The sequence below is a fragment of the Entomoplasma ellychniae genome (assembly GCF_002930155.1).
Taxonomy (GTDB): Bacteria; Bacillota_I; Bacilli_A; order Mycoplasmatales; family Mycoplasmataceae; genus Entomoplasma; species Entomoplasma ellychniae.
This window is the reverse complement of sequence record NZ_PHND01000001.1, coordinates 1-57,671: the sequence shown is the minus strand read 5'-3', so window position 1 is coordinate 57,671 and position 57,671 is coordinate 1. Positions and strand designations below refer to the sequence as shown.

The window sequence follows — 57,671 nt, the reverse complement described above, 5'->3', positions numbered from 1 at the left end:
AGATAAAACTATAAAAATTAAAATGTTAGAACACAAAGCTATGTTTAAATATAATCTTTTCCCAAAATTTTTCATTTTATTTTTCTCCTTTGTTGTTTTTAACTAAATTAATTTTCCCCATATATATTAGTTTTAATATAATTAGTATCAAAGAACAAATTAATTGAGCCGCATTTGAAATTATAACTGGTAAAGCTAATAATCACCCGCTTGAAATCCCTGATAAAATTCCATAAGTAAGTCATATTAAAGTACCAAACAAAATAATTAATGTCATGACCATTGAAACATCTTTTATGCTTTTTGTTTTAATAACTTTATATACTTGTGGTATTAAAAAAACAGACGCCAATACTGAACCTATATACCCAAATATTGCTGCAGTCGCTTTTATGTTATCTATGTTTTCAGTTAAAAAAATCATTGTTATATACCTTCGATAAAGTTATCAACCAATTTAATAACTTCATCAGTGTCTTCACACTCTAAAGCTTTAATTGATAGTTCTTTAGCTTCTTTCATTGTAATTTTGCTCATTAAACATCTTGCTTGTAAAATTGAACTTGCACTCATTGAAAATGCATCTAATCCTAAACCCACTAAAATTGGCAATGCTTGAATATCCCCAGCCATTTCTCCACACATACCTACTCACTTATTATTTTTATGAGCACCTTCAATAGTTAATGATATTAGTTTTAAGATCGCCGGGTTCAAAGGTTGATATAAGTATGAAACATTTTCGCTCATACGGTCAGCTGCCATTGAGTATTGAATTAAATCATTAGTTCCTATAGAAAAGAAATCAGCATGTTTACTAAATTTATCTGCATTAACTGCAGCTGCTGGTATTTCTACCATCATTCCTACTAGAACATTTTCATCATATTTAATACCCTCAGATTTTAATTCAAGCTTACACTCTTCAACAACCGCTTTTGCTCTTAAAAATTCATCAACAGTTGCTATCATTGGGAACATAATCCCTAATTCACCATGTGCACTAGCTCTTAATAACGCTCTTAATTGATCTTTAAAAATGTCTTTTCTGTCTAAAGTAAATCTAATAGCTCTATACCCTAAAAATGGGTTCATTTCATGAGGGAATTCAAAGTATGATAATTTTTTATCACCACCAATATCCAATGTTCGAATAACTACAATTTTTCCTTCCATAGCATCAACAACTTTTTTATATGATTCATATTGTTCATCTTCTGTTGGGAAATGATCATTATCCATGTATAAAAATTCAGATCTAAATAATCCTATTCCTTCTCCACCATTCTCAATAACTGAATTAACATCACTAGGAGAACCGATATTTGCTTCAATTAGTTTTTTAATTCCATCTTTAGTTTTTGAAGCTTCATTTTTAAACTTTAATAACTCAGCTTTTTCTTTAATAAAGTTATCAGAAGCTGTTTGATAATTTTTGATATCTTCATCAGTTAACTCTATTTCAACAATCCCTGATTTACCATCTAATGATATTAGTTCATTAGTTTTAACATCATTTGTAATAGTTCTTAATCCTAAAACTGCAGGTATTTCTAAACTTCTAGCCATAATTGCAGCATGAGAAGTTCTTCCTCCAATATTGGTTGCAAAACCTTTAACAAACTTTTTATTCAATTGTGCAGTTTGAGAAGGTGTTAAATCTTCTGCAACAATAATTACTTCTTCACTGATTGTTGATAAATCAACTATTTTAATATTTAAAATATGTTTAATAATTCTATTGGCAACATCTTTGATGTCGGCACTTCTTTCTTTGAAGTACTCATCATCCATTGAAGCAAACATTTCATAATAATTGTTAGTAATTTTATCAGCAGCAAAGTCCGCAGATACTTTATCATTTGTAATTAAACTTACCATTTCATCTTTCATAGCAGGATCAGCAGCTATTTGTTTATGAGCATCAAAAATAGCTGCTTTTTCTTCTCCTAATTTATCAAGTGTTGAAACCCTCAATTTTTCTAAATCATCAACTGATGCTAAAATAGCTTTTTCTAATTTATTTATTTCACTTGTAATATCATTAATTTTAGTTTTTGATATTTTAATTTCTTCTTCATTTAAAACAAGTGCTTTAGCAACAGCTAGGCCTTCGCTTGCCCCAATTCCTTTTAATTTTTTACCCATAATTTCTCCATCATTTAATTTTTTTTCATTCTTTTAATATTATAATACTTTTGTAGAAATTTTTTTAAATTCTAAGCTAATAAAGTAGAAAAAATTATTATAATTATATTAATGAAGTGAGGTATTTATGATTAAACTTTTAATTGATGTTGGAAATACCACAACACATTGTAAATGATATGATAGCCAAAATAATTGTTTTATTAAAGAAACAATATTTATGACCAAAAATGTTTTACAAGATGAAACTAAAGTTGTTTTTGAATCTCACTATGATCAATTAATTTATTCTTCAGTTGTAAAAAAAATAGAAGAAAAAATTAAACAAAAAGAAAACAAAGCTTATTCTATTTTTGATTTTAAAAAAATCAGTCAAAATGATTTTGTTTATCCAATAGATCAATTAGGACAAGATTTTATTGCTAATTTTTACGGATGAAAAACCTCTAATGGGATTATTGTAAGTTTGGGAACGGCTACCACTTTTATGATAATTAAAGACTCTAAAATGATTGGAGCTATCATTTCCCCAGGCATTGAATCTAGTTTTAAAGGTTTAATTGATAGTGCTGATGCTTTAGAATTCAACTTTTATCAAGAAGTAAAATGAGAAAATAATACTAAAGGTTTGTGAACTAAACAAGCTATAAACAAAGGAGTTGTTAATGGTCATTGATATATGATTAAAGGTTTAATTAAAGAAATTAAAAAGGAACACAATATTAAAGATGTTATTTTAACTGGTGGATATGCTGATTTATTAATTCAAAATAAATACAATGTAAATAAAAATTTAATTTTTGAAGGAATTATAAACATATCAAGTTAAAAATTAATTTATATAGTTCACATAACTATTGAATGATCTTTATTACGTATTTGAATATGACAGATTATATAAAATGGTTGCATTTTTATAAAACACAAATAAGATCTTTAGGTAAGCAATGAAATAAAAGTTCAAATTTAATTAGAGTATAAACAAGTTAATGGTGGTGAATATAAAATGAATAAATAATATCTAGGTAAAGTCATTTGAATTTATCCCACAAACCATTTCACTATTTATAAAAAGTTCAGATATCTTAGCTAACATGTCTTACAAAATGTGAAATAAAAAGCAAATAAATTATCTGTATTTAGCGCAAAAAATATATTTTTTGAAAACAAATAAAAATAAAAAAACATATTTGGATAAAAATCACAAAATTTTTATGTAATAATATTGAGATTGTTATATGCGATCACTCTAAGGCTTAGGATTCAAGTGAAAAACTTGTATTTCAAGAATGCACGTGGTTAAAGTGAGTTCACTCAGCAATAAAAAAAGCCTTTTTATAACTGGCTTTTTTTATTTAATATTTGTGTTTAATTTATTTGTATAAAGGCAAGACCTATAAAATAAATTATAAAAGTAACGTCAAGAACTCAAACAGTTATAGAAACTTCTTTAGTTCTACCTGTTGATATTAATCCAACAGTATAGAATATAAAAGCAAAAGCAATTCCATTTGCAATATTAAATGTTGTTATCATAAATAATATTCCAAATACACCTGCAAGCGCAAACTCGGGTTTTTCTCATTCAATTTCTCTAATTGAATTAATCATCAATACACCTATAAATGCTGCTGCAGCACCAGTTACACATGATGGCACCATTTTAAAAATTGGATAAAGAGGAATGGCTATTAAAAATAGTAATGCTGTAATTATATTAGCAAAACCTGATTTAGCTCCTTGTGAAACACCAACAGCACTTTCAATAAAAGATCCTACATGTGAAGTTCCAATTCCTCCACCAACAACTCCTGAAGCTGCATCTAAAATAAGAGCTGAATTAGGGATTTTATATTCTTTATTATTAATTACTTCTACTTGTTTTGCAATTGTTGTAATAGTGGCTGTTGCATCAAAAAAGTTTAACATAGCTAATATAACTATAGATAAGTAAAATGTTGGATTACTTCAAATTTCATTATTTCCCATTTGGTTATATGCATTTTTGATATTTGACCCAAAACCATTGAATAAAACAATGAAATCTCATTTTAAATTTTTAATATTAGCAGAACCAAACGATTTTTCAAAAGCTTCACTTTTTAAAGTTGAGCCTAATATAACAGATACCACCAACCCACACAAAATCATAATGGCAATTGGGGCTATATTACCTTTTTTATATAAAATAATTGATCCAATTAAAACAATTAATCCTATTATCATAGCTGGATAATAAGTTAATATATGACCCATCTCAGCTACTGGTAATCCGCCTTCAACTTTAAAGAACCCCATACTGTTAAAACCAACATAAGCAATAAAGAATCCAACACCAACACCAATTATTAATTTAAGTGATTCTGGCATAGACCCCACTATTATTTTTCTAACAGGTGTGATTGCAATTAAAGTAAAAAATGCAGATGATAACATAACACATAGCATAGCTCCTTCAAATCCTAAACCAGCTCCTGCAACATTGTATGTAAACATTGCATTTAGTCCCATGCTTGGTGCTAAAGCTATTGGGGCTCTTGATCATAATGCTTGAGTCATAGTGGCTAAAAAAACTACTAAAGCCGTTGCTAAAAATATACCATCAAAATTCATATTAGATTCACCTTCTACTATTGAAGGTGAACTTTTTAAAATATTTGGCTCAACTGATAAAATATAAACCATTGCTAAAAATGTACTAACACCACCAATAATTTCTTTTTTAAAAGTGGTTTGAAGATCATTAAACTTAAAAAATCTAGCAATGGGATTATTAGAAATTTTTGTTTCTTCTTTTTGAGCTTTGGATTTTACTTCAAATTCTAATTCTTGGTCTAATGAATTATTCATTATTCTCTCCTTTTTGTTTTTATAAAGTTATAACAGTACTTATAGAGGTTAAATAGGTTTAACCGTAGAAACACCAACCCTTTATGTCGGCTTATACAAATAATGTTAACTATATATCATTTATTATAAATAAATAAAATAAAAAAACAACCTAAGTTTTACAAACTCAAATTGCTAACTTTACCTTTTAAATTCCAAAGGAGCAACAGCACCTTTTCTTTTATGATCACTTATTTTGTGTAAATGATCAATTTTTGTTTTCACTTCTGGTTTAACTTCTAATCCAATTAAATAATCATCTAATATATCATATGAAAAACCAAGTTCGCTTTCGTCAGTTTGACCTTCTCACAAACTTGCTGTTGGGGGTCTTTTAATAATTGAATCAGGAACATTCAATATTTTAGCTGCTTGTCTAACTTCTCTTTTTAGTAAGTGTACTAATGGAACCATATCAACCCCACCATCACCAAACTTAGTAAAATATCCAATATGTCATTCATCTTTATTATCAGTTCCTAAAACTAAATAGTTATTAGTTTGTGCTACTGTATACAATGTTGTCATTCTTAATCTTGCTTTTGCATTTGCTTTAGCTAATTTATGATTTGGGGTATTTGAAGCATCAATTGCACCACAAAAGGTGAAATAAGTTGGTTTTAAATCAACTTCAATTGATTTAAAACCACATTGTTCTATTAACTCTTGTTTACATTTAAAATCTTCATCGCTTGACTCTATTGGCATTCAAACTGTTTGATAGTTATTTGGAAATGCTTTTTTAGCCAAACATGCAACAACTGCAGAATCAATTCCACCACTAATTCCAACAACAACACCGTCCAGATTTGCTTTTTTAACTTCTTGTTGAATTCATTCAACTAAGTAATCTAAATATTTGTTTAAACTCATACACACTTTTTCCTTTGTAAGTTTATAATACTACTTTTAATCCATTCATTCAAGTTCATAGTCAATTACTTTAACAATATCTTTTCCTTGAACTCCACGCTCACGTAACATATTGTAAACACCTGTTTTTTTTAACTTTTCATTAAATAGCAACAAGTTGTCATCAGTTGATATTGGGAATTTTTGAAATATCTTATATATAGTATCCCCTTTAACTTCTCATCTTCCATTGCCTTTATTAACGATTTGGATATCTTCTGGAACTTCTTCAAGTTTATAAACCTTAACACCGTCATATATATCTTTTTCCACTTCTCATAATGGAATGTATTTTGCTGTTTTTAATTCTTCTGTAATCATTATTAATAACTCTTGGGTATTTTCTTTTTTAATACCTGCTGTGAAAACTACTTTTTTATCTTTAAAAAATTCTTTTATTGAGTCATCCATAGCATTAATCTTTGCTTCATCAGTGTCCATTTTATTAAGAACAATAATTTCAGGTCTTTTATCTAATTTATAATTATATCGTTTTAATTCATTTCTAATTAATTCATAATTTTTGATTATGTCTTCTTGGCCATAATTTCCGCTCATATCAATTATGTGACAAATAACCCTACATCTTTCAATATGTTTTAAGAATTGATGACCAAGTCCTTTCCCAAGACTAGCACCATCAATTAAACCTGGAAGATCAGCTACTATAAATGTTTCACCATTTACAGCTTTAGCTACACCTAATTGCGGATTTAATGTTGTAAAAGCATAATCTGCTACTTCTGGTTTAGAATTTGATATTGCTCTTAGCATTGTTGATTTACCAGCATTTGGCAATCCAACAAAACCAACATCAGCTAAAACTTTAAGTTCTGCTTTTACATAAAAATGTTCTCCTGGTTCTCCAGCTTCAAATATTGTTGGGGCTTTGTTTCTAGAATTTGCAAATCTTGCATTTCCTTTTCCACCTTTACCCCCCTTGGCAACAAGAACTTGTTTTTTTTCTTCGTCTAAATCAGCTAATATTTCACCTGTTTTTTCATTAATTAAAAGTGTCCCAATTGGAACTCTAATAATAGTGTCTTTACCTTGCGCACCATGCATATTTTTGATATCGCCTTTTTCACCATCTTTTGCAACAATCATTTTTTGCAATTTTAGATCAAGTAATGAGTGTTTACCACCATCAGCTAAAAATAAAACAGAACCACCGTTTCCACCATCTCCACCATTAGGGCCACCATTTGCAACATAAAGTTCATGACGAAAACTGACAGCGCCATTACCACCATCACCTGCCCTTATTTTAAATTTGGCTGTATCAATAAATTTCATAACAACCCTTTCTAGATCATTTCATTTCAACAGGTTTCACAAATAAATGTTGGTTTTTGAAACTCAAAGTTTTTGTCTTCAAATGTTTGTCACTCTTTAATTTGTTGATTAAATAATTTTTCTGTTTCTTGTTCATTTAACTCTTTGTTTTTTTCTTTTAAAAGTTTTCCAAAAGGAATTGGGTGATTTTTAAGTACTTGAAAAATTTCACCATCATAACATAATGAACACCCAATTCCAAAAACCTGAATCATTACATCATTATAATCATCAAACACTTCATAATTATTTTTATCAAAAATAAGTTTAGACATTTTGTTTTAGCTCCATTAAAATTTGTTTGCATATTTCTTCATTATAATTAAACCATTTTTTTACATAACTAACTTGTTTTTCACCTTCAAGCATCTCAATAGACAATAAAATTAACGCTGCAGCTTTTTCATTAGCATTTTCACGTTTAAAAATTGGAAAATTATTTAAGTAATAATTTATGTTTAAAAATTTAGCATCATGTGCTATACCAGGATTTTCATTTTCAACTGAGTTATAAATTAATTTATCTATTTCATTAATAAATTCAAAGTCTTCTTCAAATTCAACTTTACTTGGGTTTATAATAATTTTTTCTTGATTAAATATAAACTCTAAACTTTGATTTATTTCTTGAAGTTTTAAATTGTAAATAATTAAAGTTTTTATTGAATTTTCTAATTGAATAAAATTTAATATTTCTTTAATTTCTTTTAAGTATTCTCTTAAATTTATTTTAGATAAGAAATTTGTTGCAATAATTTGTTGCTCTTTATCTGAAGAACTCAACAATTCAAACAAGTATTTAGGATCAATACTTTGACTTTTTTCTGTTTTTAAATTAATTGCAGAATGGACTTCTTTTTTTAAATTAATTAATTGAATTTCTATATCATTTGGGATATATGGCATAGAAAGTTCTACATTGATTTTTAATAGTGCTTCAGATTCTTTTTTTTCTTGAATAAGTTTTTCTATCTCAGCAATAGTTTCGTTATAATAGCTCATTTGGCACCTCTTTAATAAAAAATCATGCAGTGCATGATTTGAGTAATTTCTAGTGGTACCCACGAGAAGGCTCGAACTTCCGACCTCACGCTTAGAAGGCGCGTGCTCTATCCTACTGAGCTACATGGGCATAAAAAATAGTCACTATATTAATATAACATTTTTTTGTTAAAAATGTCAATCATGTGACTATATTATTTCTATTGTTTATCTATGACTGATTCTTTTTCTTTAACTTCATTTTCGTCATTTAAAACTTCTGCTAGTAAAAGCAATATTCCAGAGATAACATTTGCAAATATTAAAGTACAAATTGAAAATACTATAAATGATTTTTCTTCGCCTTTTTCTAATTGCTTAATAATTCTATTGTTAACTACAGTCATTGGTATCATTCAAAACAATGGAATTATAAGTCATCCTATTAATATTGTAGTTATTATCATAAATACAAAAGATATTTTTGCCAATTTTATTCTATCTTGATTTTTCATTTTTTCATTTCCTATCTTTTAGTTATATTGTACATGAATCACATTCATAATTTTCAGTATAATCTAAAACATCTTGTCTAATACGAATATAGTAAATTGAAGCACATTTTTTCTTAAACGCATAAATATAAGCCTTATTTAAGTCACGCGTTGTAACTTGATCAGTCATAAATAAAGTTAATGATATAGCTTGATCAACATGTTGTTGAGCAGCAGCTACAATATCAATAATTGGGTAAGGGCCCATTTCATATGCACCAATTGCATAATATGACATATTTTCTTGATTAATTTTGTAAGCAGGCACATAAACTCTTCCTAGTTTTCCTTCTTTTCTAACTTCAACAGCAGAAACAATCGGTTGTAAACTTGGAGTACATGATGATAAGTAACTAATTGATCCAGTGGGAGCAACAGCCATTAAATGTGAATTAGCCATTCCATCCTTTTTAATTAATTCAACCAATTGTTTTCAATCTTGTTGAGTAGGGATTTTTACATTATATTGTGCAAACAGTTCTTTAACTTTTTCAGTCTCTGGTTTTCACTTATCATTTGCACATTTTGTATATTTATCAAAATATGCACCAGTTGCAAATGTAGTTTTTTCAAAATCAACAAATGCCCCAAATTCTAATGCTAACTCATGAGAAGTTTTAAAAGCATGATAAGCCATTACATAAAAGAAAATATTTGTAAAATCAACAGCTTCTGGTGAATTGTATCAAACAAAATTTGTTGCTAAAAATCCATGAAGATTCATTGCTCCTAAACCAACAGCATGATTTTTTTTGTTACCTTGTTCAACTGATGGTGCACTTGATAAATCACTCGTTCTTGAAACAAGATCTAATGCTTTAACAGAGCTATTAATAACTTCACCAAAATCTTCTCCCGCTTCCATAACTTTTGCTATATTTAAACTACCTAAATTACAACAAATGTCGTCTCCTTTTGAAACATATGATAGATCATCATTATATGTTGATGGTGTGCTTACTTGTGCTATTTCACTACATAAGTTACTCATAACAATTCTTCCGATTGCAGCATGTGCGTTATTATTATTTACAGTGTCATCAAATAGTATATAAGGATAACCACTTTCAAAATGCAATTCAGCAATAGTTAAAAATAATTTTCTTGCGCTAATAAAAGTTTTTTTAATATTGTCATTTTTTAGCATATTGTTATATTCTTTAGTAACTGAAATATCTGAAAATGCTTTACCATAAACTTTTTCAACATCATAAGGACTAAATAATGCCATTTCTTCATTTTTTTGAGCAAGCTCAAAAGTTATGTCGGGAATTACTAAACCTAAAGATAGTGATTTAATTCTAATTTTTTCATCAGCATTTTCTCTTTTAGTATCTAAAAAAGTTAATACATCAGGGTGATGAGCATTAATGTAAACAGCTCCTGCACCTTGTCTTTGACCTAATTGATTAGCATATGAAAATGAATCTTCTAAAATTTTCATAATTGGCACAACGCCTGTTGCTTGGTTTTCGATTTTTTTAATTGGTGCTCCTAATTCTCTAACATTTGTTAGACACAAAGCAACACCCCCGCCTCTTTTTGATAACTGTAAAGAAGTTGTTACAGCTCTACAAATTGATTCCATATTATCTTCTACTCTTAATAAATAACATGAAACATATTCTCCTCTTTGTTTTTTACCAGCATTTAAATATGTTGGTGTAGCTGGTTGAAAACGCCCTAAAACTAATTGTTTTAAAGTTTTTTTAGCTAATGCAAAATTACCATTTGCTAAAAATAAAGCATTCATTAAAGATCTATCTTCAATATTTTCTAAATATTGATTTCCATCAAAAGTTTTTAGAGCATAAGAATTATAAAACTTCAAAGCACCCATAAAACTTGTATATTCTCTTTTATATCCATATGCTTGATCTGTTAACTCTTCAATTTGTTCAATTGTGTACTTATTAATTATTTCAGCATCATAGTAATCGTTTTTAATCAAGTATTCAATTCTTTCTTTTACTGAACTAAATTTCATTAGTCTTGGCTCAACATGATGTTTTAAATAAGATTTTGCAGCGTCTATATCAAAAGCATAATTATCAACTGTTGTATCCATTAATCTAGTTCTAGCATTTAAAGAAATGTATTCATCTGATTCGCTTGTACCTGTTAACGTGTTTATTTTTTTTTCTTCCATTTTTATTTTCCTCAAAATCTTTCTAGTATTTCTTGTATTTGTTTAATTTCCTCAAAAGTACCTAATAATTCAAACTGAAATAATAAAGGAACTTGTAATTTTTTAGATAATATTGGTCCAGCGATTGCAAAAGAATCACCAAAATTTGTATTTCCTGATGCAATAACTCCTCTACAATATTTTCTGTTATCAGGGTCATTTAAAAATTGAATGACTTGTTTTGGTACTGCACCACTTGCAGCATCATCGCCCCCACTATAAGTTGGGGTGATTAAAACATAATCACTATTCACACTTATTTTTTCTTCTAATTCGTAAGGAATTCTTGAATTTAAAAAGTTAAGCTTTTGAATAAATCTATGAGTATTATTTGACTTTGACGAAAAGTAAACAACATGTATTTCCCCTGCGGGTTTAACTACATCTTTGTCTGTAACTTTAATAACATCTAAGTGCATAATTAAAATTCTCAGTCTTCATCTTCTGTTTCTTCAGAAACTCCCATAACATATGAAGAACCATTTCCGGAAAAGAAATCATGATTTTCATCTGCTCTTGCAGATAATTGATTAAATATTTCAGGTTCAATTTTAGTTTCTTCTAATGTAAAAGGAGATTCATAACCTAAGTTTTGTAAAAACTTACCAGCATTATAAACACTAAATCTAATTGCGTCTTCTGCTATTCCAAAACCATCATATAATTCATATAAATACGCTTTTTCTAAATCTATTAGTTCGTAAAGTAAATCAAATACAAATGTTTTCATTTCTTCTTGTTTTTCTTTAGAAAGTTTAGCCACTTTTTGTTGATACTTATATCCACTATAGTAATTATGAATAACTTTATCTCGCAGTATAAGTCTAATAATATCTGATGTATTTGGCATCTTAGCTCTTGCAGATAAATAGAAGGGTAAATAAAAACCGCCATATAAAAGAAAACCTGGCATTAAAGCTGCAGCGACTTTTGACTTTAATGGGTCATCATTTAAGTAATAAGGTATTAATACTTTTGCTCTATTTTGTAAAGATTCACAATTAATAACTCATTCATGGGCTTCTTCTATTTGTTCTGATGAACATAATGTTGAAAATATTGAACCATATGATCTAGCGTGAACTGCAACCATAAAAGCAAAGTTAGCATAAACTACTTGTTCATGATCTGTTAATGAATTAGGAATTTGTGCTGTGTCTCCAATTGTTGCTTGAATAGTGTCTAACAAGGTTAAACCTGTATAAGTTCTTGTTACTAACTCTTGTCATTTTGCATCCATTGTTCTTCATGAAGTTAAGTCATTTGAAACTGGAACTTTTTCAGGTAATCAAAAGTTCTGAGTTGCTCTGTTTCATATTTCCAAGTCTTTTTCATCATTGATAACATTTCAATTAACAGAACGCAATTTTCCGTTAAATTTATTATAAGCAAACTCTAATGGAGACAATGAATCCTGATAATATTGATTTTTTATTTTTGCCATATATTTATTTTTCCCTTCTTACAAATTTATTTTAATACTATGTAGAAACTCATTGTAAGAAAAAAACTTTTTAAATACCAATTTTTGGCATAAAAAAAGAAACTTTCAATAAAAATTTTTAGATACCTTATAGTCCCGGAATTGGTTCTGGGGCGGGGTCAATAACCCATTATGTTATCCTGTATAAGTTTCTTCATATATTAAGTTGTATCTTTATCATAATGAAGTTTTTTTAAAAAAACCACACATTATTTAAAAAAAATATTTTTTTAAAAATTAACTAAAATTTTGCAGTTTATTAATTACACCCAAAGTGTCTAAAACTAAGTTTTTGTTTTTTAATTTTTTGTATTGTATTAATAATTTTGCAACTTTTGACTCTATTTGTTCAATATCTTTTGATTGAAAAAGATTCATATTTTTTTTATATGGACCAAATGACAACAAATAGTAAATTATTATTTCTGAAATAGAGTAATTAAAAGCTTTAGGAGCTTTGTAATCAATGCATATAAGTAAAGTAATAGTTCTAAGCATGATTGTAATTTGAAGCGCTCTATCAGCTAATTCTTCAAATCTTTGAGATTTTTGAATAGCTCTTTCAAAATATTTATGATCGAGATTTATTTCTGAAAAGGTTAAAGGTTTTATCAAAACTTTATATTTATTTTTGTTAAATTCAAACATTTTTAAGGTTTCAACTAGACCAATATACTTGAAATTTATCATTTCAGTTGATATAACTTCATTTTTTGACTTATTTTTCATAATAAAATCTATGTAATCAAAAATATATCTAACTCTTCATATAAACTCTGCTAACTTATCTTCTTTATATTTAAGTTTTTTGTAATCTTTGAATTTTGAAATATGAGACAAAGTTCATTTAAAATTGTAATCTTTATAATTAATAGGAAATAAAGCTTGTCAATTTTCATTTTCGTCTTTTTTGAAAATTACAGATCTTTCTTCTTTTGATATTGGTAAAAATAATTTTAAATAATTTTCTAGTTTTTCATAAACTTCATCACCATCAGCTATAAAAGAAATATTGTAAATTTCCTCTTTTAAAAAAATTGTAGTTAGTCTTGACAAGTCATGAATTAATTTAAATCTTTTATTAACATCATGCAATTCTCATTTTTCCTTTGAAAAATTTATTAAAAATAAATTTCAGTCCTCATCTTTTTTAATGTTAATCAACTGGGGTAATATTCATTTTTTTTCTTCTTGAGATAAACTTCTTCCACTTTTAAATGCAAATGCTAAATTTTCTTTACTAAATATTTTTTTAATTTTATTAATCATGTTTTTTGTGTCAAAAATATCAATCATTACACAAGTTGTTAAAAAAGGGTAAACAACAGAGTGATATTTTATGTTATTTTCTTTTTTGAAATTTAAGTCGTATTGAAACCTTAAAGACAAAGAGGTTAGAGAAGAAAATAGTCAATAGTAGTTATTAATGTAATTTTCATTCTTTTCAATCCAAGACGTTTTGTTTATGTGTACAAGTATCAACTTTGTAGTTATTTCTTTAATAAGTTGTATATCTTTTTCGTCTTTTGTATTAAACTTAGATAATTTTATATTGCTATTATTTTTTTGTTGAAATAAATTTTCATAGTTAACTGTTAAATAATCAGCAAATTGGTTGTAGTATTCTGGATTTATAGTTGAAATAGGTTTATTTTTTCATAACTTATACTGAAAAATAGCAAAATATGCTATTTCATAAACTTCATTTATTTTTTGTTTATTATCAATAGTTAGTTTTCTTAATGAAAATGATGAGTCTTTTTTTAAATACTCATCAAAGTATGCTCAAAACACTGTATCTAAACGACTTTGCATAGTTCTCCTTTGATTTATATTTTGTACTCTTTTATAAACTCTTTAATTTCATTTATGGCTTTTTCAGATCTCATAAGAGATTTAGTTTTTTGAATTTCTTGTTTAGTAATTTTATTAACTGGTTTTGAATACGTTACATCTTCTACAATCCCTCAATTTGCCTTCATTGGTTGAAAGTTTGTTTGCGAAGCATTATGAATATAATTTAATAGTGCACCTGTTACTGAGGAAGATTGTGGGTTAATTAAAGTCTTATTATTTATCATTTTAAAAACATGCAACGATGTTATTAAACCAGTTACACACGATTCAACATAACCTTCTACACCAATTATTTGGCCTGCAAAAAATATCTTATTATTAGATTTTAATTGTAAAAAATTATTTAATAATTTAGGTGTATTAATAAAATTATTTTTATGCATAACACCATATCTTATAAAATTAGCTTTTTCTAATCCTGGTATTAATGTAAAAATTCTTTTTTGTTCACCTCATTTTAAGTTAGTTTGAAATCCAACAATATTATAAAGTTCATCATTTGCATCATCTTGTCTTAATTGAACTACAGCGTGATTTCTAGTTCCATTGGGTTTATTTAAACCTTTTGGTTTCATTGGTCCAAATAGTAATGTTTGAGTCCCTCTTTTAGCAATAGCTTCAACAGGCATACACCCTTCAAAATACTTTAATTCTGCTTCTCCTGGTAAATGACCAATAGCAACTTCTCCATTAACAAGTTCTTTATAAAATAAATTATATTCATCTTCGTTCATTGGGCAATTAATATAATCCTTTGTTTCACCTTTATCATACCTATTTTTTGCATATGCAATGTCCATATTAATAGATTTTTTTGTAATTATGGGTGCCACAGCATCATAAAAATAAAAGTCGTCGCTTTCCATAAGTTTAATCAATTCTTCTTGCAATGATTCAGTAGTTAAAGGTCCTGAACAAATTATGGTAATTTCATCTTTTGGTATATTGATAAATTCTTGATTTATGATTTCAATAAATTCATTGTTTTCAAGCTCTTTGGTTACAAGTTGCGAAAAAATTTCTCTATCAACAGCCAAACTCCCCCCAGCTGGTACACTTGCTTTTTCCGCTAGTCTTAATATAAAAGAATCTAATAATCTCATTTCTTCTTTTAGAGTTCCAACTGCATTAGTTAACTCATTACTTCTAAGTGAATTTGAACAAACTAGCTCGGCAAAACCATCAAGTTTTTGAACAGGATTTTTCTTGACTCTTTTAACTTCGTAAAGTTTAACCTTAATTTTTCTTTTGGATAATTGGTAGGCAGCTTCGCAACCAGCCATACCAGCTCCAATTATGTTGACATGTTTTATATTACTCATTTTAACCCATCAAACCAGCTTCATAAAGTTTTTTAAATCTTCCAGGTTTTTCAATTAATTCTTCAAAAGTACCTATTTGCAATATTCCTTTACCATTTGCCCCTAATACTATAATCTGATCAACATTTTTAATAGTTGAAAGCCTATGTGCTATGGTTACGCTGGTTCTTCCTTGCATTAATTGATCAAGCTCTTTTTGAATTTCTTTTTCAACAATGTTATCTAATGCTGAAGTTGCTTCATCAAGTATTAATAAATCTGGATTTTTTAAAAAAACTCTTGCAATAACTAGCCTTTGTTTTTGTCCTCCAGATAATAAAAAACCTCTTTGACCAAGAATTGTGTCATAACCATCTTTTAGCGAAATAATAAAATCATGTAAATTTGCTTTTTTAGTTGCTCTGATAACTTCTTCATCAGTAGCATCGAATTTTGCATATCTTATATTTTCTCAAAAATCTCCAAAAACAATTTGTGGTTCTTGCTCTACATAACCAACTCTACTTAAATAAGATGGTAAATTCATATCATGTAAATCATGTGATTCAGTTTTTGTTTTACCTTCACCAATATCAAACTTACCTGTTATCATAATTTTACCTTCAGTTGGTTCATAGAATTTTAATAACAATTTTGCTATTGTAGATTTACCAGAACCAGTTTCACCAACAAATGCATATGATTTTCCTTTTTCAAAAGTGATAGAAGTTTTAGGTAAAATTATTTTATCTGGTTTTTTTGGATAAGCAAATTTAATACCTTCTAAAGTTATTGATTCTATTTTTTTTATTTCAGCTTCTTCATAGTTTGAAAATATTGTAGGCACTGGTTCTGTTAGCTCTGAAATTCTTTGAGCTGCATTTTGAGCTCTTGTTGCAGATCTTAAAGTAGGCACAAGCATTCCTACAGCTCCAAGTAAAAAAGATAACAAAATATTAACCAAAATAATATCTGTTGAAACTTTAGCAACTTGTGCTTGATTAGCATTTTGCAAAACTATAATAATAGCAACAGCTATAATGTAAATTGATGACATTAATGAAATTGATGTTGATATAAATGAATTTAAAATTGAAGATCATGTTATTGATGGATCTCCGGCTCTGTTATAAATTTCGTTCATATCTTCTATTCTTTTTATTTCATATTTTTCTAAGCCTGAAGATTTAATTAAAGATATATTGGAAACTCTATCAGTCATATCTTCATCAACATCCCTTTTTTTATCAAATGCTAATATTAATTTTCTTCTTGACTTAATGAATAACATAAATGCTATTCCAATAACTAAAAATAAATATATTCCACTAAATAGAGCCACAGTTACCATGTTAGATAAAAGCATTATTGATATTGCTGTAATACAACCTGTTAAAAAATAAATTATATTGGTAACAAATTGTTGTACACCAAAAGCTAAAGATTGAGTATCACCAACTAATCTTGTTAATATATTTCCTGATACTGTTTCAAAAAAGAAGTCTACATCTTGATTAACTAATTTAATTAATATGTTTTGTCTTTCTTGAATTTCTAATTTAAGTGAAAATAAACCAATGGTTCAGTTAACTAGGTATTCAGTTATTAACATTAGCACTAATAGCACCAAAGTCAAATAAAATCATGAAGTTCATTTAATTAAGGGCGTATAACAAGGTTGTAGGGTCAACAAAAGCGATTATAATCGCTTTTTTTATTTCTTTGTTACAAATTTTGGATAGCAGCATCTGAGGAACGGTTAAGTTGTGTGAGGAAGTGTACAACACATACCAGAAGTTGAGCCCATGTTCTTTGAAAATTAAATATTCATTGGTTTGGGTTCAGTTATCTATATATCTTATATCTATATATCTTATATCTATATATCTTATATATATCAAATTTAGAAAAATAGAAACCATAAAGAACAAAATGAACAAATCAAAAAAAACTCGAAAGGAAGAGAGATTAATGAAAAAAGAAATAAAAGTTAATTTAACTTTAAAAAATATTATTATTGAACAAATAATTTATTCAGATTCAATTCAAAATGCAAATTCTTCTTGGATAAAAGTGAAAATCAGGATACAAGATAATGATTTAAAAATAAATTATTTTTGAGCACATTCGTACAACAGAGATACAATAAATAAGATTTTTGAATTTCACAAAGAAGCTACTAGAGATAAGAGATTAATTATATTAGATATCTTTTTAAACATTTGACCGACAAAAAACAACAGAAATACTCCAGAATATGACAACACATATAAGTGATATTTATCAGACGTTATTAAAAGTGAAAATCAGGAGGAAAAATAAATGGAATGAAAATATTACGAATACCTTAAGACTTTAGATTTCAAATATGGAGAAGACATAATAAAGAAATCTATTTTACAAATAGTTGATGATAATAATCAAAAACTAATTAATAGAAGTTTTAAGTGATCAAATCAAACAAAACTTAAACACGACGATTATTGAATTCTAAATCAGGTTATCAAAAATGAAAAATATAACGTTAAAGAAGTGTTAGATACTTATCAAAGAATTATTAAAAATAAAGTTAAAAGATTAAAAAAAATGAATAATAAAGTTGATTAAACATGAAAAATATAATATTGCCAATTAATCCAACTTATTCAAAAAAAATTATCAATAAAACTAAACTATTTGAATATAGAACAAGAATGCCTTCGACAAAAATAAAATATATTTACATTTATGCAACAAAACCGATTTGTAAAATAATAGCTAAAGTAGAAGTTATAGAATTAATTTCTTTTACTCCAAATGAACTATGAAAAATAACTAAAAATGAATCAGGGATAACAAAAGAATATTTTGATAATTATTTCAAAGGTAAAAATATTGCTCATGCTTATAGATTAGGTAATATACATAAATTTTTGAAACCTAAAAATCTTAAAGAGTTTGGAATCAACTTTATACCACAATCATTTGTCTACACTGATTATTAAAAATAAAGTTAAAAGATTAAAAAAGGAGAATAAAAGTAATGAAACCAATTCAAGTGAATGAAATAGATTATTGTAAAAATTGTAAACAAGAAGTAGAAGATGATGCTAAGTTCTTGTTAGAAAATGAACAATGATTAGAATTCTATTGTATAGAATGTTACGAAGATCGTTTAGAAGAATGAATAAAATCAAAAAATTAAAAACTCGAAAGGAAAACTTATTATGTCAGAAAAATGAAACTCTTTTGAAATATTTGACTACTTAACAAATAAAATTGAAATTTTTGCAAAAGAAAGAGCAATTTTGGAAATTGAATGTTATAAAAATAACAAAATTGGTTATGCAGGCCCACCACAACAAATTTATCAAACTTGAGATATTGACACCATAAACACAGTCAAAGAAGAACTAAATAAAGAAGATAACTCACATTCTTTAAACGAATATTTAGAAATACTTATCAACAACACAGAAAAAGAACAAATCACTTCTTGATTTGTTGAAAAATTCTGTGATTTAACAAATAAAAAATTAGATGATTTTGCTAGAACTGGTTTAACTAATGAATATGAAATTTATGATTATGATACAAAAAATAAAATTGAATTAACTAAAAATGGAAATAGACCAAGTGATGGATGAGATTTATTATCTGATCAAGAATATATAAAGCAACTTGAGCATGGAATTAAATTGAATCAAGAATCCTTAAATCATCCTAAAAATAAACAAAATGAACAAAATGAACAAATCAAAAAAACATTGAAAAGATAGGAAATAACAAAATGAACTCAGTGAACATTATCGGAAGAATAACCAAAGATTTAGAATTAAAATCAACTAGTAATGGTCAAGGTAGATTTGTTTCTTTTACAGTTGCTGTGAGTGAATATTCACAACAAAAAGAAATAACAAACTTTATTCCTTGTTTTGCATTTGAAAGAACTGCAGAAAACATGGTTAAATTTCTTTCAAAAGGAAGCTTAGTTTCTGTATCTGGAAGAATAAGTGTTCGTACAAGTCAAAAAGATGGAAAATATGAAACCATTACAACAATAACTGCTGACCGTGTAAACTTTTTAGGATCTTCAAAAAATAATGAAAATACAGAAGATCAACCTTCTGTAAATGAATCAGATATTATTTTAGAATCACCTGTATTAGCAACTTCTAGCGCAGGCGCTATTCAAGATGAAGTTATTTTAAGTGATGATGAGTCAACATTATGAGATTAAAAAATTAAAAACTCGAAAGGAATAGTATGTCAGATACTGAAAAAATAATAATTTGTGATCAATGTGGCAAAGAAAAAAGAGTAAATAAACCTTCAGTTTGAACAATAAACAACAATGTGTATTACTTCTGCACTAAAACTTGCAACACTAATTGAATTGTAGAAATATTTGAAAATGATGATTAATAAAAGCGTTAACCAAAATGAAAGAAATACCAAGCAAAACATTAAACCTTTAAACCTTTTAACAAAAGAAAAGTTTATTAAGCATATAGATTATATAATTTAAAACTTAATAAATTCCCGAAAGAAAGAGGGACATTCACAAATTGTGAGTGTTCTCTCTTTTTTATTTTAGAAAGTAGGTGTTACATGCCAAAACAACCAAAACCAAAAAAAATGTACACAACAATAAACCCAACAATTGAACAAAAAGAATTAATAGATTCAATTCAAAGAAATTGTGCAGCTAAATTTAATAAAGACTTTAGCAAAACAGAAATAATTATGATAGCTGTAAAACGTTTAGTAAAAGAACCAATAAGTGAGGATGAGTTTGATGGAAAACAATAACAAAAAAAATTCAAAAGAATTAGTGGGTGTAATACCAAAACCTCCACAAAAAGCAGTTTTAAAATGAGGTATTTTATGAACCGATTTGATAGCAACATTATTTGGTTTTGTAGTTGGTGTTTTAATAATTTTATCAATTCCAAATGTTTCAAGTCTGGTCTGAAATATTGTAATAAAAACAGTAATCATGATATGTGTTTTATTTATTTTAATGATACCTTTAATGCCTGTCCCATCTGCTGGTAATGGGGTAAGGATTTATCATATACTATGATGAAGTGTTTCTTTTAAATACATTGATAAAAAAATATATAAATTAGAAGATAAAAATCATTCCACCAAAAAATTTAATTCTTATAAAAAAATAAATTTTGATTCAAGCATCGAAGCAGCAAAAGATTTTTTAATTCTAACAAACGAAAATGAAACAGATAAATTGTTTATGTGTGGAATAAAGTTTGAGGGTAAAAATATTTTTCAACAAGATTTAATAGATCTAGAAATGATGGCAAATAGTTGATGAGAGTTACTAGTCAATTCAAAATATGATTTACAAATTGTTAAATTGTCTGTTATGAGTAATAGAGATTTTAATAATCAACACATTTCAAATCTTTTATCTATAAATAATAAACTTTTTGAAACAGAAAAAATAAATATAATTCAGTATGAAGCTAGAAGAAGAGTTTTAGAAGAATACACTAAAAAATATATTTATAAAAACGATATAAGTAGAGAAGATTTTATTGAAGAAAAATATCATATTATTGTTTATGCTGAAGATGAAAAAGAAATGATAACAGAGATTAATAGAATAACAGCTATACTAAATCAAAAAGGCTTATCTGGACAAAAAATGAGTTCATATGAAAACGTAAATTTAATTTATCAAAGTTACACACCATTAGCTGAACCCTTGTCTCCAACTTTAATTGAGAGTAATTCAGAAGATTTAACAAAATTCTTAGCGTTTAAAGAAATAGAATTTAAAAGAAATTGTTTTAAGGTGAATGGTCAAGAGCAATATTTCAAAGTTGCAGCTATCACAAAATTTCCAATGAAGGTCGAACTTGGTTGAATGATTGGCTTATTTAGAAATTCCACTAGCGCTATTGTTACTATAAAAGAGAGCTTAATTAATGAAAACAAATTCTTAAGTAATAACTTAATGAATTTACAAACAAATTCTCAAACAATAAATCAAACTAAAGTTGTCGATATAAAAGCAATGCAATATGAACAAGAGGTTTATTCTCAAATTGTTGCTGATTTAGCAACAGGAACTGAAAAGCTAAAAGAAGTTAGTGCAACAGTAATTTTTTCAGGTAACAATGAAGATGAATTAAGAGAACAATCAAATTCATTAAAATCTGAACTTCAAAAAATAGGAATTTACTTAAATGATCTAATAAATAGACAAATAGAAGCTTTAGAACATTTTTCATTAAAACCAAGAACCCCTTTAAAAAAACAAATTTCAAGACAAATACCAACATGAACAATGGCTTTATCCTATCCTTTCATATCTCAAAAATTAAATGACAGAAGAGGGCTTTATTTAGGTGTTAGTGTTGTTGGTGACCAAATAATTTATGATCAATTCTTTTTACCTAGTGGTTTAACTACTTCACATAATTTATTACTTATTGGCATGGCTGGTTCAGGTAAATCACACACAATTAAAAAATTAGCTATTTGAAATACTGTTAATCAAGTTCATACACATATTTTTGATATTGAAAATGAATATGCTCCACTTGCAAGAAATTTAGGTGAAAAAGTAGTACACGTTGGTACAAAAAATGGAGTAATTAATCCACTTCAAATAATGGCTACTCCAAATGATGAATTAACAAATAATTTATATGATGATATGCAGTTTTATCTTACAAATTTAGAAGGTTGATTTAAATTGCTTTATCCTGATTTTAATGACTATCAAATAGGTTACTTGATTAAAGAAGTCGGAACTCTTTATTTAAATACAACATCAATCAATAAAGCTTTAAAAAATAAATTATCTTTAGATGATTTAAAAACTAATGATTTCCCAATTATGTCAGACTTAATAAGACTAATGGAATTAGAACTTAAAACAATAAGTTCTGATCAACAAATGCTTCATCAACAATGAATTTATAGTCTAAAACAAGATTTTGAGAACAATGGTAAATATGAATATTTGCTAAATAATCATTCAACTCTTGAAGTTGGTAATCATAGTTTAATAGTTTACAACATCAAATCAATCTTTGATACAAATAATCAAAAATTACAAAATGCTTTATTATATTTACTTTTTGCATATGTAACAAATAAATTTAACACTTTAAGAATTGAAAATGATATTAAATATGCTGAACTTGTTGCTAAATTTGAAGAAGAAAAAAATCCTTACCCAAATAAAGCTGCTTATGAACTTTTAGTTAAACAAACTTTACTAATTGATGAAGGGCATGAATTTATGAAAAATTCAGATGTTACTTTGGACTTTTTAAATTCATCAGTAAAACGTTTTAGAAAATATTATGCTGGATTAACTTTTTGTACTCAAGATGTAAAGGACTTTGTTAAAGATGGAGAAAGTTCTAAAAAAACTCAATCTATATTGACAAATACACCAGCAAGACTAATAATGCTTTGTAGCTCAAAGGGATTAGAAGATGTTGAGACTCTTTTTGCGCAAGATGGTGGTTTAACAACCGAAGAAAAAAAACACATATTAAATGCTGGTCAAGGAAGAGGAGTTTTTATGAAAAATAACAACAATAGGCATCAAATTCAAATTGAACTAAATGATGTTGAAAAAGAAATAATAAGGAATAGAAATTATGATTAAAAGTGAATACATAAAAGACTTTTCATTTAGAACTAATTTAACACAAAAACAATCTAAGAAAATCTTAGAAAGTGTTTATGTACATTTAATTGAAGTATTAATTGATCAACAAGAAGTTTTTACTCATATTGGTAAATTTTATATAGATCAGCAACACGTGCACAACCAATTTTATAAAGGGCAGCAAAAAATATTAAAAATTAAACTCAATAAAATAGAAAGGGGTTTGATTAATGAGCGAAGTAAAAAATAATAAAATTGAAAATCCTATTCAAAATAAATCCTTACCTAAAAGAAACCACTTAAACATCAGATTCAATACTGATGAAGCGCAAGAAATAGTTTATGAATATGATAGATTTCTTGAACAAAAAATATTGGAACATAAAAACTCAAAAAAACGTACACCAAAACCAAAAACAAATGATTTTTATATAAGAGCTTTAATCAGGGGAATGAAATATGACTTATTTGATAATAAAACAGATGAAATTGCAAATATTGCAGCAAAAGCAGTCACTAAAGTAATTCAACAAAATAATCAAGAAATAACTGTTCGACAAAATTTGCAAACAGCTTTTATAGCTGGTAATATGGATTATCTTAAAGAATTATTAAATTACATTGTGCCAATATTACAAGGGTTAAATTATGAGTATTTTGATGCAACTATCGATAAAGAAACTGGGTTTATTAAAAATGATTTTTTTAAGACACCTGTTGGTTTTGAAAATCAAGAAATATCAACTCAAAACAAATGAAAAAACAAAATTAGAAAGGATTCAAGTAGCACAAATTTAAAGGATGTGTTATTTGGAAAGGGAAATGAAGATGATTAAATTTTTAATGTTATTAGCAGAAGCACCAGACTTTAAAGCGCCTGCAGATTACATCGGGGGAATTGTTTTGGCTGTAATAGGTGCTTTTGGAGGACTTGGGTTTATTGTTGCTGCTGGTGCTATGATTTGAATTTTAGTTCAAAAACAAATTGCTGCAGCAGCGGGTAATCAGAAAAAAAAGGATGAATGTACAAAAAATTTAATAACTATTGTAATCGCGATGATTGTGTTAGGGATAGCTGTTCCATTATGTGGTGTTTTTGCAGCATCTTTAATCGGAACTGACATGGGTTTAACTAAGAGTGCATTAATTGTATTAAGCGTGGTGAGATAATGACAATAAATTCAAAGTTAAAAGAAAATGATTTTTACAATTATAGAAAAGAAATTAATTGGGCTTTAGTTATTTTGATAATTTCTGTTTCAATTTTATTTTTTACTTTTTATAAAACCACTTTATCTTTTGATGTTAATAATATAACAATTAAAAGGTTAGAGGATTTAAAAACGTTAGGTGATTTGCCTAATGTTCCACCTTTTGTGGTTGCATCACCTTATGTGGATTTTTCCGATGGTTTTTTTTGAGAGCCTTTGCCAAATGGTGGTTTTAGATTAATGGCAATAAATGAACTCGTTAAATTACCTGGAACTCTTAAAGCAGGTATGCCTGGCGGATGAGATCAACAAGCTTTTTTAAATAAATTAATTGAAATGTTAAAAGCTATGAATGAAGCCAAAAGTCAAAAATTAATCTTAACTTTGATAAGAATGATTGCATTGCCTATAATGTTTATTAGCTACATAATTAATTACATTATTATTGGTTTTTCATCTGGTGGGATTAATCAACTAATCTTTGGTGGAGATCAGTTTGTTGTCGAAAATATTCCTGTTGCTTTTTGAATAATTTGTATATCAGTTCCTTTAGTATTAATTATAATATTTTTATTTCAAACAATTTCTATGGCAAACACAGACGATAAACGTTCACCACAACAAAGACTTAAAGATGCAAGCATAGGTAGTTTTAAAACTGTAATCTATATATTTTGTATCCCTGTTGGGTTTTGAATAATCGGAACTGGATTAGACTTAACCATTAGTTACATTTCTTTTGTAGTAGAAGGAAACCCTCAAGACAAATCTTTTGCATTTACAGACAATGTTTATAAATTATTATTCTTTGGATTAAATCCAACAAGTAGTGGTGATTTTTTTGCAAGATATCCAGTCTTATTAGCTGTGCTTGGGGGGTCAGTGCCTGGTGGTCTTTGAAAATCTGAGACAATTGTTAAAGCCTTTACAGTTTGGGGTTTTATAGGATTAGCGATTGGTGGTTCTACCTTGATATTTTTGCTATCAATATTTGCTGCTTTAATTGAAAAAACATTTTGGTTATTTTTTAATTTTCTTATTTGTATTTATTATGCTTGTGCCTCTGCTTTTGATGGTGGAGCAAGAATGAAAATGACTAGAGAGAAGATAATTGCTAAAACTCTTTCAATAGCGATTATAACTTTGGGAATTAATTTAACATATACAGTTTCTGCCGGCATGCAGTCATTAATTAGCTTTCCACCAATAACAGGTCAAGCCGGTTACATAATTTTTGCTTTGATTATGGCAATAATCTCAATAGCTGTTCTAATGGGGGTTAAAAAAATTGCTGCTGAAGTGGAATCACAAATTGGTGAATATTCAAATTATTCAAGAATTGATCAAACAACAAAAAGTAATTTCCAAACTGGTTCTAAATTAGCTTCTAATGCGACTAAGACTGTTGGTGCTGTTAGCAAAGGACCTTTAGGAGCTGTTGGTTTAACCACAGGAGTGATTGGATCGGAATAAAATGTCTATGAAAAAAACACTAAATATTTTAATCATATTATTATTTGCATTATTATCGATATTTAATATACATACTACATACTATGTATTTAATAAATCTGATTTATTAAATAACTATAACTATTCTTTAACAAATGAAAAATCTAATTACAATAATAATATAACTAATCCTATGTATCCAAATTTTAAATATATTTTAAATAACTCATATACAAAACACAGAGTTAATAGGATGAGAACAGGTTGAGGTTATCAAAAATACTTATCAGATATAAATTCAACATTTGATGAGGAAAGTTATGATAATGGAACAGCATCAAAAGAATATACAATTTTAAATTTAAACACTTTGAATTATGCTAAAACTGTTGATGACTTTAAAAATAATTATAAAACTTTAGAATTGGAGATAATGCTGTCATATCTAATTTATAATAGTACAAACGTAACATCATCAGCTAGTCCTGCTGTTATTGCTAAATTTGATTCAGAAGACTCATATAAATCAACAACTTTTTCATTAAATACAATTCAAAGCGATTATATATCAATTTTTTCAAAAAGAAATAATAGTTCTAACAACCATCAGGTTGAAATGTTTTATAAAACATCTTTTTCAGGAAATTATCTACAAATGAAAATTAAAACGTCTTCATATTTAGAATACAATAAAGGTTCAGCTTATGGGCATGGAGCTATGATTGGATTTAAACCTAAAAGTGTTTCCTTTAAGTCGAGTTATGACTTAAATTCATTTAAAAAAACAATTATAAATAATGGCAAAAAAACAATTGAATATACATCATATACTGGTGCTGCTATAGATTCGGAAGAAAAGTTAAAATCTAGTGATTTTCAAGGAGAATGAAATGAAAGCACTGGAACTTGACAATCTGGTAAAGAACCAAAACCAACAGGAAAAGCAAATAAGAGTGAAATTGAAAAACTTTTAAGAGAAAGAGCACCAACAACATTTGGTGATCAATGAAATTCATATAAACAATATGGAGTAACATTTGATTTATATAATTGAAATAATGTTGATAACACAGTTGATACTGTTTTCATGCTTAATAATACAGAATTTGTTCGTTATACAACAAAAATTAACTTAAAAGTTGATCAAAGCTATTGAGATATGAGTTATTTGAAAAGATTAGAAATTTTGCCTGGAAAAGTTGTAGATTTAAATGACGTTAGCAAAACAATGAATGATGTTCCAGAGCTTATTCAAAAAGATGGTAAACAAACATTCATTTATCACAACACAGTAATTGTACAATTTGCTTCAAATTCTATTAACAAAAATGAACGATTGCTTGTAAATGGCGAAGATGCTGAAGTTTGAAGGAATGTCTTTGTAGCTACATTAACAGATGGTAGAAATGATGAAAGCTCAACAATGGAAGAAGACAACACTTATGAAATTGCAGTTGAAGTTGATGGTAAATTAAAATTTAGTAGAACAATACAAATAAATTCACTAAATCCCAACGTTGACTTTAAATGAATGGGTTGAGATCCACAAAATACACCAGGTGATAAAAATAAATACGATCAATGAGTTTTAACACAACCTTTTATAAATGGTGAAAAAAATGAGTTATATGATCCTTATATAAATCCAGAAACTGGTGTGAGAATTCAATCAATATTTGTTAATGAAAAACCTTTATCCAAACCCTTTTTAATTGATCCAAAAGATCGTTATGGACAATTGATTGGTGGAGATGTTCAAGATGATCCTTTAAGGTGAGGATACTTTGCTGAAGCTTATGTTGTTAATAAGGGAATTAAATACTTGTATGATGATGAACAGTTAAAACAATTTTCTAAAATAGAAAGAGTTGAAATTGATCCAGTTACATTTCAAGAAGTTGGTTCAAAAACACAAGTGAAAATTAATAATGAAGTTCAATTTTCTAATCCAGGAACTTGGCATTATATTTTTTATTTAAAAGATTTTGTAGATCAAAGTTCATGAGGTAGTAATTCTATCCATAATCCACCAATAAATAAAGATATTAGAGCAATACAAGGAACTGTTATTCATAAAATCATAACTTTAGATAGTGATGCTAAAAACTATAGACGTTTTTTAGATTTAGAATCTTCAAAAAAGAATTCTAAAATACATGAATGGTTTACAGTTACATCTGGTGGTCACTTAAGAAGTTTTATGATCGCAAACGCAATTATAACTTCAGCAGATGCTTTACAACTTATTAAATATGAGCAAATTGTAAAATATTGACGTCAATACGTTTCAGCTGCAATAAATGGCCATATGACTTATAACCCAGAAACTGATGATAGGTTAAATTTAAGCGATTGACAACCAATTTACTTTCCTATGAAGCAAACAGAGGAAATTGCTGCTAAAGCATATATAACAAGGAAAATAAAAGAGCAAATGTTTAGTTTTAAAGGCTCTGCCATAGAAAAAGATTATATTATTGAATCAACACAAGGGCATATTCCACTTAATGATATGGAATTAAGTAAATTTGTAAGTATAAGTGAAGATAACCCTATTGAACAACTAGATGTAACTGTAATAGCTACTCCTGAATCATTACTACTTGTTGGGAATCTAGAATTTCAAATAAACAATGACATAAAATATGATCCTGACCTTGAAATTAGTTTAAGCGATGTAAAATTTAAGACTCAAGAAGGTAATTTTAGTAACTGACCTGAAGAAAACAAAAAAGCATTTTTAGAAAATTATCTTTTAGGTTATGTTGGGCAAACTCTTGATCAATATAGAATAGCTAAGAATGAAACGTTAAAGCAAATTCCTGAAAAAGATAAAGATGGAAAACCAACAGGTAATTTTATTGACAAACAAATCCCAGAATATAAATATGCAAAAGATTATGCAATTTTTATTGATGGTATGAAACTAGACATAACACAAGAACCCAATATTAATGAATATATTGATCAATTCTTGAATGTTGCTAAAAAACGTGTAATGTGAGTAAGAATAAATGCTGTTAGGGGCACAACTTTGTTAAGTGGTGCTACTAGTTATCAAGTAATTAATGACCCTAAATCTAATGTTAAACCACCAATTAAACCACTTCCAGAAAAACCAGATCCTGAAATTCCTGGACCAGGAGGTGAAAAACCAAATAAAAAGCTATTTGGTGGAATCTGATGATTGGTTACAATACCAGCAATTGCTATAATAGCTATTACTTTATTTGCTGTAGTTAAGCGAAAAAGAAAATTAAAAGGCTATAAATTAAAATAAAAGAAAGGCAGGTGAATAAAATGTATTTTCCTAATAAAAATGATGAGTGGTACACATTGCCCTATGCGATTGAACCTATTTTAGAATTTCTTAAACCAAACTCAAAAATATTATGCCCATTTGACACTATTGATTGCGAATATGTAAATGTTTTAAAAAAGGCAGGTCACAAGGTCAGTTATAGGCACATTAAAGACGGATTTGATTTTTTTGATTTGGAAAGTGGTGATGTTTTATCTTTTGATTACATCATTTCAAATCCACCTTACAGTTTAAGAAAACAAGTGTTTATCAAATTGGAAGAATTAAACAAACCATTCGCTATGTTAGTGCCTTTGGTATCAATAGCTTTAAAACCTATAAGAGAAAAAATACAAGACAAACAATTGTTAATTTTTGACAAAAGAATTAAGTTTAAATCAAATGAGGGGTTAGTTTGCAAAAACCCACCATCTGAAACAGCATATATTTGCAAAAACATTTTACCTAAACAAATTATCTTTAAAGAACTACTTTTTTAATTTGAATGATATAATTGATTTACTTGTACTTATAAAATATTAGGAGGTTTTATGAAAAATAGTGAATTAGAATTTTACTTACATAATTATTTGTTTAATGTTGTTAGTGATATGAAAAAAAGAAATTTGTACAAATATGATTGAAATGTTAATAAGTCTGATTTTGAAGAAATAAACTCAAAATTATCAACAGCATCAAAAAATCTTTCTAATTCTATCAATCCTTCTTTAGGAAAACCAGATTTAATATATTTTAATCCCGAGACTAAGCTTTTAATTTTAGGAGAAATTAAAAACGATAAGAAAAAACACACATCTAATAAAATCGGAAAAATAACTGACCCAAAAATTTTTGCAACAGATGGAGTACTGCATTATATGAGTTTTTTTAAAGATTATGACGTATTTGGAATAGCTGCTTCAGGTTCTAAGGGTGATTACATAATTGATCAATTTTATTCAAAAAAAGATAGCCTCATTTTTGAACCCTTACCATCTCAAAGAATATTAAATGAGTTTGATTACGAGAATATTATAGCTGATGATTTGATTGATGAAAAAGTTGATAACCTAAGTGATGCAATTTCTTCTTTAAATAAGCTAATGGATGATAGTAAAATTTCTACAGAAAAAAGACCGATAATTACTGGTTCTATAATTTTTTCTTTAACGCATTTTAAGCAAATACAAACAGACATTGAAAAGCACAAGACTAATACAAGCAACATTAGTGGTTTACTAATTAGTTCTATAAAAACTAAAATGTTAAATGTTTTGCCTGAAAATAAAAGAGACAAAAATATTGGAATTATTGATAGATTTTGTAATCTAATTGAATCATATTCAATAAATAATGAAATTTGAAAAAAAATTATTGATAACATAGATCAAAAATTAATGCCAATTATAAACAAAATGAAAAAAGAGTCTTATCATGATTTTTCTGGTGACATGTATAGAGTTTTACTGAGATACACATCGGGAGATGGAAAAATTTTAGGTCAAGTTTTAACTCCAAAACACATAGCAAATTTAATGATAGACCTAGCAGAATTAAAAAAAGATGACTCTGTAATAGATCCTGCTTGTGGAACGGGAATTTTTTTAGTTAATTCTATGAATAAATTAATATCAATGGCTAAAAATGATGAAGAAATTGAGACAATTAAAAGTAAAAAAATATACGGAATAGAGATATCTAAAGAAATGTTTTTTTTAACATTAGTGAATATGCTTATTAATGATGATGGTAAGACTAATATTTTTGTTGATGACGACAACCCCGAACCTAAAAAATCTGGAATTTTTAAATACGATAAAAAAGACTTTGTAGAAAATCCTAAAAAAGTTATAATGAATCCGCCTTATTTATCTCAGGATGAAATGTGAAAATTTATAAATAAATCTTTAACATTGGCAACAGAAAAAGTTGTAATAATTGTTTCAACTTCTATTTTTAAAGGAAATACTGATTTTAAAAGAGAGTTCTTGAAAAATAATTCGCTGATGGCTGTTATTAATATGCCAAACAATATTTTTCAAAACAAAAGTTCTTCTGGCGCACAAGTTAAAACATCTATTCTTGTCGCTGATATAGGAAGGCCAAATTCTGAAAATTATCTTGGAACATATTTTTATGACCTTAAAGATGATGGTTTCATATCTAGCAAAAAACATGGTAGATACGATGGCATTAAAAAATGGTCACAAATTAAAAGTGATTTTTTAGAGAATTATAAAAATAGAAAAGAAATTTTAAATACATCAATTAACATAAAGAACGTATCTGAAAATGATACATGAAATTTTAATTTCTATAATAAAATATCTTCTGAAGATTTTTTAAATTTGAATGATTATTTATTTAATTTGTTTGAAGAAATAGTAAATAAGAATAACAATAAAGATAAATATAAAATTTATGATCATTTCTTAAACATAGACTCTGAATTAAAAGCTTATGATATAAAAAAATATATTAAAAATTTTAAATTAAAGGAAACTTCAGCTAATGAGCATTTGGAAATTAAAAAAAATATTAATAATGCACTAAGAATTGAAAAATATATAGATATCAAAGATGGAGATATCTCATATGTCGCTGCATCAAATTCTAGAAACGGTTGTAGAATAAGCAATATAAGAAATATATATAATGAATCTGTTTTGGATAATTTATTTACATGAAACACTCAAGGAGATGGGGGAGCAGGCCTAGCTTTCTTCCATCCTTATAAATTTATTGTAGCAAGCACATGCAAAGTTTTTGATTTGATAGACAAGACATTGAGTCTAGAGCACAAAATTTTTATTGCTTTTGCTATGAGCCTAGAACACAAAAATAGATATTTTGGATATTCAATAAGTGAAGGTGAGTTCAAAAATGGAACTTTAAAATTAACTTTACCTGTAAACAACAAAGAAGAACCAGATTGGAATTTAATTTATGAAATTATGGTTAATAATCCTATATTTATTAAAATTAAAAAATATTTAAACTTATTTTAAAATAAACCTTTTGAAAAATAAAAAGGTTTTTTTATTGCTATTTTTTCATTGTTAAGGTTTTTTCAATTAAATCAATTATAATTTTATTGTACAACTAGTAACTAAATATAATCCCGAAAGAAAGAGGGAGTATTCACATAAGTGAGTACTCCTTTTTCTAATTTAGAAAGCAGGTTCTAATGAATAGAAAACAAAATAACATTTTCAAAGTAATAAGATTTTATGATCCCAACAACTCAAAACAAAGATTGACAAACTATTATCGCGGCAAAAAAGGTTCTAAAAATATTACTTATATCGATTACATAACAAGAAAACAAGCATGTATTTTAAAAGCACTTCCTGAAAAAGCTTTGCAAGAAAATAGAGAGTTAAATGAATTCATGTTAGAAAGCAGGAGTGAGTGAAGACAGAAATGATTAAACAAAGGAGTGAGTGAAGAATTTTTAAAAGCTAGTGAAAATATATTTGATGATGAAAAGTATTCAAAGTATGGTTGAAACTTTAAAACAAAATTATTTAATTCATTAAATGAAGCAGGCCATTTTCAAAATTCTGATTTTATAGCTAGAGAATCTACAATCTTTAATTTAACACAAGAAACTGAACAAGAAATGTTAAAAGAACTTTTGGAAATAGATAGAGAACGCTCAAGAAGACAAAAGAGTATTGAAGAATATAAAAAAGTGCAATGAGGAACTGGACTTTATACTAATCAGGCACATTTCAAAACTAAAGGTAGTTATATTTTTGGTGAGTTGTCAAAACAAGAAGTTCAAAATTTAAAAAATGAATTTTTAAATATGAGGAATAACAATGATAGGTTAATGTGAGATACTGTTTTATCTTTTGATACAGAATTTGCTGAAGATAACAATATTTTGGTTCCTGAAGTAATTGGAAAACTCATAAGTAAAAATATTGATCAATTATTTATTGAAAACAATTTAGACCCTAAAAGAATGAGTTGGGGATTTTCTATGCATGGAAATACATCTAATCCACACGCTCATTTATTTTTTTATGAAAATGAACCTAACAGAAATGGTGAATGAAAATTCAAGGGAAATTTAAACCAAGAATCTATGAAGTATTTTTATCAAAGAATTGAATTAAATGCTCAAACTAATGAACTAAGTTACCAAAAAATGAGAGTTTTAGAATTAGAAACCAAAGCCTTAATTTCTGAAGAAATAAGTGGACAATTCTTTTTATCTAAACATCAACAATTCTTGATTCATAAACAAATTAAAAAAATAGATGAATTAAGTTTAAAAATTAAAGATTTAGAACTTAATTTTAGAAAAAGATATTTATCTGAACAGCTAACTGTTAAAGAAAAACAAAATCATAATAAAAATATAAAATCAATGAAAAATAATTTAATTAATAACATAAATTTAATTCATGAAAGCCATTCTAAAAATAAACTAAAACAATTTTTTGAAAGAAGAACTAATTTAACAGAAATTGAAAAGCAAATCGCAAAAAAGGTAGATTCCAATATGTTGTTTCTCAATAAAATTAACACTTGAGAAAAACTTAAATGTTCAATGGTAAAAACCCAAAAATTATTAAATCATGAACACATAAGTTGATTTGAAACAATGAAAACTTATAGAACTAAAAAGGGCTCAACATTAAGTTTTAACACATTAAATGATGAAGGAAAGATCGAAGCTATATCATATGTTGAAAATATAATAAAGCAGTCTAAAAATGGTACGTTAATGCTTCAAAACATCCAAAGTAAAGTTGATGATATTTCGCATGAACTAACAAAAGTTCTTCTAAAGAAAATTGATGATAATGATACCAAAACCATTCAAACATTAAAAACAATAGATGCTCTCGATAAATTAAATTTAAAAATAAATTCACAAAGTTTATATAATAATTTATCTGAAAATAATTTAACAAAAGAACAAAAAGAAACTTTAATTTTTAATGAAGTGAAAAACTCACTAATGAATGGCGAAAATGGTTATTATTCAAAACATGTTAATGTGTTATTTAATGAAATTTATAATCAAAATTTTCAACTAGGAATCAAAAAGGAATTCAAAGAAAATAAATTTTTGACTCAAAACGTCTCTAAAATATCTAATTCGATTAGCGATGCTTTTAAACTGGGTTCTAGACAAGCAGCATATGAATTTGAAAATGAAATGAAAAGACTGAAAATGAAAGCTGAAAATGAAATTGAAAAATATGAAAGAGAAAGGATTAGGATATAAAAATGTTAATTCCAATATATACTTTAATCTCTATTAATTTTTGTTTAATAGTTTGGCTTGTTATCGATTATTTTAAAAATTTAAAAAAATACCAAAAATTAATTAAAGAAAAACAGTTTGACACTATAAAAGTTTTAAAAAACAAAAAGAAAAAATCTAGAAAGACAATTTATTTATCTATGTCTTTTATATATATAGTATGTAGTGTTTTGTTAATTATGAATGGAGGTTTTTAAATGAAACTGCAATTATGAAATAAAATAATTAAAAGATTTTTCTTGTGACAATTATTATTGGCTATTCCAATAGCTATTTTAATTTGATTTTGTATAACAGCATTACTTGGTGCTATGAGTTCTAAAACCCCTTTTAACTTATTTTTTGTGTTAACTGGAAAGTTTAATTTGATGTGACCTATTTTTATTGGAGTGATGATTTTTGTTTTGATGTTATTTTTAAATTGAGCATTAGCTATCACAATATATTCAAAATTTTGAAGAAGCGGGTATAGACAACATATTGACACAAAAGATATAACAGCTAGTAAGTTAGTTATTGATGATCGAAATATTATTGATGATGAACCTAAATGAAAAACTCAAAATGGCTCTATTTATGACATAAAGGTCAAACAATCAAAAGATTCTATGCAAAATTTTAATGAGAGTCTACAAATTGAATTAAACAAATTGAAATCAGGATTTGTTGTTCGCAATGTTTGAGATGCAAAAGCTAAAGTATTAAACACTTCAGCTGCAAGTGATGTTAATGGTTTTGTTCTTGGTGATCCTGGGTCAGGTAAAACTGCTGGAATTATCTTGCCAACAATAATTTATAACATTAAATTAAAAAATAAATCATCTATGATTATAAACGATCCAAAAGGAGAGTTATACCAAAAAACGTCCAAAACTTTTATTGAAAATGGTTATGAAGTTAAAACCTTTAATTTGCAAGAACCAAATAAATCTGATGCATGAAATCCTCTGACTTCTATTTTTGAAATTTGACAAAAATATTTACATCCAACAAGTGAAATTGACAATTCAAGAAAATTAGGTCAAGTTAGTGAACCAAAAGCAATGATACAATCCCATTGCAACTTAGCTAGGTGTTACACGCACTTCTCGTTAAGTTGTAAAGAATGTATTGAAAACTTAGTGAATGACCACTACATCGAATCTAATCCAAACTGATATATAGGATTTATTAAAATAACAAATGAAAATAAAAATGAAAGCTTCGATGTTTATTTTTCATCCCAAAGTGAGATGGAAAATTGAATTACTCAAGAAAAAAGAAAACTAAAGGGTGAAACTTTTGGTCAAATTGCTGAATTAGCAAGTTCTTTATATACTACTCCAGATCCGAAAAATGAATTCTTTTATTCTGCAGCTAGAGAATTTTTTGAAGGAACTTTACAATTTATGTTAGCCTTGAATGCTAAATATCCAAAAATGGTAACTATAGATAATTTTAACTTAAAATCAATTAGAAAAATTTTATCTAATAAAAACAAGTTTTTTGAAAAAATATCTCAACACTCATATGATGTAGAAAAAGCTCAAAAACTTTTAATAGAAATTAAAAACCAAAATAAGAGTTCAAAAAAAGTTCAAGAACTTGAAAGTTTTATTTCTAAAAATACATTGTCTGAAAATGACTGACAAACTAGATTAGCTGATGTTACAATTACATTTAAAAAAGACCCTGGTAATGTTGAAAATTGATGAAAGACATTAACTAATGATTTAATTATTTTTGACAACATTGAATTAGAAAACATAATCTGTCAGAATACAATAAACGTCGAAGACGCGATTAAAAAACCAACAGTTATATTTTTAATAGTGCCAGACAACAAAAAAGCCTATGTTTCACTTGTTTCACTATTTGTTGGGCAAATTTATGCAGAACTTATTTCAATTGCTTCTAAACGTGCTAATTTGGCTCTTGAGCGTAAAGTTTTATTTATTCTTGAAGAATTTGGTTCAATGAATAAAATAGATCAGTTTATCTCAGCATTTTCAATTTGTAGAAGTAGAAATATAAATATTTTAATTTGTCTTCAAAAAGAAAGTCAATTGACTGAGAAATATGGAATAAACAATACCAAATCAATTTTAGGTAACTGTCAATTAAATTATTTTGTTTCTTCAACGGAGAGAGACGATTATGAAAAATACTCAAAATCTTTTGGGATAAGAGCAGAATTAAAAAGAAGCTACAATACTAGAGATAATGAAGCAAGTGAATCTTTAGATAAAACTGCTTTAATATCAGCAGATGAACTTCAACAATTACCAAAACCTTTAGTAGCTATTTTGTTAAATGATAAAAAATACATTTCATATTTATTACCTTCTTGAATTGGTGAAAACGAGTATATTGATTATTATGGTAAAAAAGTTTATGATCACTCACCAATTGAAAACAATTTTATTAAAAAGAAAACTATGTTATATTCTGAAAAATATGAAATAGATTTGTGAAATGAATTAAAAAATATCATTAAGCAAACAGAAGAACAACAAATTGGTAAAACAAAACCCGAAGTTAAAATAATGGTTGATGAAAATTCTAATATTACCAAAGTAAAAGAAATTCACGTTTTGGATGATAGAAATTTAACAGAACTAATTGAACAGTTAAATGATTTAAGAAACCAAAATAATATAACACCTGAAATTAGACGTAAAATAGTAGAATTAAGAGCTGCTATAATAAAAAAACAACGCATTAATAATTAAGTAACTTTAAACACCAAATTTTGGTGTTTTTTATTTAAAAGTTTAATTTGTTTACAAAAATGTAAACATTTTTTTATATTTGTAAACACTTTTTGTGTTAGGTTGTGATATTATTTATAAATAAATAATATTAAAAGCAGTTGTATTTTGAACTTTTGTTTACACCTCTTATCTTGCTTCCACCTTTTTACTCAAAAAATGAGCATGAAATGCTACATTTTTAGTAAAATCCATGGGATTTAAGGTGGTAATGGTGGGATAAAGGTAAGAATTATTAAAATTGTTTACAAATTTACTAAGAACAACTGAGCACCAATAAATATCAAAATGTATTAGATTTTGAATAAAATAAAGTATATAGTTAATTATAGAAAGAGCTACTTTTAAAATATATGTAGCAAAGTGTGAAAAATATGAAAAAAATTCTAAGTATTATTGCTGCATTTAGTTTAACTGTTACTTCAAGCTTTGCTGTTGTTGCTTGTAATAAACAAATTAAAATAGTAGACATAAAGAGATCTGTTAGTCATATTCAAAATAAGACTGATATAAATGAAGTTAACCAAGAGTTAATAAAAGTTAAAGTTGATGGTGTTAAAAAAATTGAGGCTTTTGAAATTGAAAATAATGAAACTGATGTAACAATAAAGATTAGTGTTGTCGAAGGCAGAAAAATTGATAGTGATAATTTTGTTTTGACTAAAGCTATAGCTGATAAAGCAATTGATAATCCAATTGTTCCAGATGGTGAATATGAAATGAGCTTTGAAGAATATATAAAAAACTTTTCAGTAACAACAGGTGCTGAACAAGAATTTCACGGTGATTGAAATATTGATTATTTTGATTTAACAAAAAACCAAGGTGAATGATATGGTAAAACAAATAAAGAATTAAAGCAATGATACATTGATAATCAGAACTCTTTTTGAACTTGAGATAAAGCAATTGCACAATCTATTACAGGGCTTAGTACCAAATGATATGATTATTTTTTAGATAAAGATTTATTTCCAGAAGGTTTTGCTTTTATTGATAATTTATTAAATTTTGAATCGTCTGATTTCTTTGATACACCTAAATCCTTAGATACACCATCAATGCTAAACGGAAAACAAGTAACTGAAGTTGATGGATATTATGAAGTTTCTATGACTACTAAAGCAGTAAATTATTTAAAAGAAGCTAATCAAAAACAATTATTAAAAAATTTTAATATAGATAGTGAAGATAGTGAAACTGTTAATGAATTTAATGAAGGGTTTAATATAGTTGGATCAATAAAAATAAATTTTATAATATTTAGATAAAAAAACAACACAAGAACAATTTTATGTGTTAACATTAATTTATCAAAGAAAATTAAACTTTGAATTCAAGTCTCGCATGCAAATGCAGGAAAAAAGGAACCTTTTTGGTTCTTTTTTTGTATAATTCTAAATATAGGGTCTAATAATATTAAATAATTCCCGAAAGAAAGAGGGAGTATTCACATAAGTGAGTACTCCTTTTTCTAATTTAGAAAGCAGGTAATTAAATGTTGAAGGAAAAAGAAATTTGATTAGGCTATTCTGAAAGTCCAGGAGATTACTCTGATAATGATTTGAAATTAAAACACTGAAGACCACTTTTGATCACGAAAGTTTATTCTGGCACAAGTTTAATTAGAGTAACAGAAGCATCAACAAAATTGAAACAAAAATATATAATTGATGTAGTGTTAAGTTCTGGACAAGTTTTTCAATTTGATAAGGGTTCAAGTTACATAATTGATGCTAAAAGTTTAAAACAAAAGTTGAAACCGCTTATTGGTCCCGCTTTTGATAAAAAGTATAAATATATAAAAAGATCGTCAAATTATTCGTTTAATAAAATTAAAAATAAAGTTAATTTTGAAAAAATGATTTTATCAGGTGAGTATAATAACTTATCTACTGAAGAACAAGACAAACAAAGAATATGAAAACAATTTTCTTTAGAAGAACAAGAAAATAGAATGATCAGAAAAATAGAAAGAGAAGAAAAGTTAAAATTAATGCAAGAAAATAAACAATTTCAAATTATTAAAAAAAGTAAGAGGCACAACCGATAGTTTTAATAGAACTTTAACTAAATTAACTACAAAGTATGTAGTTTTTTTGTACTTATAATAAAATTGGTGTATTTATTAAAGGAGTGTTTTATATGTTATTTAACTGTCGAGAAGAATTTGCAAAAATTCTAAAAACAAAAAAACTTGAACTTGAAAGACTTGATTATGAATTGCTAATAAAGAGAGATAAAAGAAGATATAAATTGATAAGGTTAGCTAAAAGATGTATTGTTAGTGAATTTGGATATTTAAAAATAAATAGAAGGGTTTATTTTGATAATTTTGATAAAAAGTATGTGAAGTTGTTAGATGTTCACTTAAATTTAAATAAATACGTTAAGATTGATCCTGATTTAAAAGCAAAAATAGAAGATCAATTAGGTAGTGGTAAAAAATATAAAGACATTATAGACATGTTTCCCAATGCTCACTTATCATTGATGACAATTTCAAGAATATTTAAATCTGTTGAAAATGACAAAAAAAGAAATGAAGTTACTAAAAAAGTTTTATTAAAAAATAATCAAGTAGTTTATATTTTTGTTGATGATGCTTTTTTAAATGTAGATCGATTTAGGTCTAAAAAAAGGTGAAAATATAACAGAGGAAAGGACACTAAAGTTAGGGTTATTTCTTTTTGTACTGGTTATGATAAAAAAACATTAAATCTTAAACGAAAGAAATTAGCCAATAAAAGAAATACTTTTTTAATTGGAAAAAATGAAAACATTTCTACTGAAGCTTTATCATTTAAAATTTATGAATTAGGGTGTAATTTTTATGAAAATTTTGATAATGCTCATTTAGTCGTTGGTGGTGATGGTGCTACTTGAATAAAAAATCTAGCTAATTATTTAGAAGCTGACTATATATTAGATCGATATCATGCTGTTAGGGAATTAAAGAAAGTCTTCTTAAATAATTCTATAAAGAATTCTGAAACATTATTCAAAACAGCTTTAAGTTATTTTTACAAAGGAATGTATGAAGAACTTATACAAATTTTAGAAATTTTTGCATGTAATTCGATATTAAAATATTTTAAAAATAACGTCAAAGGAATTGAAAACCAAAATAAAACTTGAAATATTGGTGTGAGTGCTGAATCTGTTGTTTCTGGACTTGTTAAAAGTACTCTTGGTTATGGTTCTAAGATATTTTCTTTTAAAGTTATAAAAAACATATTAAATGCTAGAAATTTCAATTTAAACAATAATTTAGGTTTTTAAGTTATATGAATATGCTCTAAAATCAATTTTAACACTTTTTTTTCAAACAAAAATAAATTTTTTGTATAGAAGTAAGGCAAAGAACCAAAAGTGCCCTAAAACAAGAAAAAAACATAATCATAAACGCATTTATTATTTTTGCGTTAATTTTACTTGTTTTTTAAAAAAATAGAGTTATGATTGAATTAACATTTGAAATAATTGTGATAATTGCTTAGTTGAGTCCTCCTACAAAAAAGTTATGCACCCTTACAATATTTAATTAATTATATCATTTTTTCTTTTTATCTAGCAAAAGGATACTTAGTAAATTCATATTGTTTTATTTAAAAATTTGCTTTGAATTTTCTTACTTTGTAAATGAACACTAAATTTCTTTCACCATTTTACCTGCATCATATAGATTTTTAAAATGACCAGGTGTTGTTGTTAATTCTTTAAAAGTTCCTTGTTGAATAATTCCAGCACCATTACCACCTAAAACAACAATTTGATCGACATTTTTAATAGTTGATAATTTATGTGCAATAGTCACACTTGTTCTACCCTTCATCAGTTCATTTAATTTTGTTTGAATTTCTTTTTCAACAATATTGTCTAGTGCTGAAGTAGCTTCATCTAAAATTAATAACTCAGGATTTTTTAAAAACATTCTCGCAATAACTAATCTTTGTTTTTGACCACCCGATAACATAAATCCACGTTCACCAAGAATAGTTTGATAACCTTCTGGTCATGACATAACTAACGCATGTAATTCTGCTTTTTTACAAGCTTCAATTGCTTCATCATCAGTTTTTGCAAAACTACCATATTTAATATTTTCTAAAACATTCCCAAAAAGAATTTGAGGTTCTTGTTCTACATATCCAACATGGCTTAAATAAGTTGAAAGATTAACTTCTTTTAAATCATTATTTTTATTAATTAAAACTCTACCTTCGCTTGGATCATAAAATCTTAATAATAATTTAGCAATCGTAGATTTACCAGACCCAGTTTCACCAACAAATGCATATGATTTTCCATATTGTAAAGTAAAGTTAAAATTAGGCAAAATTAAATTTTCTGGTTTTTCTGGATATCTAAAGTTAATATTTTCAAAAATAATATCACCTTTTAAATCTTTTAACTCTATGCCTTGATTGTAATGAAAATCAAGTCTTGAAGGTGCGTTTAAAGTTCTAAGAATTCTTGAAGAAGAAACCCCAGCCATAGCTAAACCACCAGATATTAAGAACAAAGATATAATAGGCACGGTTAACATTCCTTGTGCCATTACAAATGCTGGGAAAATACTAAAGAATTGTTGAATTCTACTACTATCAGCTCCACCACCATAAAATACAGCAGAAAATACAGGAGCTGTAAATAACAATAAAAAGTCCCCAGCAAAAACAACAACAGCAAATGCACTAATTCATTTACCAATAGGTTTTCCTAAATTATAGTAATCAACATGTTTATCTTTAAAATTTTGTGTTTCATATGCTTCTGTTCCAGATGATTTAATTAATCTAACAGATATAACACGATCAATAACATCACCATTTGTTTTTTCCATAGTTAATCTAACTTTTTCTCATTTAGATACTAATGCAAAATAACAAATTAAAAACATTGTAAAAATTAATGCAAATAAAATAAAACCAACAAGAGCAATTTTTCATTCTAAAATAAAAGTTAATAATAAACCAATTGCTAATTGAAAAATTGAACTGGCTATAGTCATTGGTATATTAATGGCTTGATTACCTACAATTTGTGAATCTGAAATAACATTTGTTAATAATTCACCTATTTTTTTATCAGAATAATAGGATATATCTTGTCTTATTAATTTTTCTAATATTTCATTTCTTAAATGAGTTTCAATTTGTTTAGCAAATGTGTTTGACCATCAATTAAATAAAAATGAATTAAATACATTTAAAAATAATAAAGTCATTGATAATCAAATTAATTGCAAGATTGATAAACCTCAATCATCAATCAATCAAAATCCAACTTTTATTTTTTCTGCTTGAAATGATAAATTTATTTGGTTAGTTATTAACGGGGCCATAAACAATAAGAATGCTCAAAAAATAAAGTTAGGAATAACTCATCAATTTTTTTTAAAATCTTGTTTATAGTATTTAACAAATAAATGAATAAAAGCTCTATTTTTGCTTATTTCTTTATGTCTTTTCATCATAACCTCCTTACATATTTTCTTGTGCTTCTAATAATCCTGCTTCATACAGATTTTTAAAGTGGCCAGGCACTTTAACAAGTTGTTTAAAATTTCCTTGTTGGACAATTCCAGCACCATTGCCACCAAGAACAATAATATGATCTACATCTTTAATTGTTGAAAGTCTGTGTGCAATAGTGAAACTTGTTCTACCCTTCATTAGTTCGTTTAGTTTTGCTTGAATTTCTTTTTCAACAATATTATCTAATGCTGAAGTAGCTTCATCTAAAATTAAAATTTCAGGATCTTTTAAAATCATTCTAGCAATAACCAATCTTTGTTTTTGACCCCCAGATAGCATAAATCCACGTTCTCCAAGAACTGTATTATATCCTTCTGGTCATGATGTTATTAATTTATGTATTTCAGCTTTTTTACAAGCTTCAATTACTTGTTCATCAGTCGCATCAAATTTACCATACTTAACATTTTCAAATACGTTCCCAAATAATATTTGGGGTTCTTGTTCTACATATCCAACATGGCTTAAATAACTTGATAAATTTAAATCTTTTAAATTATTATTTTTGTTAATAATAATTTCTCCATTACTTGGGTCATAAAATCTTAACAATAATCTAGCAATTGTAGACTTACCAGAACCAGTTTCTCCAACAAAAGCATATGATTTACCTTCTTCAAAAGTGAAATTAAATTTTGGCAAAATCAATTTTGCTGGTTTTTCTGGATATCTAAATTCAATATCTTTAAAAACAATATCACCTTTAATTTCTTTAACGATAACTCCATCATAATAATGCGGGTCCATTATTGATTGAGAACCCAATAGTTCAGTTATATGTATACTAGCAACACCCGACATTGCTAATCCAAACGTAATTCCCATTAAACCAGAAAAAGTAGCTATTAAGTTTGCTTGATTAATTATATAAGCAGGAAACACATTACTAAAAAAATCAGTAGCAGCCGTATCATTACCAAGAACAGAATAATAAATTCCAGCAATTATAGGAACTGCAAATTGCAAAATCATTGATCCAGCATAAACTGTTGTAATTAAAAGTGTTAAATTAAAAATAGCTGGTTTGTGTGCTTTGTAGTTAATTTCTTGTTGTTGTTCAAAATAAGCTTTTTCATAATCTTCAGTACCAGAAGCTTTTATTAATCTTACAGTACCAATTCTATCAGTTACATTACCATTAACTTCTTCATAAACTTCTCTTACAACTGCATATTTTTTAACAGTTCTAGCATAAAATACAAAATAAAGAGTTAATAATGAAAAATAAACTATCGCACCAAAAAAAGCAATAACTGGAGCTAAAACAAATGTCATTATAAAAGCTACTATAAATTGAGATAAAGAAATTCCAATACTTGTTGGAATATTAACAGCACCTTCACCCACATTTTGAGTATCAGTAATAACACTTGTTAATATCTCTCCAATTTTTTTATCAGAATAATAAGAAATATCTTGTCTTACTAATTTTTCAAGGATTTTATTTCTTAAATCAACTTCAATTTTTCTTCCAAATATTCAAGAAAGATAATTAAATAAGTAAGTACCAACTGCATCAAGTGCAATCATACTAATTGATAAAATAATGTTTGTTGTTAGTGATAAACCTCAATACCCATTAACAGGAATGTTATTTTCATGTTTAATTGCAAATGTTATTTGTTGTGTTAATAAAGGTATTGATATCCTAGATAAACAAAACGATAAAATTATCAAAATTAATGATATTGCAATTCATCAATATGTTATATAATATCTACCTATAAGCTTAAAAAAAGCTGTATATCTAGATACTTTATTATTAGTTTTCATGTTTTGTCTCTCCTATTGCTAAATATAATGTTATCATTTAGTTTTTATTAGTGTTAACTTAACATTATTTATTTAAATAAATAAGTGAACTCAATATATATAAGGGTGCTGTTTCTGCTCTTAATATATTATTACCAAGGCTGACATTATTAAAACCTATAGCATTCAGTTTTTTAATTTCTTTAATGTCAATTCCACCTTCACAACCAATAATAAAACTAATTGAGTTAAAATCATTTTCTAAATAATTGTTTAAAGGTATATCTAACTCTTCTTCTCAAGCTACTAAATTAATATCGTTTAAATATTGTTTCAATTCATAAATATCTTCAACAATATCACAAACTAATGGTATGTTGTTTCTTTTGGATTGTTTAGCTGCAGTATCACAAATTGTTTGTCATCTTTTAACTTTATTCGCTTTTTTATTGATATCAATTTTCACAACATTACGACTAAAAACTACAGGTACAATTTGATCAACACCCAATTCTGTTGCTTTTTGTAATAATCAATCTCATTTTTGTTCTCTTAATACACCAGCAATTAATGTTTTTTGAACTTTAACACTATTAGTTTTAATTAATTGCAATTCTTTTGCCAAAACAATGTCACTTTGTGATAAGTCTGATATTTCAGATAAATAGACATTATTTTCAAAAACACATTCAATTTTTTCACCAACTTGTAGTTTAATTACATTTTTAATATGATGAGTATCTTTTCTTTCAATTAAGAAATTATCCTTTATTTTTTTATTTACAAAAAACCTAAACATTCTGATCCTCTTTTTGAAGTCTTTTAACCGATTTTAAAACATTAGTTAATTCTTTTTGATTGATCAATAAATTAAAAAAGTTTTTTTTACCATCTTTAATTCTTTTAAAGATGTATGAAGAAAATATTTGTTTGTTTTCAATTGAAACTTTGAAATGTTTAATCATAGCTTTTCTTTTCAAAAAGAAATACATTAAGTGTAATAAAAAGATTATATACCCTAACATAAAGTTAAATAAGATTATATCTTGATCCACTTTATTACTAGTAGTGGTCAAGCTTGATCATGTAATTATTACTAAAGTGATTAAAGCTTCTATAATTAGCATAATTAATACCTTTAGCTTTAATTGTTTTATTTGTGTTTTCATTTAACTCCTAATTTATTTAAATAATTATAAACCTTTTAAAAATGTTTTTATATTGTTATATGCTTTATTTAAGTTTTTAGTTATTTGTTCAGAATAATAACTTTTATTTTTATCTGGGTGAAATTGCTTACAAAGATTTATATAAGCTTTTTTAATAACTTTTAAATCTTTTGTGGGACTAATCATTAAAACTTCAAAAGCATATAAAATATTATCTTCTAAATTTAATGTGTTAGTTTTATTATAGTTTTCAAAAGCATGATAATCATTAACCACAACTTTAACTGGTTGTTCAAGTTTTTGATCAAAATTAGTTATTAAAAATATTTTATACTCTTTGTAAAATGATAACAGTTTTTCTTTTGCTTGATAATAAGCTATTTGGATTTTTTCACTTAAATAATTTTTTTCAATTTGACTATTTAAAACATTATTTAAAAACATTTCTTGTTGATTAAATAAACAATCACTAAACTTTTTTATAAATTCAGATTGTTTCATTTTTAATTGCGAATTTTTTAAGTTATCTAATGTTATAGAATTTTCAAACATTTCATTCATTTTTACAGTTAATTTATAAAAATCAAATAACAATAAATCTATTTTTTCAATATCAATATTATTATAATTTTTAATTAACAATATTTTATCTTTTAAATCACTATCAATAAAATACATAAGCACCTTCTTTTAATAAATTATATTATAGTTAATGTTTTTAAAACTTATTTTGATAAAATAAAAAAATGAACAGTAATTTTAAATTAAAAAATAAAAGCAATAAAAAAATGAAACTTTTTTTAATCTCAGTTTTTATTATTGCACTTTTGTTTTTTATTGCTTCTTCATTTTATGATAAAAAAATTATGGACTTTTTTGTAGGTTTTTACAAAGTAGATATTATTCATTGAATTTCTACCTGAAGTTATGAACTTGGAAGCATGCTACTAATTGGTTTTATAGTACCAATTTGTTTAATATGTCTTTCAGATAGAATAATAATTGTAAACAAAGATAAAAGAGTGTTTAGATGACTATATATGCATAAAAATGCTTTTTTAATTTTTTTATTTTGAGTTTTTTTAATAATAGGATTATCAAATACAACTCATAATTCAATTCAAAATATTTGATATGGAATTAATAATCAAGTTATGATATCAATTGATAAAGTTGATTTAGCCCATTTATTAACTTATTTTCAAGTTGGTGTTATTAATCTTTTAATGGTTTTAATGATCTTATTATTTAATGTTTTATTCTTCTTTATATATTTAAAAGATATGATAATGACTAATTATATCTCTGAAAATAATTTAATAAAACCCACAATTACAATGATTTATTATATGTGTTTTTGTTTTGCTGCAGTTTTTGTTATAAAACACATTTCAGGTAGACCATTATATTCAAATAGCGTTTGAACAAGACAAAATGCTATTAATATGGGATTAAACCCTAATAACTCTGTTGAAGAAATGTTTAAAATATATGGTTGAGATTTTTTTGACCCTAAAGGTTTAGGAAGATTCAGCCCTGCTAAATATCATGAATGATGAGAGCCTAACGATACACTTAAAAATTGAAAAAATTGGTTTACTTATCCTGAAAAAGATTTTTGAATAGATTTAGAAGATAACTACATGGACATGGACTTTCCATCTGGACATATTATGAGTTATTCAAACTTATTAGCTACTTGTTATTTCTTTTATTTTACTAAGTCATATAAACAAACTGAAAAATTTTCAAATGTACAAAAAAGTCTTTTTTCTTTATGTCTAATTTTAATAGCATTATCTATTTTTACTTTAATGATTCAAATGTTTCATTGACCAACTGATATTTTATTTTCAATTTGTGCTGCTTGTTTGATTTTTGTTGGATGTCAAAAATTAACAAATAAAAATAGATTAAAAAAACTTATTAAATAAAAATTAAAATTTTTTTGATAAAATTAAAAAATGAATAATTACTTTGATATCAAAAACAAAATTTCAAAAATTAAACTAGGGATAGTTTTTATTTTTTTTATTTCACTTTTAATGTTTATTACTTCTTCTTTTTTTGATACAAAAATAATGGATTTTTTTGTTAATTTATTTAAAATAGATGCTATTAAACTAATTTCTGTTCTAAGTTATGAACTTGGCAATATGGTATTGATTGGTTTTGTAGTTCCTTTATGTTTAATATCTATATTAAATTGAATTATTATTAAATATAAAAACAAAAACATATTTAGAATGCTATCTTTAAATAAAAAAAGTTTTTTAAAACTTGTATTCTGATTATTTATTATAATTGGTGCATTTCCTTTGCTATTTACTTCGTTAAAAAACTTGATTAATGGACTAGAAATTTATAATTCAAAATCTGATATTACTTTAACTGATATAGATATTCATTTATTTGTTACTTTATTTGAAAAAGGGATTATTAATTTAATTATTGTTTTTGCAATTATTGTTTTCAACTTATATTTTTATTTCAAGCACTTAAAATATATGATTGAAACAAATTATTTAGAAGATAATAATTTTGTTAAACCAGCAATTACAGTTGTAAGTTCTATTATTTCTTGTTACTTAGTTATAGTGGTGTTGAAACATGCTTCTGGACGACCTTTTTATTTAAATGTTGCTTGAACAAATAATAGTGCTAAAATTGCTGGTTTAGATACTAATAACTCAATTGAAGAATTGTTTAAATTATATGGGTGAAACTTTTATGATCCAAAAGGAATTGATATATTTAGCGAAGCTAAATATTATGAATGATGACAGACTAATAATACTTTAAAAAATTGGATTAACTGATTTACTTACCCTGAGATTCCTTGAATCGATTATGGAGATCATTATAGAGATATGGACTTTCCTTCTGGTCATATGATTAGTTATTCAAATTTAGTAGCTATGGCTTACTTTTTTTATTTTACAAAAAGTTATCAAACTACTAATAAATTTACAAACCAACAAAAAAGTGTTTTTGCTATCAGTTGTATATTATGAATAATTCCAGTATTCACTTTGCAAATTCAAATGTTTCATTGACCAACTGATATTTACTTTTCAGTTTGTTTTGCTATTTTATTTTTTGTTATTTGTAAGAAAATTATTAATAGGATTTTTTATAAAAAAATTATTAAGTAAATCTTTACTTATTTATATTTTCTTTTTAATGTATTTTAAAGCAAATTATGTTTCACTATTTCTTTTTTCAAAAAAATGTTTCTCAGGACTCTATTATAATTGCATTAAAATTTTAAATCTTTTAATGGTTGTTGCTTTTATGATGTTTAAGATAGTTATGAAAATTAATTATTTCCTAATTTTTTAGACACGATTTTGATAAATGTTTAAAATGATTATTTATTTTAGTGATCTACTTTTTTTAAAATTTTAGTTTAATTAACAAAGATATAAATAATTTTAAATATATGAGATTTAGAGTATATAAAAGCCTGCTCAATATTAAATATTAAATGGATACAAAATTGAATACAAAATTGGAGAACTATATATGTAAATTAGTAAATAAAAAAGTGGAGTTATCCACTTTTTCTAGACACCCCAAGCTTTAATTTTTAGTATTTTTCTAATATTGTTTTTTAACTAACTTTTTTATTTAGTAAAAATTGGCTGCTTATCTCATTTTATATTTTTGTTATTTCAAAATTTTGTATACTTAGTAACCTGACTAACATTTCAATTAGTTAAATCTTGATCAAAACTCATTTCTTTAACATTTTCTAAATCATCGTAATTATGTCAAAACATTCCTGACATATTAGTAACATTGCTTGTATCTCATTTTGATATATCTTGGTTAAAACTTGATGCACATTGAAACATTGCCCCTATATTAGTAACATTACTTGTATCTCAAGCTGTATATTCTTCACCATTTTGATCTTTCAATATTTTAGTTGATATATCAATATTAAACGATGTAGCACCATTAAACTATTAATAACATATTAGTCACTTTGGATGTATCTCATTTTGATATATCACCATTAAAGATGAAGCACCATTAAATGTTGATTCCATATTAGTAACATTTCTTGTATCTCAATTGCTTATACCTTCAATTGAATTTAATGAAGAATTTGCAAAAAAGCTTTCAATGAAGTTATTTGCTTAAGAAATCTTTTCGGTAATGATTCACTAGACACAATATTTGATAAATCTAATTCAATTGAACCTTTATACTTATAATCATTATCATTTTTACCCTTACCTGTAAAAGTGTATTTCATTTGATTAACTGTTTCTGTGTCATTTTTTAAGGATTCTATTATTTCTTTTGCAACTTCAATCCCACCAGCAACTTCAATTCCACCAGCAATTATAGCTTGATTTAATTCTTCCTCACTTCATTCATAATTAGTTTTTGAATCTAAAATATTTTGTAATTGATCTTAGATTGTAGAAATATTTTGTTTACCAAAAATTGGTTGGTTGTCTCATTTTATATTTTTGTCATTTCAAAATTCTGTATAAGCAGTAACTTGACTAACATTTCAATTAGTTAAATCTTGATTAAAACTCATTTCTTTTCCATTTGATGATGGTAAATAATCATTTCAAAACATTTGAGTCATATCTGTAACTTTTGATGTATCTCATTTAGATATATCTTGATTAAATGAAAATTCATCACAAAACATATAACTCATGTTAGTTACGTTGCTTGTGTTTCATTTTGAAATATCTTGATTAAAAGCAAACGTTTCATTAAACATTGCCTCCATATTAGTAACATTACTTGTATCTCATGCTGTATATTCTTTACCTTTTTCATCTTTTACATTTTTAGTAGAGATATCTTGGTTAAAATTTGAGGCACCTCTAAACATTCATGACATATCTGTAACTTTTGATGTATCTCAATTTGAAATATCTCCATTGAAAGATGAGGCACTATTAAACATATGGGAGATATTAGTCACTTTTGATGTATCTCAATTATTTAAATCTTGATTAAAATTAGAGGCATATTGAAACATCCCTGCCATATTAGTAACATTACTTGTATCTCAATTTGATATATAATTATTAAATTTTGAAGCACTGCCAAACATTAAATACATGTTAGTCACTTTTGATGTATCTCAATTATTTAAATCTTGATTAAAATTTGAAGCATTTTGAAACATCGCCTGCATATCAGTAACATTACTTGTATTTCAATTTGAAATATCACCATTAAAAGATTCAGCATTATCAAACATTTGCCCCATATTAGTAACATTACTTGTATCTCAGGCTGTATATTCTTTCCCGTTTTCATCATTTACTTTATTAGTGGATAAATCTTGATTGAAATTCTTTGCGCTTTTAAACATTCATGACATATCTAATACTTTTGATGTATTTCATTTAGAAATATCACTATTAAATAATGAAGCACCGTTAAACATTGCCCCCATATCAGTAACATTACTTGTGTTTCAATTTGAAATGTCACCATTGAAAGATGAAGCATTTTGAAGTGTTCTTAGCATGTTAGTAACATTACTTGTATTTCATTTAGAAATATCACCATTAAATAATTTAGCACCATTAAAAGTCGCTTCCATACTAGTAATATTTGATGTGTCTCAATTGCTTATCCCTTTAATTGAATTTAATGAAGAATTGGCAAAAAAAGCTTTTAATGAAGTTATTTGTTTAGGCAAAATGTTTGGTAATGATTTTACAGTTTTTAAATTATATATTGTAGAACCATCTGTTTTAAATCCAATTTTATATATTTCAACTGCGTTTAAATTTGAAAAATCCATTGAATCAGTTTGTTTTAAAGCACCATCTGCATCTTTATAAACAGTAATATTATCTGCTAATGATTCACTAGCAATAATAGTTGTTAATTCTAATTGAATTGAACCTTTATATCTATAACTATTATCATTTTTACCCTTACCTGTAAAAGTGTATTTTATTTGATTAACTGTTGCTGTGTCATTGTTTACAGATTCTATTAATTCTTTTGTAACTTCAATTCCACCAGCAACTTCAATATTTTTATCAATTATAGCTTGATTTAATTCTTCTTCACTTCATTCATAATTAGTTTTTGAATCTAAAATATTTTGTAATTGATCTTCAACTGAAGAAATATTTTGTTTACCAAAAATTGGTTGGTTGTCTCATTTTATATTTTTGTCATTTCAAAATTCTGTATACTTAGTAACCTGACTAACATTTCAATTAGTTAAATCTTGATTAAAACTCATTTCTTTTCCATTAAATGAAGGGTAATAATCATTTCAAAACATTTGAGTCATATTTTTAACTTTTGATGTATCTCATTTTGAAATATCTTGATTAAATGAAAATGCATTGCAAAACATATAGCTCATGTCAGTTACATTACTTGTATTTCATTTTGAAATATCTTGATTGAAATTTGATGCATTTTGAAACATTATTGACATGTTAGTAACATTGCTTGTGTTTCAATTTGATATATCACTATTGAAAGATTCAGCCCCATTAAACATTGATTCCATACTAGTAACATTGCTTGTATTTCAATTTGAGATATCACCATTAAAATTTAATGCATTTTGAAACATACAAGACATTATTGTGACATTTGATGTGTTTCAATTTGATATATCACCATTAAAAGAAGAAGCATAATTAAACATTCACCCCATATCAGTAACATTACTTGTATCTCAGGCTGTATATTCTTTTCCGTTTTCACCATTTACTTTTTTAGCAGATAATTCTTGATTAAAATTTGCAGCTCCTTGGAACATTCCATTCATATTAGTGACTTTTGATGTATTTCAATTTGAAATATCACCATTAAATAATGGAACACCCAAAGAACTATTAAACATAAATGACATATTTGTTACTTTTGATGTATTTCAATTTGCTATATCACCATTAAAATGTAATGCATTTTGAAACATTGCTGACATGCTGGTAACATTACTGGTATCTCAGGCTGTATATTCTTTTCCATTTTGATCCTTTAAATTTTTAGTAGGTATATCTTGATTAAAATTGTTAGCATTATTAAACATGTTGTACATATTAGTCACTTTGGATGTATTTCAACTTGATATATCACCATTAAACAATGAAGCACCATCAAAGGTTGATTCCATATTTATAATATTTGATGTATCTCATTCACTTATCCCTTCAATTGAATTTAATGAAGAATTTGCAAAAAAAGCTTTTAATGAAGTTATTTGTTTAGGCAATGTGCTTGGTAATGATTTTACAGTTTTTAAATGGTGTATTGTAGAACCATCAGTTTTAAATCCAATTTTATATATTTCAACTGCGTTTAAATTTGAAAAATCCATTGAATCAGTTTGTTTTAAAGCACCATCTGCATCTCTATAAACAGTGATATTATCTGATAATGATTCACTAGCAATAATAGTTGTTAATTCTAATTGAATTGAACCTTTATATCTATAACTATTATCATTTTTACCCTTACCTGTAAAAGTGTATTTTATTTGATTAACTGTTGCTGTGTCATTGTTTACAGATTCTATTAATTCTTTTGTAACTTCAATGCCACCAGCAACTTCAATTCCACGATCAATTATAGCTTGATTTAATTCTTCTTCACTTCATTCATAATTAGTTTTTGAATCTAAAATATTTTGTAATTGATCTTCAATTGAAGAAATATTTTGTTTACCAAAAATTGGTTGGTTGTCTCATTTTATATTTTTGTCATTTCAAAATTCTGTATAAGCAGTAACTTGACTAACATTTCAATTAGTTAAATCTTGATCAAAACTCATTTCTTTTCCATTTGATGATGGTAAATAATCATTTCAAAACATTTGAGTCATATCTGTAACTTTTGATGTATCTCATTTAGAAATATCTTGATTAAATGAAAATGCATTGCAAAACATATAGCTCATGTCAGTTACATTGCTTGTATTTCATTTTGAAATATCTTGATTAAAATTTGATGCATTGTTAAACATTGCTGCCATATTAGTGACATTACTTGTATTTCAATTTGAAATATCACCATTAAAAGAAGTAGCATAATTAAACATTGTTGACATATCTGTAACTTTTGAAGTATCTCATGCTGTATATTCTTCCCCGTTTTCATCTTTTACTATTTTAGTTGATATATCTTGATTGAAATTTGCTGCACCTTGAAACATTCCCGACATATTTGTTACTTTTGATGTATCTCAATTTGAAATATCACCATTAAATAATGGAACACCTAAAGGACCATTAAACATTCATGACATATCTGTAACTTTTGATGTATTTCAATTTGAAATATTACCATTAAAATGTAATGCATTTTGAAACATTACTGACATAGTTGTAACATTGCTTGTATCTCAATTTGAAATATCACCATTAAAAGAAAAATCGGAATTAAACATTCATGACATATCTGTAACTTTTGATGTATTTCATTTTGAAATATCACCATTAAAAGATTCAGCACTATTAAACATTGCCCCCATATTAGTAACATTACTTGTATCTCAAACTGTATATTCTTTTCCATTTTGATCTTTTAAATTTTTAGTAGGTATATCTTGATTAAAATTTTTAGCACCATTAAACATTTTGTACATATTAGTCACTTTTGATGTATTTCATTTTGATATGTCACCATTAAAATCTGCAGCACCACTAAACGTTTCTTCCATGCTAGTAATATTTGATGTATCCCAATTACTTATCCCTTCAATTGAATTTAATGAAGAATTTGCAAAAAAAGCTTTCAATGAAGTTATTTGCTTAGGTAATGTTTTCGGTAATGACTTTACAGTTTTTAAATGATGTATTGTAGAACCATCTGTTTTGAATCCAATTTTATATATTTCAACTGCGTTTAAATTTGAAAAATCCATTGAATCAGTTTGTTTTAAAGCACCATCTGCATCTTTATAAACAGTAATATTATCTGCTAATGATTCACTAGCAATAATAGTTGTTAATTCTAATTGAATTGAACCTTTATATCTATAACTATTATCATTTTTACCCTTACCTGTAAAAGTGTATTTTATTTGATTAACTGTTGCTGTGTCATTGTTTACAGATTCTATTAATTCTTTTGTAACTTCAATTCCACCAGCAACTTCAATATTTTTATCAATTATAGCTTGATTTAATTCTTCTTCACTTCATTCATAATTAGTTTTTGAATCTAAAATATTTTGTAATTGATCTTCAATTGAAGAAATATTTTGTTTACCAAAAATTGGTTGGTTGTCTCATTTTATATTTTTGTCATTTCAAAATTCTGTATAAGCAGTAACTTGACTAACATTTCAACTAGTTAAATCTTGATCAAAACTCATTTCTTTTCCATTAAATGAAGGATAATAATCATTTCAAAACATTTGAGTCATATCTGTTACTTTTGATGTATCTCATTTAGATATATCTTGATTAAAAGAAAGAGCATTACAAAACATATAACTCATGTTAGTTACATTGCTTGTATTTCATTTTGAAATATCTTGATTAAAGTATGCACATTGTTGAAACATAACACTCATATTAATGACATTGCTTGTATCTCAATTTGAAATATCTCCATTAAAAGACATTACTTTAAATTCAGAATTTGATGCAAACATTCATGACATATCTGTTACTTTTGATGTATCTCAATTATTTAAATCTTGATTAAAATTAATTGCGTTTCTAAACATTCATGACATACTTGTTACTTTTGATGTATTTCAATTATTTATATCTTGATTAAAATTTGATGCATTGTTAAACATTACTGACATATTAGTAACATTACTTGTATTTCAATTTGAAATATCTTCATTAAAAGATAAAGCATTTTGAAACATTCTGTACATATTAGTCACTTTTGAAGTGTCTCAATTATTTAAATTTTGGTTAAAAGATGAAGCACCGTCAAAGGTTGATTCCATACTAGTAACTTTTGATGTATCTCAAGCTATGTAATCTTTCACATTTTTAGTAGATATATCTTGATTAAAATTTGATGCATTGTTAAACATTGCTGCCATATTAGTGACATTACTTGTATTTCAATTTGAAATATCTCCATTAAAAGATGAAGCATTTTGAAACATTGACCCCATATCAGTGACATTGCTTGTAACTCAAGTATTTAAATTTTGGTTAAAAGATGAAGCATTTAAAAACATTGACCCCATTTCAGTGACATTACTTGTATTTCAATTTGAAATATCTCCATTAAAAGATGAAGCCCCTTCAAACATTCTAAACATGTTTTTTAATGATAAAGTATTTCATCCTGAAATATCTTGATTAAAATTTTTAGCATTTAAAAACATTTGAGTTGCATTGTTTACTTTTGAAATGTCTCATTTTGAAATATCACCATTGAAATTAGTTGCTTTATTAAAAATATTAACCATATTTTCTACATTTGAAGTGTCTCAATTATTTAAATCTTGGTTAAAAGAAGAAGCTCCTTCAAACATTCCACTCATATTAGTTACTTTTGAAATATTTCAATTTTCAATTCCTTCAATTGTTGAATAAGCATTATTTCTGAAAAAGTTTGTTAAGTTTTTAATACCATCTGGTAAAACACTTGTAATATATTTTGCATTAACATAATTTAATGTATTTCCGCTACTGTTATAACCAATTTTATAAATATTTTTTGCATTTTTTTGACTAAAATTAAAATCTGTTGTTATTAAAAGTTCATCATCATTTGTTAAATAAAGTGAGGATGATGTATTTTGAGCTGTTTCTTCTGATAATGTAATCACTTCTTGGTCAAAAATTTCAGAATCTCCCCCTTGAGTAGATACTACATATTCATATCTATCAACAGAATCATTTGAATTTGAACTTTTTTTCGAATCAGTCATTTTAATACTATCTATAGATAATTTCATATCCACATCTTTATATAAATTTTGAATAGCGGCAATTAAATCATCTTTATTTCATTGTTCATATTGCTTTGAATTTATAATATTTTGTATTTCATTGCTAATAATTTTAATTGAAAACTTATTAATTACAATTTCATTTTCACCAATTAAATAATAAGAATTATCATTTGCTGTAATTTTTATTGAACCATCGTTAATACCATAATCTGGTTTGATTATATCTATAATTAAATCTTCTCGACTTATATCTTCAATTCCAGTAATTAATTTAATTTGTTCTATTATATCATCTTCATTAATTGATGAATAATCATCAATGTGAATGCTTATAGTATCTAAATTTATTTTAGGAATTTTTGGTATTACAAAATTTGTATCTCCTTTTAAATAAATTGATCCATCAATTGCTTTAATTATTATTCCACCAATATTTTTGTATGTAGATGGTGAGAGAGCAATTGTAAAATCATCAAGAGATAAATCACTAATACCAGTTGCTATTTGCAGTTCATTTAAAATTTCTTGATCTGTTGTATCATTATTAAATTCTTCTTTAATAATGATTTCATCAAGACTAACAGGGGGTAGTTTTGGAATTGTTAAAGTTTTATTTCCTGTAATTCTAACGGATTCAGTTTTAGCACTAATTTCAACACTTCCTTGTTGACCATAATAAGCATCAGTTTTATTAAAGTCAAAATCATCAAAAGATAAATCACTAATACCAGTAGCTTGTTTTAAAGCTTCTAATACTTGTTCAACAGTTAAATCATTTGATAAATTTAAATCGAGCACAAGTTGAGTAATGTCTTTTTTAGCTAAAACAGGGATTGTGAAATTTTGTTTTCCTGTAATTCGCACTGAATCAGTTTTAGCACTAATTTTAACACTTCCTTGTTGACCATAATAAGCATCAGTTTTATTAAAGTCAAAATCACCAAGAGTTAAATCACTAATACCAGTGGGTTTTTTTAAAGCTTCTAATACTTGTTGATCAGTTAAATCATTTGATAAATTTAAGTCAAGAACAAGTTGGGTAA

General features: G+C 26.2%; 47 protein-coding genes, 1 tRNA gene and 2 riboswitches (1 of these 50 running past the window's edge). Of the genes, 24 read left to right on the top strand and 24 right to left on the bottom strand.

Annotation, left to right across the window (positions count from 1 at the left end; all coding sequences use genetic code 4):
• The 3 genes in view from EELLY_RS00245 to ptsP are tightly spaced (at most 2 nt apart) and all read right to left on the bottom strand, a layout consistent with a single transcriptional unit that may run on beyond the window.
• Positions 1–75: the 5' end (the start) of a hypothetical protein gene (locus EELLY_RS00245; protein ID WP_104205530.1), read on the bottom strand. 429 nt of this gene lie to the left of the window's left edge; the window shows 75 of its 504 coding nt (coding positions 1–75); it begins with the start codon at positions 73–75; its stop codon lies beyond the left edge, outside the window.
• A gap of 1 nt (position 76) precedes the next feature.
• The gene (locus EELLY_RS00240; protein ID WP_104205529.1) at positions 77–424 is read right to left on the bottom strand and encodes a SemiSWEET family sugar transporter; all 348 of its coding nucleotides are present in this window, start codon (positions 422–424) and stop codon (positions 77–79) included.
• A gap of 2 nt (positions 425–426) precedes the next feature.
• Positions 427–2,148 (bottom strand): phosphoenolpyruvate--protein phosphotransferase, encoded by a 1,722-nt coding sequence (gene ptsP, locus EELLY_RS00235; protein ID WP_104205528.1) that lies wholly within the window; start codon positions 2,146–2,148, stop codon positions 427–429.
• A 127-nt stretch (positions 2,149–2,275) separates the two neighbouring features.
• On the opposite strand from ptsP, the gene EELLY_RS00230 reads away from it, so the two are divergent.
• Entirely contained in the window at positions 2,276–2,977 is a 702-nt protein-coding gene (locus EELLY_RS00230; RefSeq protein ID WP_104205527.1) for a type III pantothenate kinase, read from the top strand.
• Positions 2,978–3,516: 539 nt separating this feature from the next.
• Here the strand turns inward: EELLY_RS00230 and EELLY_RS00225 are convergent.
• The 13 genes from EELLY_RS00225 to EELLY_RS00165 form a co-directional block, all read right to left on the bottom strand.
• The gene (locus EELLY_RS00225) at positions 3,517–4,998 is read right to left on the bottom strand and encodes an NCS2 family permease (protein WP_104205526.1); all 1,482 of its coding nucleotides are present in this window, start codon (positions 4,996–4,998) and stop codon (positions 3,517–3,519) included.
• Positions 4,999–5,020: 22 nt separating this feature from the next.
• Positions 5,021–5,117, bottom strand: a riboswitch (purine riboswitch).
• Between the two features lie 61 nt (positions 5,118–5,178).
• Complete coding sequence (gene nadE, locus EELLY_RS00220; protein ID WP_104205525.1) at positions 5,179–5,910, bottom strand: NAD(+) synthase; 732 nt, start codon at positions 5,908–5,910, stop codon at positions 5,179–5,181.
• 36 nt (positions 5,911–5,946) lie between these two features.
• Positions 5,947–7,245, bottom strand: a complete 1,299-nt coding sequence (gene obgE / locus EELLY_RS00215; protein WP_104205524.1) for a GTPase ObgE — start codon at positions 7,243–7,245, stop codon at positions 5,947–5,949.
• Positions 7,246–7,256: 11 nt separating this feature from the next.
• Positions 7,257–7,559 carry a hypothetical protein gene (locus EELLY_RS00210; protein ID WP_104205523.1) on the bottom strand — a complete coding sequence of 101 codons (303 nt, stop codon included), beginning with the start codon at positions 7,557–7,559 and terminating at the stop codon, positions 7,257–7,259.
• The gene (locus tag EELLY_RS00205; protein WP_104205522.1) at positions 7,552–8,286 is read right to left on the bottom strand and encodes a hypothetical protein; all 735 of its coding nucleotides are present in this window, start codon (positions 8,284–8,286) and stop codon (positions 7,552–7,554) included. The genes EELLY_RS00210 and EELLY_RS00205 overlap by 8 nt, the downstream gene beginning before the upstream one ends.
• Positions 8,287–8,339: 53 nt before the next feature.
• Positions 8,340–8,416, bottom strand: a tRNA-Arg gene (locus EELLY_RS00200).
• 70 nt (positions 8,417–8,486) lie between these two features.
• Positions 8,487–8,780, bottom strand: a complete 294-nt coding sequence (locus EELLY_RS00195) for a hypothetical protein (protein WP_104205521.1) — start codon at positions 8,778–8,780, stop codon at positions 8,487–8,489.
• Positions 8,781–8,802: 22 nt separating this feature from the next.
• The gene (gene nrdE, locus EELLY_RS00190) at positions 8,803–10,968 is read right to left on the bottom strand and encodes a class 1b ribonucleoside-diphosphate reductase subunit alpha (RefSeq protein WP_104205520.1); all 2,166 of its coding nucleotides are present in this window, start codon (positions 10,966–10,968) and stop codon (positions 8,803–8,805) included.
• 2 nt (positions 10,969–10,970) lie between these two features.
• Positions 10,971–11,426, bottom strand: a complete 456-nt coding sequence (nrdI, locus tag EELLY_RS00185; RefSeq protein WP_104205519.1) for a class Ib ribonucleoside-diphosphate reductase assembly flavoprotein NrdI — start codon at positions 11,424–11,426, stop codon at positions 10,971–10,973.
• 2 nt (positions 11,427–11,428) lie between these two features.
• Positions 11,429–12,451 (bottom strand): class 1b ribonucleoside-diphosphate reductase subunit beta, encoded by a 1,023-nt coding sequence (nrdF, locus tag EELLY_RS00180; protein WP_104205518.1) that lies wholly within the window; start codon positions 12,449–12,451, stop codon positions 11,429–11,431.
• A 125-nt stretch (positions 12,452–12,576) separates the two neighbouring features.
• Positions 12,577–12,640: riboswitch (nucleoside riboswitch) on the bottom strand.
• Positions 12,641–12,727: 87 nt separating this feature from the next.
• The gene (locus tag EELLY_RS00175; protein ID WP_104205517.1) at positions 12,728–14,305 is read right to left on the bottom strand and encodes a hypothetical protein; all 1,578 of its coding nucleotides are present in this window, start codon (positions 14,303–14,305) and stop codon (positions 12,728–12,730) included.
• A 14-nt stretch (positions 14,306–14,319) separates the two neighbouring features.
• Positions 14,320–15,669, bottom strand: coding sequence for a methylenetetrahydrofolate--tRNA-(uracil(54)-C(5))-methyltransferase (FADH(2)-oxidizing) TrmFO (trmFO, locus tag EELLY_RS00170; protein WP_104205516.1), 1,350 nt, complete (start codon positions 15,667–15,669; stop codon positions 14,320–14,322).
• A 1-nt stretch (position 15,670) separates the two neighbouring features.
• Positions 15,671–17,260 (bottom strand): ABC transporter ATP-binding protein, encoded by a 1,590-nt coding sequence (locus EELLY_RS00165; RefSeq protein WP_104205515.1) that lies wholly within the window; start codon positions 17,258–17,260, stop codon positions 15,671–15,673.
• Between the two features lie 359 nt (positions 17,261–17,619).
• On the opposite strand from EELLY_RS00165, the gene EELLY_RS00160 reads away from it, so the two are divergent.
• The 21 genes from EELLY_RS00160 (at position 17,620) to EELLY_RS00065 (ending at position 40,561) form a co-directional block, all read left to right on the top strand.
• Positions 17,620–17,970, top strand: a complete 351-nt coding sequence (locus EELLY_RS00160) for a hypothetical protein (RefSeq protein ID WP_104205514.1) — start codon at positions 17,620–17,622, stop codon at positions 17,968–17,970.
• Complete coding sequence (locus EELLY_RS00155; protein WP_104205513.1) at positions 17,971–18,255, top strand: hypothetical protein; 285 nt, start codon at positions 17,971–17,973, stop codon at positions 18,253–18,255.
• Between the two features lie 2 nt (positions 18,256–18,257).
• A complete protein-coding gene (locus EELLY_RS00150; RefSeq protein WP_104205512.1) occupies positions 18,258–18,632 on the top strand; it encodes an ASCH domain-containing protein in 375 nt (124 codons plus the stop codon).
• A gap of 38 nt (positions 18,633–18,670) precedes the next feature.
• Complete coding sequence (locus EELLY_RS04150) at positions 18,671–18,832, top strand: hypothetical protein (protein WP_181021025.1); 162 nt, start codon at positions 18,671–18,673, stop codon at positions 18,830–18,832.
• A gap of 22 nt (positions 18,833–18,854) precedes the next feature.
• Complete coding sequence (locus EELLY_RS00145) at positions 18,855–19,406, top strand: hypothetical protein (RefSeq protein WP_104205511.1); 552 nt, start codon at positions 18,855–18,857, stop codon at positions 19,404–19,406.
• Between the two features lie 11 nt (positions 19,407–19,417).
• Entirely contained in the window at positions 19,418–19,867 is a 450-nt protein-coding gene (locus tag EELLY_RS00140; RefSeq protein ID WP_104205510.1) for a single-stranded DNA-binding protein, read from the top strand.
• Between the two features lie 26 nt (positions 19,868–19,893).
• Positions 19,894–20,052: a TRASH domain-containing protein gene (locus EELLY_RS04100; protein ID WP_146063613.1), complete on the top strand. Its 159-nt coding sequence runs from the start codon at positions 19,894–19,896 to the stop codon at positions 20,050–20,052.
• A 186-nt stretch (positions 20,053–20,238) separates the two neighbouring features.
• Positions 20,239–20,439 (top strand): hypothetical protein, encoded by a 201-nt coding sequence (locus tag EELLY_RS00135; RefSeq protein WP_104205509.1) that lies wholly within the window; start codon positions 20,239–20,241, stop codon positions 20,437–20,439.
• Positions 20,426–23,278 carry an Mbov_0397 family ICE element conjugal transfer ATPase gene (locus EELLY_RS00130; protein WP_104205508.1) on the top strand — a complete coding sequence of 951 codons (2,853 nt, stop codon included), beginning with the start codon at positions 20,426–20,428 and terminating at the stop codon, positions 23,276–23,278. Before EELLY_RS00135 ends, EELLY_RS00130 begins: the two co-directional genes overlap by 14 nt.
• The gene (locus EELLY_RS00125) at positions 23,271–23,531 is read left to right on the top strand and encodes a hypothetical protein (RefSeq protein ID WP_104205507.1); all 261 of its coding nucleotides are present in this window, start codon (positions 23,271–23,273) and stop codon (positions 23,529–23,531) included. The genes EELLY_RS00130 and EELLY_RS00125 overlap by 8 nt, the downstream gene beginning before the upstream one ends.
• Complete coding sequence (locus tag EELLY_RS00120; RefSeq protein WP_104205506.1) at positions 23,512–24,117, top strand: hypothetical protein; 606 nt, start codon at positions 23,512–23,514, stop codon at positions 24,115–24,117. The genes EELLY_RS00125 and EELLY_RS00120 overlap by 20 nt, the downstream gene beginning before the upstream one ends.
• On the top strand, positions 24,110–24,451 hold the full coding sequence (locus EELLY_RS00115) for a hypothetical protein (RefSeq protein ID WP_104205505.1): 342 nt from the start codon (positions 24,110–24,112) through the stop codon (positions 24,449–24,451). Before EELLY_RS00120 ends, EELLY_RS00115 begins: the two co-directional genes overlap by 8 nt.
• Positions 24,451–25,965: an Mbov_0396 family ICE element transmembrane protein gene (locus tag EELLY_RS00110; RefSeq protein WP_104205504.1), complete on the top strand. Its 1,515-nt coding sequence runs from the start codon at positions 24,451–24,453 to the stop codon at positions 25,963–25,965. The genes EELLY_RS00115 and EELLY_RS00110 overlap by 1 nt, the downstream gene beginning before the upstream one ends.
• A gap of 7 nt (positions 25,966–25,972) precedes the next feature.
• On the top strand, positions 25,973–29,224 hold the full coding sequence (locus EELLY_RS00105) for a hypothetical protein (RefSeq protein WP_104205503.1): 3,252 nt from the start codon (positions 25,973–25,975) through the stop codon (positions 29,222–29,224).
• Positions 29,225–29,244: 20 nt separating this feature from the next.
• Complete coding sequence (locus tag EELLY_RS00100; RefSeq protein WP_104205502.1) at positions 29,245–29,745, top strand: sugar-phospahte nucleotidyltransferase; 501 nt, start codon at positions 29,245–29,247, stop codon at positions 29,743–29,745.
• 51 nt (positions 29,746–29,796) lie between these two features.
• Entirely contained in the window at positions 29,797–32,253 is a 2,457-nt protein-coding gene (locus tag EELLY_RS00095; protein WP_104205501.1) for an HsdM family class I SAM-dependent methyltransferase, read from the top strand.
• Positions 32,254–32,432: 179 nt separating this feature from the next.
• A complete protein-coding gene (locus tag EELLY_RS00090) occupies positions 32,433–34,490 on the top strand; it encodes a relaxase MobL (RefSeq protein WP_104205500.1) in 2,058 nt (685 codons plus the stop codon).
• A gap of 236 nt (positions 34,491–34,726) precedes the next feature.
• Positions 34,727–37,240, top strand: a complete 2,514-nt coding sequence (locus tag EELLY_RS00080; RefSeq protein WP_104205498.1) for a type IV secretory system conjugative DNA transfer family protein — start codon at positions 34,727–34,729, stop codon at positions 37,238–37,240.
• A 413-nt stretch (positions 37,241–37,653) separates the two neighbouring features.
• Positions 37,654–38,550 carry a lipoprotein gene (locus EELLY_RS00075; RefSeq protein WP_104205497.1) on the top strand — a complete coding sequence of 299 codons (897 nt, stop codon included), beginning with the start codon at positions 37,654–37,656 and terminating at the stop codon, positions 38,548–38,550.
• A gap of 227 nt (positions 38,551–38,777) precedes the next feature.
• Positions 38,778–39,332, top strand: a complete 555-nt coding sequence (locus EELLY_RS00070) for a hypothetical protein (RefSeq protein ID WP_104205496.1) — start codon at positions 38,778–38,780, stop codon at positions 39,330–39,332.
• Between the two features lie 92 nt (positions 39,333–39,424).
• Positions 39,425–40,561, top strand: a complete 1,137-nt coding sequence (locus tag EELLY_RS00065) for an Mbov_0401 family ICE element transposase-like protein (RefSeq protein WP_104205495.1) — start codon at positions 39,425–39,427, stop codon at positions 40,559–40,561.
• 367 nt (positions 40,562–40,928) lie between these two features.
• Here the strand turns inward: EELLY_RS00065 and EELLY_RS00060 are convergent, their stop codons facing one another.
• From EELLY_RS00060 to EELLY_RS00040, 5 genes are all read right to left on the bottom strand, one after another.
• A complete protein-coding gene (locus EELLY_RS00060) occupies positions 40,929–42,755 on the bottom strand; it encodes an ABC transporter ATP-binding protein (RefSeq protein WP_104205494.1) in 1,827 nt (608 codons plus the stop codon).
• 10 nt (positions 42,756–42,765) lie between these two features.
• On the bottom strand, positions 42,766–44,592 hold the full coding sequence (locus EELLY_RS00055; protein ID WP_104205493.1) for an ABC transporter ATP-binding protein: 1,827 nt from the start codon (positions 44,590–44,592) through the stop codon (positions 42,766–42,768).
• Between the two features lie 64 nt (positions 44,593–44,656).
• Positions 44,657–45,370 (bottom strand): RsmE family RNA methyltransferase, encoded by a 714-nt coding sequence (locus EELLY_RS00050; protein WP_104205492.1) that lies wholly within the window; start codon positions 45,368–45,370, stop codon positions 44,657–44,659.
• Positions 45,363–45,740 (bottom strand): hypothetical protein, encoded by a 378-nt coding sequence (locus tag EELLY_RS00045; RefSeq protein WP_104205491.1) that lies wholly within the window; start codon positions 45,738–45,740, stop codon positions 45,363–45,365. The genes EELLY_RS00050 and EELLY_RS00045 overlap by 8 nt, the downstream gene beginning before the upstream one ends.
• A 24-nt stretch (positions 45,741–45,764) precedes the next feature.
• Positions 45,765–46,418, bottom strand: coding sequence for a J domain-containing protein (locus EELLY_RS00040; RefSeq protein ID WP_104205490.1), 654 nt, complete (start codon positions 46,416–46,418; stop codon positions 45,765–45,767).
• Between the two features lie 110 nt (positions 46,419–46,528).
• On the opposite strand from EELLY_RS00040, the gene EELLY_RS00035 reads away from it, so the two are divergent.
• Positions 46,529–47,674, top strand: coding sequence for a phosphatase PAP2 family protein (locus EELLY_RS00035; protein ID WP_104205489.1), 1,146 nt, complete (start codon positions 46,529–46,531; stop codon positions 47,672–47,674).
• A gap of 30 nt (positions 47,675–47,704) precedes the next feature.
• Positions 47,705–48,895, top strand: a complete 1,191-nt coding sequence (locus EELLY_RS00030) for a phosphatase PAP2 family protein (RefSeq protein ID WP_104205488.1) — start codon at positions 47,705–47,707, stop codon at positions 48,893–48,895.
• 471 nt (positions 48,896–49,366) lie between these two features.
• On the opposite strand, the gene EELLY_RS00025 is transcribed toward EELLY_RS00030, so the two are convergent.
• From EELLY_RS00025 to EELLY_RS04220, 3 genes are all read right to left on the bottom strand, one after another.
• The gene (locus EELLY_RS00025) at positions 49,367–49,663 is read right to left on the bottom strand and encodes a BspA family leucine-rich repeat surface protein (RefSeq protein WP_104205487.1); all 297 of its coding nucleotides are present in this window, start codon (positions 49,661–49,663) and stop codon (positions 49,367–49,369) included.
• A 179-nt stretch (positions 49,664–49,842) separates the two neighbouring features.
• On the bottom strand, positions 49,843–50,004 hold the full coding sequence (locus tag EELLY_RS04145; protein WP_181021024.1) for a hypothetical protein: 162 nt from the start codon (positions 50,002–50,004) through the stop codon (positions 49,843–49,845).
• Positions 50,005–50,166: 162 nt separating this feature from the next.
• Positions 50,167–57,671: BspA family leucine-rich repeat surface protein (locus EELLY_RS04220; RefSeq protein WP_219818092.1), on the bottom strand; the 7,505-nt coding region annotated here is incomplete at its 5' end.